The sequence below is a fragment of the Pseudoalteromonas sp. SR41-8 genome (assembly GCF_014163915.1).
Taxonomy (GTDB): domain Bacteria; phylum Pseudomonadota; class Gammaproteobacteria; order Enterobacterales; family Alteromonadaceae; genus Pseudoalteromonas; species Pseudoalteromonas rhizosphaerae.
Map to the genome: position 1 here is coordinate 94,790 of NZ_JACJEE010000006.1, position 42,843 is coordinate 137,632.

Sequence of the window (42,843 nt, forward strand, 5' to 3'; positions counted from 1 at the left end):
AGCTAGAGTTATTCTTTAACAACATTCTTTGGTAGAAGAAGTTGGCTGGGATACCAGGATTTGAACCTGGGAATGCCAGGATCAAAACCTGGTGCCTTACCGCTTGGCGATATCCCAACAAAGAATCAATTGATAGTTTTAGTTCTTATCAAGAACATGGTGCGGAAGGAGAGACTTGAACTCTCACATCCTAAGATACTGGAACCTAAATCCAGCGCGTCTACCAATTCCGCCACTCCCGCATCGAACATACAGGTAACAATGTATTAGAACCTAAATCCAGCGCCTAATTCAAGACAACTGTTAATTCCGCTACTCCTGCATACTTTGTGTAATAAAACACTAGGTAGTTATTTTAAACTCTTTATTGAGTGTAGTTTATACTCCTACAGAGCCATTTCAAAAGAAATGGTGGCTAAGACGGGATTTGAACCTGTGACCCCATCATTATGAGTGATGTGCTCTAACCAGCTGAGCTACTTAGCCATTGTTGGCTGGGATACCAGGATTTGAACCTGGGAATGCCAGGATCAAAACCTGGTGCCTTACCGCTTGGCGATATCCCAACAATAACAATTGATAATTTTAATTCTTATCAAGAATATGGTGCGGAAGGAGAGACTTGAACTCTCACATCCTAAGATACTGGAACCTAAATCCAGCGCGTCTACCAATTCCGCCACTCCCGCATACGTTGTGTAATAAAACACTAGGTAGTTATTTTAAACTCTTCATTGAGCAACAAAAAATAATGGTGGCTAAGACGGGATTTGAACCTGTGACCCCATCATTATGAGTGATGTGCTCTAACCAGCTGAGCTACTTAGCCATCTTTTTTTGTTAGCACTTCATCGCTGAGTGCGGGGCGTATTATGCTGATATGACCCAAATCCGTCAACACCTTTTTTGCAAAAAAACACGTATCTTGGTTTGTTTGCGGGAAAAATAGGCTAACAGGCTAAATTTTAATAAAAATGGTGTTTTTTTAACTGCTTTATTGTGACTTATTCACAACAGCTGATATTTAATGATAGTGCAAAAATAAAAAAGGCTCGTAAAAACGAGCCTTTAAAAATCACTAAAGGTGATAGGTCACACTGGGATGGTGTTAAACATTGAACAAGAAGTTCATTACATCGCCATCTTTAACTATGTATTCTTTGCCTTCTTGGCGCATCTTACCTGCTTCTTTTGCACCACTTTCACCTTTATAGGCGATGTAGTCATCAAAAGCGATGGTCTGTGCACGGATAAAGCCACGCTCAAAGTCAGTGTGGATTTTACCTGCAGCTTGTGGCGCAGTTGCACCTACTGGGATTGTCCATGCACGTACTTCTTTTACACCTGCAGTAAAGTAGGTTTGTAAATGAAGTAACTCATAACCACCACGGATCACTAGATTCAAACCTGGCTCATCCAGACCAAGATCGGCCATAAACTCAAGTTTATCTTCTTCATCTAGTTCCGAAAGCTCAGATTCAATCGCGGCACATACAGGCACAACAACAGCATCTTCAGCAGCAGCAATTTCGCGTACACGGTCAAGATATGGGTTATTTTCAAAACCATCTTCAGCTACGTTAGCAATGTACATAGTTGGTTTGATTGTTAAGAAGTTAACAGAGCTAATAGCCGCTTTTTCTTCTTTAGTTAATGCTAAAGAACGTAAAGTTAAGCCTTCATCAAGGTGTACTTTTACTTTTTCAAGTACGGCATTTTGTTCTTTTGCGTCTTTATCGCCACCTTTGGCTTTTTTCGCGTTACGGAAAAGGGCTTTTTCAGCGCTATCCATATCAGCAAGTACTAACTCGGTGTTGATCACATCAATATCATCAGCAGGATCAATGGTACCTGCAACGTGAATGATGTTGTCATCTTCAAAGCAGCGCACTACGTGGCCAATTGCATCGGTTTCACGAATGTTAGCTAAAAACTGGTTACCAAGACCTTCCCCTTTCGATGCGCCTTTTACAAGACCCGCAATATCCACAAATTCCATACTCGTTGTAAGAATACGTTGTGGTTTTACAATCTTTGCAAGTTCGTCTAGACGAGGATCTGGCACCGGTACCACGCCCGTATTTGGCTCGATGGTACAAAAAGGAAAGTTAGCGGCTTCAATACCCGCTTTGGTTAATGCATTGAAAAGTGTTGATTTACCAACATTAGGCAAACCGACGATGCCACATTTGAAACCCATAGTTAAGATACCTTGTTTAGATCCGCTTAACCAATTATGGCTTAAACGAATGTAGTCTGTTTTGTGCTTTTAACACACCGTCTTTTGCAAGTATTTCCATACAACGAACTGCTTCATCTACTGCGGCATCCATTTTCTCTTGGTCTTCTTTAGCTGCTTTTCCAAGCACCCATCCGGTCACCATTTCACGGTGTCCTGGATGACCTATGCCAACGCGCAAACGCATGAAATCTTTTTGATTTGCCATCTTTGCAATAATGTCTTTTAAACCATTATGGCCACCGTGTCCGCCACCTTTTTTTAATTTGGCAACACCGGGTTCTAAATCCATTTCGTCATGGGCAACTAGGATGCTCTCAACAGGAATTTTGAAAAAGTTGGCTAAACTACCGACAGCTTTACCACTTAAATTCATATAAGTAGTAGGGATGAGTAATTTGAATTCTTGACCTTGGATGATCACTTTGCCGGTAAGGCCGTGATACTTAGGATCGTGTTTTAGCGTACAGTTGTAGCGTGCAGCGAGTTGCTCGATGAACCAAGCACCTGCATTGTGGCGTGTGTTTGCGTATTCGGGGCCTGGATTAGCCAGGCCCACAAGCATTTGAATAGAATTCAAGGTGCAAACCTTAAAATTTATTCTGCAGCTTCGTCTTCAACTGGCGCAGCTTTGTTAGCTTTGATAGTTACGATAGACTGGTCGTGATCAGCACCTTTCGCTAAATCAACAGATGAAACACCTGCTGGAAGTTTAACGTCAGAGATGTGTATTGAGTCACCAGCAACTAGGCCAGCTACGTCAACTTCTACGAATTCAGGAAGTGACTTAGGAAGACACGTGATTTCGATTTCTGTTAATTGGTGAACTACAGTGTTACCCGCTTTAGTTACCGCTTCTTCACCGATGAAGTGAACTGGTACTTTAGTGTTAAGTTTGTGGGTAGCATCTACACGTTGGAAATCAAGGTGAGTGATTTTAGGCTTGAACGGGTGACGTTGGATATCTTTAAGGATAGCTTCAACTTTTTCACCAGCGATATCAAGAGTAAGGATGTGAGTGTAAAAACCTTCACTTTCTTGTGCTTTGATAATATCTTTGTGTTCAAAAGTAAGTGATGCAGCTTCTTTGTCAGCACCGTAAAGGATCGCAGGGATTTTATCTTCACGACGTAGGCGGCGGCTCGCACCTGTACCCGTAGCTGTGCGTAATTCTGCATTAAATGTATATGTTTCGTTAGACATGATGTCTCCAATAATTAAATAGTGTAGGGCCTTTGCGACCAAGGTCCCTAGCCAAAAGGCGCGCTATCATACCACCGCGACTAATTAAAAGAAACATGATACATAAAAAAAGCGCCAACGAGGCGCTTTATTACATCAGGATATTTTAACTAAACCAAGTTTAGTGTTCGAACATCGCTGAAATAGATTCTTCATTGCTGATACGGCGAATTGTTTCAGCTAGCATGTCTGCAAGTGTTAACACTTTAATTTTATCAATTGCTTTTAATTCAGCAGACAGTGGAATTGAGTCAGTTACAATCACTTCATCAATTACTGAGTTACGAATGTTTTCTAATGCTTGGCCAGAAAGTACAGGGTGAGTAGCGTAAGCGAATACTCGCTTAGCACCGTGTTCTTTAAGTGCTTCAGCTGCTTTACATAAGGTACCGCCAGTATCGATCATATCATCAACGATGATACAGTCACGGCCTTCAACGTCACCAATAATGTGCATTACTTGAGAAACATTCGCTTGTGGGCGACGCTTATCAATAATGGCAAGATCGGTATCGTTTAATAACTTAGCAATAGCACGGGCACGAACTACACCGCCGATATCAGGTGATACAACAACAACATCATCAAATTGACGCTCTTTCATATCTTCAAGTAGCACTGGGCTACCGAACACATTATCAACTGGTACATCAAAGAAGCCTTGGATTTGCTCAGCGTGTAAATCAACCGTTAGAACTCGGTCAACACCTACACTTGATAAGAAATCGGCAACAACTTTTGCTGTGATTGGTACGCGAGCAGAGCGCACGCGGCGATCTTGACGTGCATAACCAAAATAAGGAATGACGGCTGTTATACGACCTGCAGATGCACGACGTAAGGCATCAACCATTACAATAAGCTCCATCAAGTTATCGTTAGTAGGGGCACAGGTTGATTGCACAATAAAAACATCCGAGCCACGAACATTTTCATTAATTTGAACACTGATCTCACCGTCGCTAAAACGGCCAACAACAGCATCGCCAACTTCAATATATAAACGTTTTGCAACTTTTTGAGCTAACTCAGGTGTTGCGTTACCAGCGAAGAGCTTCATGTCAGGCACGGTAGGGTTCCTCAGGCACTGAATTTTTGGACTAATAAGCGATAAAAAAAGTATAGCTTATTAACTTAAACTTTATTTACTTGTACGTTACTTCATTGCTTCAATGTATAGCGTCCAACTGCGTATGAGCAGGAGAGATATTAACGCTGCTGGCAATAAAACCGTCCCAGTTATGGGGGAGATTTTCAAGAACATGTTGCGCTTCTTTTTGCGTGGCAAATTCAACAAAACAGCATGAACCTGTGCCAGTCATCTTCGACGGAGCGTATTTTAGCAACCACTGGAGGGTCTTTTCAACCTCAGGGCAGAGCTTTTTAACTAAAGGCTCGCAATCGTTGGCTAATGTTTGTTGCTGCCAGTGGCCTTTTAGCTTCGGTGTATTGCGTTTTAAATCTGGGTGAGTAAAAATTTTCGCGGTGCTGACATGTTCACTTGGATGCACTACACAATACCATTTTGACGGCAGCTCTACATTCACTAACTTCTCGCCAATGCCTTGAGCTAGGGCGCTTTTGCCGTTAATGAACACCGGCACATCTGCGCCTAACTGCACGCCAAGCGCTGCTAATTCAGACAGTGATAACTGGCATTGCCATAATTTATTAAGCGCTAAAAGTGTGCTGGCCGCATCTGAAGAACCACCACCAACGCCGCCTCCCATGGGTAATATTTTAGTTAAATTTATTTTTGCGCCAAAAAGGGAATTTGTGTGTTTTTGTAATAAAACGGCCGCTTTATAGATCAAATTATCTTTTAGGGGGATATCGGTGGTGTCACCAGTGACTTCAATTTCAGTTGTTTCAGTCAAAGTAAATGTGAGTTGATCGCCATAATTTAAAAAAGTAAATAAGGTTTCCAGTTCATGATAGCCATCTTCACGACGGCCATTAATGTGTAAAAATAAATTGAGCTTGGCAGGAGCCAATAACGAAAATGAAGTCATAGTGTGCGTAGTCATGTTAGTTAAAGTGCCACTCGTAAAGTTGAATTTTTATTTTAATATCTTGGTGTTTTAACGTGAGCTTTTTAGGTAACCAAAATCCGGCGTATTGTTGGTAATCAGCGTAGCTTATTTGCCATTGATCGCCATCGGGTGCGTGCCAAGTTACATTTTTCGCTCGGCCTAGTTCATCAACTTGCAAACTTGGATCGTCAACAGTGCCTTTTAACCAATTATCGGCGCTGTCCATCGGTATATTAAAACCAGTGAGCCTAGCAAGCAGGCGCGATGCATTAATGTCATGGTAAATGTGATCATCGTATTCAAGTTCAGCGCCGTTAGTATTTTGTGTTAATGCTAAAACACGGGTACCGATAAAACTCGTTAAAATAAGTTGGTTTAACTGTTCTTGTTGTTGCCAATTTAAGTTTGCTGATTGGCGTTCATCTGGACTAATAAAAGCCAGTTTTCCTTCAACTTGCCAATTGGTTTGTTGTGATAATTGCGACTTCCAATCGTCATAAAGAGCTGTTTGAGGGCTAATTTGCTGCGCACAACCACTTAAAAATAAAAAAAATATGAGTAAAATCAAATATAGTCGAATCAAATGTCGTTCCTTACTTTCCATATTCCGCTGATTTTTGGTAAAATTATCGTCTTTCGAGCACGGCTTAGCAATATTTGGCACATATGACCATAGTAGCACTTGGTATTAATCATAAAACCGCATCTGTAGAATTACGCGAAAAGGTTGCCTTTTCGCCTGAGCAATTGTCAGAAGCATTACAGCAACTGAGCGATCACGATCAGTTTAATGAAGCGGTTATTGTGTCCACATGTAACCGAACAGAAATCTATTGTAGCCTCGCTCAGCAAAATTCCCAAATACTGTTGCAATGGTTAGCTAGTTTCCACGGTTTGGATGAATACGAACTGAGCAGTAATGTATATTGTCATCAAGATAATGATGCTATCAATCATTTAATGCGTGTGTCATGTGGCCTAGATTCTTTGGTGCTAGGTGAACCGCAAATTCTTGGTCAAATAAAGCAAGCTTATAATAGCGCCAAAAATCACAATTCGGTGAGTGTGGTATTTGACCGGTTATTTCAAAAAACCTTTTCGGTAGCAAAACAAGTAAGAACGGAAACCGATATAGGCGCCAGTGCGGTGTCTGTTGCTTATGCTGCGGTTAATTTAGCTAAACATATATATGGCAAGTTAGATAAAACCAAAGTGCTATTAATTGGTGCCGGGGAAACAATTGAGCTGGTAGCGAAACATCTATATCAAAATGAACCACAACAGATCACCGTGGCGAATCGCACCATAGAGCGTGCACGCCTACTGGCAGAAGATGTTAATGCCGACGTTATTGCGTTAGCGCAGTTACCTGAACGCTTACATCAGGCGGATATAGTGATCAGTTCGACAGCAAGTACTTTGCCAATTATTGGTAAAGGGGTAGTTGAACAAGCGCTAAAACAACGCCGTAATAAGCCAATGTTATTTATTGATATTGCAGTACCGCGCGATATTGAAAGCCAAGTTGGTGAATTAGATGCGGCCTATTTGTATTCGGTTGATGACTTACAGGCAATAGTAAGCGAAAATATCGCTTCAAGAGAACAAGCCGCCGATGAAGCGCAAGTGATTATTACCCAGCGCTGTGCGGAATTTGTGATGTGGATGCGTTCACTCGACTCTGTCGATCTGATCCGCTCTTATCGCCAAGATGTACACGATATTAAGTCTGAGCTGGTTGATAAGGCAATAAGCCAATTAAATACCGGTAAAGACGCAGAAAAAATTATTTTAGAGCTGGCCAACAAGTTAACCAACCGCCTAATGCACGCGCCTACCCGTGCAATTCAAGATGCGGCTAAAAAAGGTGAAGTTGCTCAGTTAAGCCAATTAAAGAAAATGTTAGGTATTGATCAGGAATAGCAGTTACATGAAAGAGTCCGTTTATCGTAAGTTAGAAACCTTAGTAGAGCGTTATGAAGAAGTACAAGCGCTGCTAAGTGATCCGTCAGTTATTAGCGACCAAAATCGTTTTCGTGCGCTTTCAAAAGAATATTCTGAGTTGGAAGAAATTGTTAAAGCATTTTTAGGCTATCAGCAAACACAAGATGATGTTGCTACAGCAGAAGAAATGCTAAAGGATTCGGATCCTGATATGCGTGAGATGGCGCAAGAAGAATACAAAGAAGCCAAAGCGCAAATCCTTGCTATCGAAGATCAAATACAAGTGTTGATGCTACCAAAAGATCCGCGCGACAATAATAATGTGTTTTTAGAAGTACGTGCCGGCACGGGAGGCGATGAAGCAGCCATTTTTGCTGGTGATTTATTCCGTATGTATACCCGTTATGCTGAAACTAAAAAGTGGAAAGTAGAGATTGTGAGCACCAATGAAGGTGAGCACGGTGGTTACAAAGAAGTCATTGCTAACATTAGTGGTGAAGGCGTGTATGGGCAATTGAAGTTTGAATCTGGTGCTCACAGGGTACAACGTGTGCCAGAAACTGAATCGCAAGGACGAGTACATACCTCTGCGTGTACTGTTGCGGTAATGGCTGAAGTGCCAGAAGCTGAAGCGATTCAAATTAATACCGCTGATATTAAAGTTGATACGTTCCGTGCCTCAGGTGCCGGTGGTCAGCACGTTAATAAAACTGACTCGGCAATTCGTATTACCCACTTACCAACAGGTGTAGTGGTTGAGTGTCAAGATGAACGTTCACAGCATAAAAATCGCGCGAAAGCGATGTCAGTGCTTGCTGCACGTTTACAACAAGCGGAAGATGAAAAACGCCACGCGGCTGAAGCATCAGAGCGTCGTAACTTAGTCGGTAGCGGTGACCGTTCGGAACGTATTCGTACTTATAACTATCCGCAAGGACGTATTACAGATCACCGTATCAATCTCACTTTATACCGTTTAAATGAGGTAGTTGCCGGCGACTTAGGTTGTGTGATTGAGCCGCTAATGCAAGAGCATCAGGCTGATTTACTAGCCGCTATGGGTGATGAGTAATCGTGACCGACACGATTGAAAGTGCTGTTTCGCGTGCTACTTTGCTGCTGCAAAGTAGCAGCGATAGTGCCAAATTAGACGCTCAAGTATTATTGCTAGACGTATTACAAAAACCACGTAGCTACTTATTTAGCTGGCCAGAACAAAAGTTAACACCGCAACAACAACAGCTATTCGAAAGTTATTGTCAACGTCGCTTAACAGGTGAGCCAGTGGCTCATATAACGGGCACGCGTGAATTTTGGAGTTTGCCACTGCAGGTTAATCCCACTACGCTGATCCCCCGTCCAGATACCGAAACACTGGTTGAATATACGCTCAGTTTACCTTTACCTGTGGCCGCTAAAGTGCTTGATTTAGGCACTGGGACTGGTGCAATTGCGCTTGCACTTGCCAGCGAAATGCCACTTTGGCAAATCACAGGGGTTGATAGGGTTACTGATGCTGTAGCGCTTGCGAATACAAATAAGCAGCGGTTAGGCTTTATTAATGTAGACTTTGTGCAAAGTGATTGGTTTAGCCAAGTTACAGCACAAAAGTTTGATCTAATAGTTAGTAATCCGCCGTATATCGAATATGATGATATTCACTTAAATCAAGGTGACGTACGTTTTGAACCACTTTCTGCGTTAGTTGCCGATGATGACGGTATGGCTGATATCAAGTATATTATTACTCAAGCACGCAATTTTTTAACGTCAAATGGTTACCTTGTTATTGAGCATGGATATCAACAAAGTACTAAAGTGCATAGTTTTTTTGCACAAATGGCGTATACAAATATACTTACAGTTAAAGATTTAGCAAATAACGATCGTGTAACGCTCGCACAGTGGCCGGGATAACTATAACAATTACAGTGCGAGAGCAAAATAAACGCTTTGAGGACTCAGTATGATGGATGATTTTTTGTTTTCGGATGAACCACAAGAAGTAGAAAGTGATGTAGTTAAGGGGACATGGAAAGTCATCATTGTTGATGATGAGCCTGAGGTTCATGCCGTCACGAAACTGGCATTAAGTGATTTTGAGTTTCAAGACAAGCGTTTAGAGTTTATTAGTGCATACTCAGGGGCTGAGGCTAAAGTACAAATAGATAATAATCCCGATGCTGCAATAGTACTGCTTGATGTGGTGATGGAAACCGACGATGCAGGCTTGAAAGTCGCGCAATATATTCGTGAAGTCGCTAAAAATAATCATATCCGTATTATCCTTCGTACTGGTCAACCCGGCCAAGCGCCAGAGCGCCAAGTTATTGTTAATTACGATATCAATGACTACAAATCAAAAACAGAACTTACCGCACAAAAACTATTTACTGTAGTGATGTCGAGCTTACGTTCTTATCGCGATATTTTATCGATTGAACAATCTCGTCAAGGTCTTGAAAAAATCATTAAAGCATCTCGAGATATTTTTTCAGCGCACTCACTTGATCACTTTATTGAAGGGGTGATGCAACAATTAACATCGTTGCTCGGCACCGTTGATCAAGCAATGTACGCCACCAGTTTAGTGGCAGGTAATCCACAAGATAATCAGCATAAATTAGTGGTATTTTCTGGGCGAGGCGATTTTGAACGCAGCGAAGGTAAAGCAATTGAAGAGGTCTTGAATACCGAGCAGCTATCAGCATGTAAGCAAGCATTTAGAGATAAAAACATTGTTTATAAAGACAATTATTTGTTTGCATACTGTTGCAGCGAACATAATCATAATTCAATGCTTTTTATATCTGGTATTCCACACGACTTATCGGATACACAGCGCCATTTGATTGAAATATTTTCGCAAAATGTACAGTTAGCGTATGAGAATGTGCAATTACAATCCGAGGTCGAAGCTACTCAGCAAGAGTTAGTGCTTCGTTTAAGTGAAGCTCTGGAGCAGCGTTCAACCGAAACAGGTAATCATGTTAAGCGGGTTTCGCATATATGTAATACTTTAGCACTGGCGTATGGTTTATCGAAACGTGAGGCTGACTTAGTTCGTTTAGCGTCGCCACTTCATGATGTTGGTAAGGTCGGTATTCCTGACGCTATTTTAAATAAGCCGGGTAAATTGACCTGCGAAGAGTGGGAAATCATGAAAACGCACACTCAAAAAGGTTACCTTATCTTACAAGGCTCTCGTCGAGAAATCGTTAATGCGGGTGCTCAAATTGCACGTGATCACCATGAAAAATGGGATGGTTCAGGTTACCCACAAGGAAGGCAAGGACAAGACATTCATATCTTTGGCCGTATAGTGGCGCTTGCAGATGTGTACGATGCGCTGCGCCATAAACGTTGTTACAAAGAAGCGTGGACGCTTGATGATGTCGTTAATGAAATCAATCAGCAAAAAGGCAAACATTTTGAGCCTAAACTGGTCGATGCATTTAACGACAACCTAGCGGAGCTTGAAGAAATTTTAACCCGTTTTCCAGATTAAAAAATAATACCCAGTGCATTGAACTGGTGAGTTATTTAACGCATTAGAATGAGTATGTTTAATAACATTGGTACAATTTCTTTTTTAACATTAATGAGTAGTTAGGGGCATATGGATTATTTAGCAGTCAAACACACACACATGGCAATTGCAGTTTTAAGCATTGTTCTATTTTATGTACGTTCATTTTCTCGCCTCGGCAGTGGTGCAATCGCTAAAAATAAATTGGTATTTATTGGTAGTCACGCAACCGATACGTTTTTACTTATTTCAGCTTTCGCGCTGATGGCAATTGCAAAAATTAATCCACTAGAACAAACCTGGCTGCTTGAAAAGATTATTCTTGTAGTGGCGTACATTGTACTGGGTATTATTGCCAGTAAGCAGCAAAAAACCAGTATAAAAATTGTGTTTTTAGTTGTTACGACTGCGGTCATTGCCTTCATTGGTAAGCTGGCGGTTGCCAAAACAGCGTTTATTTTGTAACTAAACGTGTTCAAAGGCTGCACTAAACAGTCTTTGAACGTTAATCTAGCGCGCTACGTTGGTATCTGTGTAAAAAAATAGGTAAACTAGTCATTCATTTTCTATTAAAGATGTTGCCGTATTAATGACCACCCCTTGGTTTGAAGATCAAAATGAATCCTATCAAGATGAGGCTTTTGACACATTCGTTCCCCAAGCGTTGTATCGTTGTATAAGCGCTGAAGCGAAGTGGGATCCTCAAGCTGATTTAAGTGATAGCTTTGCCACACTGAGCGACTTTGAAAATCAAGTCACCGAACTATGCCAACAATACCCTGATATTCACGAACGGTTTGATGCGTTGGTTGACATGTTTTTTACTCAGTGGTTATTTAGCGTATCCAGTTTAAAAGTCCCAGAATACACCTTAAATAGTTTTAGCTATATGCTGAGTATGCGCAGTGGTTCTGAAACAACACTGGGTATTTTATTATGCCATTTGCTGAACCATGCAGGTTTTGATGCAAATGTAACGATTAATAATAGTGAAATAAATGTCCATGTTGCTATTAGCGATGAGGAAGGTTATTTACTTGAGCCGAGTTCAGGTCAACAAAGTTGGTATATTATTCCTGAAAACGCCAGTGAAGAAAATGGTGATGAGCAAGAGCCGCTTGAGCTCATTTTTGACGAAGAAGTGTATAAGCTTTATCTAGCACAACAAAAGTGGGCCTTTATTAGCAGTAATAAATTTGGTCATGCTTTGAGCTGTGTTGAGATGCTGATGGAGCTAATAGGCGATGATCCGTACGAAAGACGCGACAGAGGCTATTTACTTAACCAGCTTGATTGTCCGAAAATGGCACGTGACGACTTACAATTTTTTATCGATGAGTGTCCAGATGATCCTGCAATTGATATTATTCAGCATCAACTTGAAGAACTCGAAGATAATCACAAAACTCACCATTAACTTTTAAGGAATTTACATGGCTGACGCCCATACTGCCCTGATCACCAATGACGCGGTTGTCTTTGGTTTATTAGCAGTAATATTAGGCTTTATTTTTAAAACATCGAACAGTCAAAATAGCGCACTGAAAAAGTTTTACAAATATGTCCCAGCATTATTACTGTGCTATTTTTTACCTTCACTATTGAATACTTTTGGCATTGTTGATGGTCATTCATCTAATGTGTACTTTGTAGCATCACGTTACTTGCTTCCGGCGTGCTTAATTTTACTGACCATTAGTATTGATTTACGTGCCATTATTAATCTTGGTCCGAAAGCATTAATTATGTTTTTAACCGGTACTGCGGGTATTGTGATCGGCGGCCCGTTGGCCATTTTGATCATGAGCGCAGTGTATCCAGAAGCAGTCGGTGGTCATGGCCCTGATGCAGTATGGCGTGGCATGACCACGATTGCTGGAAGCTGGATTGGTGGTGGTGCAAACCAAGCATCGATGAAAGAAATGTTTGAAGTTGGCGGAGATATATTCTCAGCAATGGTTACGGTAGATGTGATTGTCGCTAATTTATGGATGGCAGTATTACTGTTAATGGCTGCCAACCATAAAGCCATTGATGCGAAAACAGGCGCGGATACTAGCGCGATTGAAGAGTTAAAAAATCGCGTTGAAAAATACCAAGCCGAGCACGCACGTCTGCCAACACTCAATGATTATATGCTGATCATTGCAATTGCATTTGGTATTACCGGTCTTGCGCATTTTTGTGCAGACTTTTTAGGACCTTACTTTGGCGCTAATTTTCCATGGGCACAAGAATATAGCTTAAACAGCAAGTTCTTTTGGTTAATTGTTATTTCGACGACCATAGGTATTGCATTGTCGTTTACTAAAGTACGTCATATTGAAGCCTTTGGCGCATCTAAAGTAGCCTCCAGCTTTTTGTATATTTTAGTGGCATCAATTGGCCTTCATATGAATATTACGGCTATATTTGAATCGCCTATGTATTTCGTCATTGGCTTAATTTGGATGCTTACCCACGCCAGTTTAATGTTAATTGTGGCAAAAATAATTAAAGCGCCGCTATTTTATATGGCCGTTGGCTCACAAGCGAATGTGGGCGGTGCGGCATCGGCACCTGTGGTTGCTTCGGCATTTCACCCATCGCTTGCGCCAGTTGGGGTATTATTAGCCGTTCTGGGCTATGGCGTAGGCACGTATATGGCATATATTTGTGGTTTAATGATGCAAGCAGTTGCACCTTAAGGAATAAAAATGAACAACCATTTAATTAAAATTAATGATATTGAACTGGCAAACGAAAAACCGTTTGTATTGTTCGGTGGCATGAATGTACTTGAGTCTCGTGATTTAGCAATGCGTATCGCCGAGCATTATGTAGAAGTGACCACTAAGCTTAATATTCCTTATGTGTTTAAAGCGTCATTTGATAAAGCAAACCGTTCATCAATTAATTCATACCGTGGTCCTGGCATGGAAGAAGGCTTAAGGATTTTTGAAGAAATTAAAAAAACGTTTAATGTTCCTTTGATCACTGACGTCCATGAGCCGCATCAAGCAGCGCCTGTGGCAGAAGTGGTTGATGTGATCCAATTACCAGCATTTTTGGCGCGCCAAACAGATTTAGTGGTCGCAATGGCGAAAACGGGCGCAATTATTAATGTTAAAAAGCCACAATTTTTAGCCCCGCACGAAATGCGCCACATCATTACTAAATTTAATGAAGCGGGTAATAACAATGTTGTATTGTGCGAGCGTGGCTCAAGCTTTGGTTATAATAACTTAGTCGTTGATATGCTGGGTATGGATGACATGAAACCAATGGCTCCGGTTATTTTTGATGCCACTCATGCTTTACAACGTCCAGGTGGGCGCAGTGATTCTGCCGATGGTCGTCGTGCACAAGCGGCAGAGCTTGCTCGTAGCGGCATGGCATTAGGGTTAGCGGGTTTATTTATTGAAGCGCACCCTAATCCTAATGAAGCGAAATGTGATGGCCCATGTGCACTTGCATTAAGTAAGTTGGAAGGTTATTTAAGTCAAATGAAAGCCGTGGATGATTTAGTTAAAAGCTTTGGCCCATTGGATACCAGCGCCAGCGACTTGTAATCGCAAAGCGTGATAAGAAAAGCGACGAAAGTCGCTTTTTTTATGTCTTGAATATACACTTCCTTGGCATGTGTATATAATCTTATCCATAAGAAAAACTAATTCTAAGTTTGATCACTATGTCTCGACGTGTTCCGCCACTAAACGCATTAAAAGCATTTGAAGCTGCTGCTCGCCATTTGAGTTTTACTAAAGCGGCTGAAGAGTTATACGTCACACAGGCGGCGGTAAGTCATCAAATAAAAACTTTAGAAGAGCATCTTGGCTTAAAACTATTTTTGCGAAAAAACCGTTCTTTATTACTCACCGAAGAAGGCCAAGGTTACTTTTTAGATATTAAAGAAATATTTACTCAGCTAATTGATGCTACCGAAAAGCTATTAGCCCGTGGTGCAAAAGGCTCATTAACCGTGAGTTTAACGCCCAGCTTTGCTATTCAATGGTTAGTGCCACGCTTGAGCTTATTTAACGAACTGCACCCTGAGATAGATGTACGAATAAAAGCCCAAGATCAAGACGAAAACTCACTCACCGATGATGTTGATGTGGCTATTTATTATGGCCGTGGTCATTGGAGTGGCGTGCAAACGCATAAACTGCATACCGAATACTTAGTACCTTTGTGTAGCCCTATGCTATTAACAGGGCCAAAGCCGCTGGATCAGCCAAGTGATTTGGCAAACCATACTTTATTACACGATACCACCCGTAAGAACTGGAAAACGTGGATGAAAACCGCCGGTGTACGTAATGTGCAAGTAAACCAAGGACCAATATTCAGTCACTCATCAATGGTGCTGCAAGCAGCTGTGCATGGTCAAGGGGTTGCTATTGGTAACAGTGTGCTTGCTAAACCTGATATTGATGCAGGACGTTTAGTTATTCCGTTTAACCACAGTTTAGAAAGTAAAAATGCATACTATTTAGTAAGTCGTGAAACGCAATCTGAATTAGGAAAAATAGTATCGTTTAAGCAGTGGATGCTGAGTTTAGTCGAACAAGAGCAAGAGTATTAATATGACTATCGAATGGATTAAAAGTGACCAACAACCCGCTTTGGCACAATTTATTTTTGCCCATGGTGCTGGAGCCGCTAGTGATTCAGAATTTATGCAGAAAATGGCAAGCTTGCTGGCAGAGCAAGGTATTGATGTTGGCTTATTTGACTTTGAATATATGCAAATAGCCAAGCAAACCAATAAGCGTCGCCCGCCAGATCGTGCGCCTAAATTACTGCAATACTTTGAGCATATATTAACCTTTGTACAGCCAAGCTTACCGATATTTATTGGTGGCAAGTCAATGGGCGGGCGGATGGCATCAATGCTTGTCAGTGAAGAGCGAGTAACAATGCCAACAATTTCAGGCGTATTGGCATTTGGCTATCCATTTCATCCACCAGGCAAGCCTGATAAATTACGCATTGATCATTTTGGTAAAATACCATGCCCGTTTATGGTGCTCCAAGGCGAGCGCGATACATTTGGTACCCGTGACGAATTAACACAGCTACAACTGGATAAACGCCCAGAGTTTGTGTGGCTAGCTGATGGCGATCATTCCTTAAAACCACGCAAACGCAGTGGCTTTACAGAGTTAGGTAATGTGCAAACTGCCGCTGAGCACGCTGCTAGTTTTATTAAACAGCATATTTAAAGGCATCTTTAGCAGGAAAAAAATCATGATTAAACTATTTTTAATGACTGGCAGTTTATTTTGCATGCTATCAGTGGTGTTGGGCGCCTTTGCGGCTCATGGTTTAAAAAGCCGTGTTTCTGAATATGCTATTGGCGTATTTAAAACTGCGGCAGAGTATCAGATGGTGCATGGCCTTGCGTTAATTGCGATTGCCATTTTAATAAAATGGGGAATTAATCTCACATCGGCTGGTTGGTTTATTATTGCTGGTATTTTGTTGTTTAGTGGCAGTTTATATTTATTAGCAATCACCGGTTATAAGTGGCTTGGCCCCATCACACCCGTTGGTGGTTTATGTTTTATTATTGGTTGGACTATTTTATTAGTGCAAGTAGCACGGTTTAAATTTTAATAGAGAATATCGCTCAAAAGAGCAATTAAAGGGTTTTTATGTCAAGTGTAGTGATTTACTGCCGTAGTGGTTTTGAAAATGATGCCGCTGCAGAAATAACATTTCATGCCGCAGAGCAAGGTTTTGCTGGGTATGTAAAAGCAAAGCCAAATACCGGCTATGTTATTTACGAATGTTTTGAAGCGCAGCATAGTGATGAAATCATCAAAAAGGTTGATTTCAAAAATATGGTATTTGCCCGTCAGTGGTTTGCCGGCACTTTACTTGAAAACATGCCCGTCGAAGACCGTGTTGGCGAAATAGTAAAATCAGCGGTCGATTTTCCACTTTGCTCAGAGCTACGGGTAGAAACACCCGATACCAATGAAGGCAAGGAGCTGTTAACTTTCTGCAAAAAAATCTCTACCCCACTTAAAAAGGCTTTAGAGAAACAAAACACCGTGTTACGCGAACCTAAAGCCAATCGTCCCGTAATGCACATCATGTTTTTAACTAATAACACCGCGTTTGTTGGTCATTCATATAGTTATAATAATTCCCCATTTTTTATGGGAATATTACGACTAAGAATGCCAAGTGATGCACCGAGTCGCTCGACCTTAAAACTGGATGAAGCGTTTAATGTGTTTATTGCGGAAAAAGATCGTGAAGCGCGAGTTCAAGCCGGTATGCGCAGTGTTGACTTAGGTGCCTGCCCAGGTGGTTGGACGTATCAACTAGTGCGTCGCGGTATGTTTGTTAGCGCCATTGATAACGGCCCAATGAATGATGATTTAATGCAAACAGGTCAAGTTAAGCACTTTCGTGTTGATGGTTTTAAATACCGCCCTGAGAAAAGAAATATTACTTGGTTAGTATGCGATATGGTAGAAAAACCAACCAAAGTAACCAGTCTTATGATTGATTGGGCGGTCAACGCATACGCGAAAGAACTTATCTTTAACTTAAAGCTGCCAATGAAAAAGCGCTTTGACAGTGTTTATGAGTGCTTAACGATGATCAAAGAAGAGCTTAATAAATACGGTATAAGCTATGAATTACAAGCTAAGCATCTTTATCACGATAGGGAAGAAGTAACTGTTCATTTGAACGTCACGAAAGTGCCACAAAGTCTATATAGTTAATAAGCTTGTAAAGTTTAGATATATAAAAGCACAGCATTAGCTGTGCTTTTACGTTATGGCGTAAGTCTACACTAACATAGCATTGCAAGTTACTGCACATAACGCGTAATATAGGGATTATGGAGAATTAGTTAAGTTGCGGCATGAATGCACAGCATAATAAAAGGTAAATATAAATGTACAAAAACCAAAAAGTAATCTTGCGATTACGCGCTAACATTCCATCGTTTGAATGTGTTGAAGGTTGCCATGATTGCTGCGGTCCAGTGACAACATCATCTGAAGAAATGTCGCGATTACCGGTAAAAAGCGATGCAGAGCACGAAGCGGCATTAAATGAATTTAATTGTGTACACTTAGGTCCAAAGGGATGCACTGTATATGATGAACGGCCATTAATTTGTCGTTTGTTTGGCACAACTCCAAGGATGCCATGCCCAAATGATCGCGCTCCAGAGCAGCCAGTTGATCCTAAAATTGAGCGCGAAGTGCATCATTTCATTGCTAATACACGGCAAGTTTTAGTGTAAAAAGTGCTGCAAATAGGGGACTTAATAATGGCTTATATTGTCGTCCCCTCTGAGCTTTTTATTCGCGGTAGTTAGGGCGGTATTGATCAACCCACAAGCGAGTTGCGCCGCACACAGCGACAGGCATAACAATTAAATTCACGATAGGAATGGCTGTAAGCAACAATACTGCTAAGCCGAATCCATACGAGAGAGTTTGTTTTTGTTTTAAGTCTTCTTTCATTTCTTTAAAGCAAATTTTGTGATTATCAAACGGATAATCTTTGTATTGCACTGCATACATCCAACAGGTAAACATCACCCATAACACTTGGCCGATAACAGGTAATATCCATAGCAAGATAAAAAAGCCAATGGCACGTGGTAGGTAATAGCACAACTTAGTCCACTCACGGCCAAGCATTCGTGGCACATCTTTCACTATCTCCGCTAAGCCATCATCATTAATTTTTTGCCCGGTTAAATACAGCTCTACTTTTTCACTGAGTAAGCCATTAAAGGGCGCGGCAATGAAATTAGTGATCACCGAAAACAGCATACTGTAGCTAAATAAAATCACTAATACTGCAATAGGCCACATCAGCCACTCCAGCCAACTTAACCACGTTGGTAATAGATCATTTAAATAAGCAAACCCATCGGTAAGCCAGCCATATAAAAAGAATAATGAGCTACCAAAAAGCACGATATTGATTAATAAAGGAATAAATACAAATCGCTTCAAGCCTTTTTGGGTAATTAATTTGAAGCCCGAAAAAAAATATTCCATACCTTGTGTAAACTGCACGCTAAAACCTCTGATCATATCGACATTGCCCTCAGTATAAATTGCTCAGATATTTTGAACAGTATTTTTGCGTAACAAAGTGTTTAATATCTAATGAGCAATAGAGTGTATGGTCTAAAAAGTATTATCTTTATATTGATAGAAAAATCGGAGTTACTGATTGAATCGCAACAAACACTGGGATATGGTTTATATATAAACAATAATAAATTAAACGAGAGATGTTATCGGCTCGTTTATTACGCAGGAAGCTTTAAATGACTATGAAAAAGTTATATCTGTTTGCATTGTTACTAATGCCGCTGGTAAGTCAGGCTGATGTTACTGATTTGCAAAGTAAAATGATGCGTTTAGATACAGCACTTTTTGATTCTTTTAATCATTGTAATAACCCAGTACAACTTGCTAAGCACGCGAGCTACTTCGCGGAAGGTGTTGAGTTTTATCATGATAACGGTGGAGTTACCTGGGATCGCAATTCCATGATAGCTAATACTAAACAATATGCATGTGGCAAGTATACGCGGGAGTTGGTCAGCGGCACGTTTGAAGTGTTTACCATTAAAGATTTTGGTGTGATGACCAAAGGAACTCACATATTCTGTCAAAATGGCGGCAATAAATGTGACGGTAAAGCTGATTTTGTGATGCTTTGGCATGACTTAGGCGACAAATTAGAAATTACTCGAGTATTGAGTTATGGGCACCGTAGTAATATGGATAATAAATAAGGGAGCTTGCGGTTAAACTACCGCTTAACTATGTTGTTGCTCTGTGGGTGATGCTGTCATTTAGGTATATACTAGCAGCCTTTTAAAAATGAGTGACGTTAGATGTCTAAGATATTTATTATCGGTCTGCCTCGAACCGGCACCACGAGCATCAGTGTTGCGTTGTTAGAAATGGGCTTGTTGGTTGCGCATACCGCGTTTACTAAAAAAGCGTTTGAAATGGCTGATGCTATATCTGACGCACCGTGTTTTAGTGACTATATGCATTTAGATGGGTTATTTCCTGGTGCTAAGTTTATTTATTTAAACCGAGACCTAAAAGCATGGTTGCCATCCATCACGATGCTGCTTGAAAAAATGGCGCCACATCTTGATCTTAAAACAGGGCACTTTAGTCCGGTTCTAAAGCGCAGCTTTCATCAAACGTTTCCCTCTATTTACCCGTTGAGTGAGCGCGAGTTAGCCGATTGTTATACTAAACATCAACACGCAGTGTTTCATTATTTCAAAGGCCGTGATGATTTTTTATCTCTTGATGTCAGCGAACCTGGCGGCCTGTTGAAGCTAAAACAGTTTTTGGGAATGTCGCCTGAGGGCGATACTGACTTTGCGAAATTAAATGTTGGCCGTAATGTGGCAAACTGGCGTGAGTATAAACACCCTAATAAGGTGAATGCCAACTTAGCCGGAGCAGAGCATCGCAAGTTCTTTGACTACAGTTGATTGATTTAGAATTAGTCAGTTTTGGGCTCTTTACTATCAGCTGAACTGTGAATATTACCACTACTAAAAAAACTGAGTTTGGCGATTAAATTAGGAACTAGTCGCTCGCTATTATAATCATAAATTTTATTCATTTGTTTTACGTGAAATGCACCTTCTATCCGATCAATATTATTTATTGCCCATGCCTCAACCGAATCTGAGCGAGTAAACTGCTCTGGCATTTTTTCCTTATCATCAAGTAGTGTTTGCCATAATTCGTTTTGGATCTGTGCGGGACTCCCTGTAAATTGCTCTAGCGTATCGTTTATCCAGCCCATGCCAATGTCGTTATAGGCGTTTAAGATATTGCTATAAAGCTCACGTCTATTAGAGTCAGAGCTAATATTATCTTGCTGTGCAACAAACTTACCATTATCCATTTGGTAATACTGCTTATTGGCTTGATAATTAGTTTGCTGTGCAAGGTAACTAAATATGTTAGGTTCACGGTCTTTATCAACTTCATTGAGCATTGCCAATACATCATCCGTTTGGTGGTTTTTAACTAAGCTAATCATGTCGATGATACCACTGCTTTGTGTAAGCGTACTGTCAGATAAGTGGTCATTTAACTGCATAAGTTGATCTTCGCTGAGGTTTTTTTCTATTAATAAATTGGTGTAGTCATTTGCCAATTCATATTTTGCACTGTTAGCCTTATAGTTTGATTTAAACCAGTTTATGGTTTCAGGCATACTTATCATTTCGACTCTTTCATTACCATGCTCATTTTCACCTAATGGTGACACCGGCTTCTTATAATCATTCCCTTGTTGTAATAATTTATCCATTGTTGCGAGGGTACTGCTCAAGGCATCATCTGACAGTTTGCTTAAAGCTGAAATTAACTGTGCACTGCTGTTGTTGTTTTCTGTGCCAAAGTGATAGCTAGATGTTGTAACAACAAATTGACTAAATACAGCAAGCTCTTCATCACTCATTTTTTGCACCAAATCAAGTAGTTCTTGTGTTGGTTTTAGGTGTTGGAACATAAATTTATGTTCACCTTCAAGCCGGTCTACTTGATCTAAAAAAGCATTTATATCATCGGGATCTGTAAAGTCACCATAGCGATAGGTCGGTTCTTTAATCGGTTCACCTATGTTAATGGTGGTGCTAGAGGTGACTCTATAACGGTTCATACCAATGTAAGAAGAGGGGGTGTAATCTTGATTAAGTTTGCGGCCTTTAAATGGATCATAAAGGGGCGTAATTGCTGCGTCTTCGAGCGTTGAAAAGTGATCTTGTGGTTCGACAAGAGAAGCGGCGGCTTTAAACTCCGTGGCGCGATTGGCCGACACCGTTTGCAAAGCTATTTGCTGCGCTTGACCAAGATTGGGGAGTTTCATTGTTATTCCTTTAACGTTAACTTAGCTATTTATCGACGCAGGGCGTTAAAGCTTTAGTCGTTAATTTATTTTTTAACCCGTATTTTTATAAAAGTCGCTAACGTTTAACACCACAGCAAACTATTATCTTGACGTGTTTGCTACTTTTTAGAAAATAGCTAAATGCTGTTATTTTGACATACGACAAAGTCGTGACTAATAAGACAGCAAATAAATGAAAAATCCATAGTTCTGGGTTGTTCATTTGCAACAATTCGGTATAGTTTGTTATCAAACAATAAATATAATTAGAGCTTTTATGCAGTTAGTCGACTTAACCCCTGATGATCCGGATGTGATTAATGTTTTTTCTGATATCGATAGGCTTATAAATTCTCTGTACCCAGTAGCCACGGCGCAATCGCTGTCGGTGAGTGAGCTTGGTCAAGCTAATGTGTACGCCATTGGCTTAAAAAGCGAGGAGGGTATTGTTGCATGTGGTGCGATTGTCAGACAGTTTGACACAGTACCTTATGGTGAAATACGCCGTCTATATGTCAAACCAAGTCATCGTGGTAAAGGCTTGTCTCGGCGTATAATGCAAATTTTATTGCATCATGCTGGCGAAGAAGAGATCCCTTTGATCCGCTTAGAAACAGGCCCGAAACAGGCTGAATCGATTAGTCTGTATGAAAATTTAGGTTTTAAACGCTGTGCAAGTTTTGGTAATTATACCGATAATCCACATAGCTTGTTTATGGAGTTAGGGCTCAGTCAATAAGGCTAATTAGTGGCTAGAAACTGCCTACGCTTTGTGTTTTAGTTTTTGAGTACTTCATCGATTTAATCTCCTACATAACTACGGCTTATACACGGATATAAGTCGACATTTATATGCTTAAATGGCCTTGGTCAGCGCCACTTTTATCATTGAGAGTCACGTTTTCGGCTAACTTTTATATATATATTCCCTTTTAAGCCTTCTATTTTTTATACTAAATACTCCAGTGCCCAACAAATAAAAGGGCCGTTGTTATCGACACTAAAACTCACTCGTTACGAGCAAAAATACTTGTTGGACTTGATAAGCTATTTTTCCTTTAATGCGCGCAACAGCCGCAAGGCATTCATCAAATAAAAGAGAAAGATAAATGAAAGAGACAACATCACTAGAACAAGCTCGCACGAGTTACAATGTTCGTCATTGGAGCCAAGGTTTTTTTGGTATTAATGATCAAGGTGATGTGTATGTTGCGCCCAAGGCTGATGCCCCAGAGCAAACCATCGCACTTATTGATATTGCAAAACAACTTGAAGATAAAGGCTTGAGTTTACCTGCGTTGGTTCGTTTTCCACAAATTTTGCATCACCGCGTGCACAGCTTATGTGCTGCATTTAATACTGCGATTGAAAGCTATGGTTATCCAAAAGATTACTTGCTTGTTTATCCAATTAAAGTAAACCAACAGCGCGAAGTGGTCGAAGAAATTGTTGCAAGCCAAGCGAACGTAGAAAAGAAACAACTCGGTTTAGAGGCGGGCAGTAAGCCTGAGCTATTAACAGTATTGGCATTAGCTGAAAAAACCAGTGCAGTGATTGTGTGTAATGGCTACAAAGACAAAGAATATGTGCGCTTAGCATTAATTGGCGAAAAGTTAGGCCATAAAGTGTACATCGTACTTGAGAAACTGTCTGAGCTGGACATGGTACTAAGCCAAGCTAAAGAGCTGAACGTAAAACCGCGTATTGGTATTCGCGTGCGCTTAGCGTCGCAGGGTAAAGGAAAATGGCAAGCTAGCGGCGGTGAAAAATCAAAATTTGGTTTATCCGCTTCACAAGTATTACATGTTGTTAATCGTTTAAAAGAGACTGAACAACTTGATTTAGTTCAGTTGGTGCATTTTCACTTAGGCTCGCAAATGGCGAATATTCGCGATGTGCGTTTAGGTGTTAGCGAAGCGGCGCGTTTTTATTGTGAACTACGCAAACTCGGTGCACAAATTGAATGTTTAGATGTCGGTGGCGGTTTAGCGGTTGATTACGACGGTACACGGAGCCAGTCTCACAACTCGATGAACTATAGCTTAGCTGAGTATGCAAATAATATTGTCTACACCATTGGTGATATTTGTAAGCAGTACGAGCAACCATTCCCGACTATTATTTCTGAGTCTGGGCGTGCATTAACAGCGCATCATGCAGTGCTTATCTCTAATGTGATTGGCACTGAAAGTTATGAGCCTGAAGAAATTCAAGCGCCAGCAGATGACGCGCCATTATTGCTTAATAACATGTGGCTGTCGTGGCAGCAACTTCATGTGCTGACAGACGACCGTGCATTAATTGAGATATATCATGATAGCCAAGGTGATTTAGCTGAAGCACATAACCAGTTTGCGATGGGATTATTAGATTTAACTCAACGCGCCTGGGCTGAGCAAATAAATTTACGTGTGTGTTATGAGCTTAATAAACACATGGATAACAAAAACCGTTTTCATCGCCCGATAATAGATGAACTTAATGCCCGTTTAGCGGATAAGTTTTTTGTTAATTTCTCATTGTTTCAGTCATTGCCTGATGCGTGGGGAATCGACCAAGTATTTCCGGTATTGCCATTAAGTGGCTTAACTGAGGCACCACAAAGACGCGCAGTATTGTTAGATATTACCTGTGACTCTGACGGTGCACTAGATCATTACGTTGATGGGCAAGGCATTGAGAGTACCTTACCAGTGCCGGCATTTAGTGCTGAAAAACCCTATTTAATGGGCTTTTTCTTAGTGGGGGCATACCAAGAAATTTTAGGTGACATGCATAACCTATTTGGCGACACCCACAGTGCAATGGTACACATGGATGAGCAAGGCGACGCAAGCATTGTAGAAATAAACCAAGGTGACACTGTAGCTGACATGATGCGCTATGTTCATCTTGATGTAGAAGGTTTTCAATCATCGTACGCACAGCTAGTGGCTGCAAAATTACCAGCAGATGAGCAGCAAAGTGTGCTTGATGAATTGCAAGCAGGTTTAGACGGTTATACTTATTTAGAAGAGCTTTAATATGACCACTTTGTTTGATCATCCAGATCACTCATTGTATTCCAATGGCATGACGTTCTTACGTCAGCCAATGGTACAAAATATTACTGACATCAATGCTGATGTTGTGGTGTTAGGTTTGCCATTTGATATGGCAACCTCAGGACGTCCAGGTGCGCGTTTAGGCCCTGATGCGATTCGTCGTGCATCAGTGCATTTAGCATGGGAAGAAACAAAATACCCATGGACGTTCAAATTGTTCGAACGCCTAAAACTGGCTGATGCTGGAGATTTTACTTACCCTGTCGGTGACGCTGAATACTTTACCGCTAAGCTTGAACAAGCTGCGACGGGTATTTTAAGCCAAGGTAAAGCAATTTTAGGTTTAGGGGGCGATCACTTTGTAACTTTACCGTTGTTACGTGCTCACGCTAAGCGCTTTGGTAAAATGGCGTTGGTGCATTTTGATGCCCATACTGATACTTATAGTAATGGCTCACGCTACGACCACGGGACCATGTTTTACCATGCGCCGATGGAAGGGCTGATTGATGTTGATCATAGTATCCAAATTGGTATTCGTACTGATTTTGATCAAAGCAAACACGAGTTTGCAGTGATTGATGCGATGGCCGCCAATGATTTATCGGCGCAAACGATTGCTGAGCAGATTAAAGCGAGAGTAGGTGATTTACCTGTGTATATCACTTTTGACATTGATTGCTTAGATCCGGCGTTTGCCCCTGGTACTGGAACACCGGTATGTGGTGGATTAACATCAGATAAAGTACTTAAGATATTACGTGCCCTTAAAGGCATTAATATGATTGGTATGGATGTTGTTGAAGTATCACCTTCGTACGACCAAAGTGAGCTTACTGCGATTGCTGCAGCCACTATTGCTAGTGAGCTACTGCATTTGTGGGCATTAAAGCATAAGTATTGATGTTATAAATAGAGTTTTACAACAAAGGGTATGCCAACGCATACCCTTTTGTTTTACAGGCTCGTATTATTTGTAATAGTTATTTCTTTTAACCAAATAATACTTAACACAATAAGTGGTACGTTAGTTGTAACAGGGTTAAACGCTTCAATAAGTAGTTGTGGTTGCATTATTATCACAGCAAGCAAGAGTCCACTAAGCGCTAAAATGTTTAAAATAACTAAGTATTTATTTTTATAAAATAAAGCTAAACACAGGCCAAAAATAATTTCTCCAACACCTGCTGAGCGGGTAATAAAATCAGACACCTCAGTTGAAAAACCCGCACTGCCGGTCATAAGCTTTTCAAGAGGGGCTATATGATAAAGCTTTGGGAAAAAACCATGATATATCCATGTTAATGCTACTACACCGCGGGCAAGTTGCATATAAAGTAAGTTATTCTCTGGCATTATCTATTCGCTCTTGTGCACTTGGGTGGCTAGATAAATACTCGAGTAAATTATTCACTTTTTTAAGGTGCTCGTTTTCACTGGTATGGCTATATTGGAGTGTCTCTATTGCATCGGCAAAGTCGTTACTTGAGTACCCTAAATACTCCAATTGCGTTAACGCAAAACTGTCGGCCTCGCGTTCCATATCCCTTGAAAAACCTTGCTGTGCAAATGACGCGCCAGTCCCCAGAGCAACTTCTGCAATACCTTCTAAGTCACCAAATATTACCGCTAATACAATTGTACTTGCAGCTGATTGCGCAGTAATGCGCACACTATGCTGGTGTACTATATGGCCTATTTCGTGTAGTAATACTGCTTTTAGGGCATTGGGTTGATCGACAAGTAAATTAACAAGCTCATCTGTTATCACAATACGTCCATGCGGTAGTGCAAATGCATTAGCGCCAAAATGTTCAGATTTATAAAAAGATAATCGATATATCGATTTATCAAGTGATAGTTGCTCAAGCATGGTATTAAAATGTTGTTGTATCTTAGTTTGTTGTTCAACCGGCAATTCGCTATCATCGAGCGCTAACTTTTTAATCACCGTAAAGCTTTGTTCACCCATTTGATTAATCACATTATGCGGCAGTGTATCTATGCTATAAACCGCAATTGCTGGCACTGCTTTGTAAAGCGCTAGCCACATAAACAGTGGTGTAAGTATAACGGCAGCTAAAATAGCCCATTTACTTTTTTCTAGGCGTTCCATTATCTGATGATTATTTGATTTAAATGGCCACCTGTAATTTACATCTAGTGGAATAAATCGACTGCCATCGGTAAAGCTTAACTCGTCGGCAAGACCAGCCATACCTGAATTTAAATTAAGTTCAGTAATGGCGTGGCGAGTTATAATGTATTCATCGTGTTTTATGTCAATATGTGTGTCGCTAATACTTGCGACACACTCTTGATAATTACTCGATGCCTTAGGAAAGTAATGTCCTTTTACATGCATGATGAGCTCTTAAGTTAATGAAAGGTCTATATCAAATACATTTGCAGCTTCTTCAGCGAAAGATGATTGCTGTGCTTGTTGAGTATCGATTAAGTTTAATGCGCCAGAATAAATATTCACCGTAGTTACATCAGCGAGCATTTTTGATGTACGTACTTTTGTCCACGGGTAAGCAAGTCCTAAAGAAAATATAATAGCGAGCATGTTTGTTAAAAGTAACATAGCAAAAGGTACAGGTTTTAGTTCTGACTTAAACGTTGCTACACCTTCAAACTGGCTATTATCAATAATATGGTTACGGATAGCAGCTTTCCACACAGCAGTTACTATAGTAATCATAAACACATAAGCGGCCATTAAAGCAGCAAACATAATTATCATCGCAGATGGGTCTTGTATATTTTGTTGGTTTTCTGCGTTTAGTAAATCGAGACCAAAAAAACCTAAAATGGCCATAAATATCACCATAGTGATAGAACTAACTACAAAACAAATAAGTGCTGTGAGGTAATAGGTTTCACCTTTTAAGTTCACCGTCAGTGGTTTGTCGCCGTAGCTAATGTTACTGTGAATATAGCTGTCGATACGCTTTAAAACATAAGGCATTAATAAATATAAAGTAAATATGCTTGCAATCGGCAGTAGGATAAAGTTAACAAAGGCTTCGCCATAATTACCTTGAAACGAAAAACACACATTTCGGTGGCGAGTCATACGCATATTAAACCGTAGGCCTTGGTTAATAATCCATGGCATTAGAAATAGAAATCCAATAGCAAACAATAAACCAATAATAGGTAAGAAGCTGGTGGCAAAGGTATAAATTAAAAAAACCGCCACCGCTAAAATACGGCCTTTTAAAATTTGCATCGGTGTTGCTAAGTAGTCAAAGCCGTGTCCGTCTATACGTGTGTGACCATAAAAGTAGCGGTATGTGCGTACTTTTGCCCATGCTGAGTAAATACCGAGTGTAATAACGCTGAGTAAAATATTGACAATCCAAATACCAAAATACTCAGCAGCTTTACCCTTAAATTGTACCTTCCCGCTAAAAATTGGCGATGCACTTTGGGTGTTTGTTTTGTTAGGCTCGTCTGGGGTTGGGTGTGTTGATTCCATTAAAAAAATATATCCATGCTGTTTTTTGTAAATTTACCTTTTTTTGGTAATGAAAACAATCTTTATCATTATCCTAGCTTGTTGTTTGTAGTGTGATTTTATTGGTTTTAATGTTTGTAGGGCTGCACTTTAAATCATCTCTGGTATACTGAGCAGATAATTTAATGGGGCTATTATGATTTCAAAAAACCAACTCAAACTTATTCGCCAGCTTGGCCAAAAAAAGTACCGTAAACAATATAGTCAATATCTTGTTCAAGGTGAAAAAAACGTATTAGAGTTACTAAATAGTCCATTAAAAGCCAAAGACGTTTTTGCAACGCAAAGCTTCATCGATAGCTATCAAGATAAGTATCAACACGTTAACTTAATTGCAACGGATGAAGATGTGTTAACTAAAGCAAGTACTTTAGTGAGTAATAATGCCGCTATAGCTATAGTTGACATGCCAACAGCGAGTGCACCGCAGGCAAGCGGTTTAATCTTAGCCCTTGATGGTGTATCTGATCCGGGCAATTTAGGTACCATTATCAGAGTAGCTGATTGGTATGGGATCAAGCATATTGTCACCAGCACAGATAGTGCCGATGCTTACAACCCTAAAACTATTAGCGCCACTATGGGCTCGTTTGTTAGAGTCTCAGTGAGCCAAGTTGAGTTGCCTGCGTATTTAAGTGGTTTAAACTTACCTATTTATGGCGCTTTTTTAGATGGAAAAAGCGTGCATAAAACTCAATTTACAGGTCAAGGTGTTTTGTTAATGGGTAGTGAGTCTCATGGAATACGTCAAGCTTGCGCAGCATTGGTAACAGATAAGATAACCATCCCCGCTTTTGGTGGTGCAGAATCTCTCAATGTAGCCATGGCAACGGGTATTATTTTAGATAATTTTAAACGCCAAGCTTAATCCCTGTACTTACTTTTATCGTCAAGAACGGTTAAATTAAATACTCAAGCTATAACAATAACAATCGGTAAACCAATTAGATGCGTTTGAGCACCATAAAATTAGCGGGTTTTAAATCTTTTGTAGAGCCCACTAAAATTCCATTCCCAGATCAAATGACCTGTGTCGTTGGCCCAAACGGCTGCGGTAAGTCTAATGTCATCGATGCTGTGCGTTGGGTGCTTGGCGAAAGCTCTGCTAAAAATCTGCGTGGCGATGCCATGATCGATGTTATTTTTAATGGCTCAACCAATCGCAAACCTATTTCTCAAGCGTCGGTAGAGTTGATTTTTGATAATACCCAAGGGCACTTACCGAATACTTTTGCCGATCGAAACCAAGTGGCAATTAAACGTTTGGTAACACGCGACGGGCAATCGCTGTATTTTCTCAATGGCAGTAAATGCCGCAAACGAGATATTACCGATATATTTTTAGGCACAGGTCTTGGTCCGCGTAGTTATGCGATTATCGAGCAGGGCATGATCTCGCGTTTAATTGAGAGTAAACCGGCAGATTTACGGGTGTTTTTAGAAGAAGCTGCAGGCGTTTCAAAATACAAAGAGCGCCGTCGTGAAACGCAAACCCGGATCAAAAGTACCCGCGAAAACCTTGAACGCTTACTCGATGTTCGCCAAGAGCTGCAAGCACAAGTTGATAAACTGGCAGTACAGTCAGTTGAAGCAAAAAAATACCGCGAGTTAAAAACCCAAGAGCGCACTTTAAAAGGGCAACTAGCGGTCTTAAAATGGCAAAAGCTACATCAGCAACAAGTGACTAAAGCCGACAAAATGGCCAAGCTGAATGAGCAAATTAGTTTTTTTAAAACCGCTCATTCAGGTCATGACGATGTACTAGCAAGTCTTGAAAACCAAGTGCAATTGCAACTTGAAAAACTCAATGATGCGCAGCAAGCCCAGCACCAAACGCACACTGAATTGACTCGTGCTGAGCAACAGCAAATAAACTTAAAACAACAACAACAAGCGTTTAGTCACAACCTGATCAAACAACAACAGTTGCAGTTACAAAATCAGCAGCTGCAACAACAACAAAAAGACCATACTGATGAGTTACAAAATGCGTTACAAGAGGCAATTGAACATACTTTAATATGTACAGAGCAAGTCACTGAGATGGCCGACGCGGCGGCACAGTTGCAAAGTGCCAAGCAGCGCAGTGCTTCGGATTGGCAACGAGTTAATGAGCAGTTTCAGGCTATTAATACGCAATATAGCAAGCAACAAAATATAGCCGAACAACAGCTGCAAAATTTGCACTATATTAAAAACCAGCAAACGGCATTAGAAAGCGAATTAATAGAGCTGGCAGAAAATCCAATTGCTGAACAAGTAGCGCAGCAGCAGCAGTTAATGCAGTCACTAACGCAAGAGTTAGCAGCAAAACAAACTGCCTTAAACAAAGTAAATAGTAATCATCAACAAGCTCAAACCGTGTTACGCACCTGCCAAGATGCACATCAAACACTAGCACAACAACAAAACGAGAATAAAGCCAAAATAGCAGGCTTGAATACAATACTCGCAGATACTCCAGCGCAAAGTAGTGGCGATGTTTTGGCACAGTTAGTTGTACGTACTGGATTTGAGCATGTGGTTGAACAAGCATTACAAGGGCTTGAACAATTAAATGTGACATTTACAGCAACACCTAACGGAGTATGGCCAACTACCGACACCGCACCGCAAAGCTCATTAGCGGTGTTTATAGAGCAAGGGGTTTACCCTGATTTATTACATCGCATTAAGTATAAAAATGATTTTGCTCATAACGATTTAGCGGATGAGTATTGGCTTGCAGTGATTGATCGCCAAGGTAATATTCAGGGCCGCAATTGGTATCAACAAGCCAGTAAAAGTGCGGAAAATTCGTTGCTGATCAAACATAAACAGTTGGCCGAAGCAACCCAGTTAGCATCTCAACTCAGTGACGAACTAGCTATACAAAGCAAGAAGCTTACAGAACAACAGCAAGTCTGTGAGCAATTGAAGGCACAAAGCGAAGAGTTAAAAGCAGCGGTACATCAGCTTGCTCAACAAGTGGCCTCAGGAAGCACTCGTCGCGATATGCTCAAAGAGCAATTACAGCAGTTTCAGAATCAACAACATAAATTACAAGCAAAGCTACAGCAGTTAAACGTTGAACACACGAGCATAGAGAATAAAGTGGCTGAACAACAGCAACATATAGCAAGTGTGGTAAAACAGCGTGATGAAATAAGTGTTGCGCTTAATGATGCTCAAGTGCAGCAGCAACACACTGATGAGCAATATAAACAGGCAAACGCTCAGCTTGAACAGTATAAAACGCTTGCCCATCAGGCGACGCTAAGTGAGCAAAAAGCGCGCAGTGAATGCCAACTCAGTGACACTAAATTACAGCATGCAACGACCGCCAGCGAAACCGCCAGTGAAGCTGTCAGTGAGTTAACCGCGCAAATTGAAGAGTTGGTGATCCCATTAGAAGAGGTCGCAGAGCAAATAATATTATTGTTGGAGCAACATCAACAAAGTGACATTGAACTCAAAAATTTGCAAAGTGCATTGACGGAAGCTAAAACAGCTTTTGTAGATAAACAAACAACGCTTAAAGCGTCGCAGGGGGAGCTGGTACTTTTACAAGAACAATTACAACAACTTGCCCTCGAAGAGCAGAGCTTATTAATTAAAGCACAGGCAGCTCTTGAACCTCTGGGTGAGTTACAGCAAAACTTGAAAGAAGTATTGGCACAGCTCCCTGAAAACGCCAATATAAACACTTATCAAGGACAGCTTAATAAAGTAGGACAAAGTTTAAGTGACTTGGGCGCGGTAAACTTAGCGGCGATTGATGAGTTTGAACAAGCGCAGCAGCGTAGCCAGTATTTAGATCGTCAAGTCGAGGATTTAAGCAAAGCATTAACGACACTTGAAGGTGCAATTGGAAAAATTGATCGCGAAACCAAAACGCGTTTTAAAATGACTTTTGATCAAGTGAATCTCGATTTTGGTCAGTTATTTCCTAAAGTATTTGGCGGCGGCAGTGCATATCTTGAATTAACCAGTGATGACTTACTGGAAAGTGGTGTTAGTATAATGGCACGCCCACCGGGCAAGAAAAATTCAACAATTCACCTTTTAAGTGGTGGAGAAAAAGCGCTGACCGCATTATCATTGGTATTTTCAATATTCAGGCTCAATCCAGCTCCGTTCTGTATGCTGGATGAAGTTGATGCACCATTGGATGATGCGAATGTTGGGCGATTTTGCCGATTAGTGGAAGAAATGTCACAATCGGTGCAATTTATTTATATCAGTCATAATAAAATTGCCATGGAAATGGCTGGCAGGTTGACGGGTGTAACAATGGCTGAACCGGGCGTTTCGCGTGTGGTCGCTGTAGATATTGAACAAGCGGTGCAAATGGCACATGCATAAATATTAATATTTGAGTAGATAAATAATAAAGGTGAGGGGATGGCCGAACAATTAAGATGGGTTTTAATCATTATCAGTGTAATTGTCATTGGTGGATTATTAATACATGGCCTATGGTCAGTTCGTAAAAAAGACGCACCCGTTGCGACTAATGATGAGCGGGTTGAGCCTGCAGATCAGGCATTTACTGAGCGTCAAAGCGAAGCTGAGCCAGCATCTCTTACTGAGCGTGATGAACCGCAGTTTGGGGATTTAAGCTTTAGTGCTGATGAAAAACATCCACACACTTTTGCAGCGTCAGATGACGAACTTGCCGCTGAGGTTGATGATGTGACTACTGCAACAGATGCAAGCGAAGAGGATGAAGCTGAGCAACCAGCTGCAAGTGACTTTATCATTGTGCATATTCAAATGCCTGAAGGCTTGAATATGGAAGGCAGCAAATTATTGCCAGCAGTAAATACACTTGGCTTTAAGTACTCTGAAGAAGGCTTTTTTAATCGTCATTTAGATCCAGCTGGCCATGGTCCAGTGCTGTTTCGGTTAGTGAACATGTACAACCCTGGTACTTTCGATATAGATAATATGGAACAATTTAGTACAGGTGGGATTAGCTTGTTTATGACCTTGCCGTGCGATGGTGACGGGCTTGCTGCATTTAACATGTTGCACAGTGCGGCTAAAAAATTAGCAGATGAATTTGGCGCCGTTATTTTAGACTCACAACGAGAAGAAATGACCGTTGACAGTGTGCGCAATTATGTTGAAAAAGTGAGACGCTTTTCAGCTTAATCACCTGCAATATACAGTTAATTAATTAAGAATTTTATAAGCCACTTGGCGATAACTCGTTTAAGTGGCTTTTTTATGTTTTTTGAGGTCAGTATGTCCACTTTAGTGTTAGCGCAAATAACGCAACTTCGTCAGCAGTTAGAAGATCACAATCATAATTATTATGTACTTGATAACCCAAGTATTCCTGATGCAGAGTATGATCGTTTATTACAACAATTAAGTGCGCTTGAGGTAGCAAACCCTGAGTACTTGAGTACTGATTCACCGACCCAGAAAGTAGGTGGTGCGGCGCTTGCTAAGTTTGAGCAAGTCACTCATCAAGTGCCGATGTTGTCACTTGATAACGCTTTCAGTGAAGAAGAGTTCAGCGCTTTTAATCGCCGCATTAAAGAACGTTTGATGGATAACAATGAGCTGACCTTTTGCTGTGAACCAAAACTTGACGGTTTAGCGGTGTCGATTTTATACCGTAATGGTGTGTTAGTGCAGGCGGCAACACGTGGCGACGGGCACACCGGCGAAAATATTACCACTAACGTTAAAACGATTCGTAATATACCGCTTAAATTACGTGGCGATGACTTTCCTGAGGAAATTGAAATTCGTGGTGAAGTGTTCATGGATAGCGCCGGATTTGACAAACTTAATGCTGAAGCCGAAAAGCGTGGCGACAAAGTATTTGTTAATCCACGTAATGCAGCCGCAGGCAGCTTGCGTCAACTCGATTCAAAAATCACCGCCAAGCGACCTTTGATGTTTTATGCCTACAGTATTGGTGTTGTGACAAATGGCGTATTACCAAGTGATCATTACCAGCAATTGGCTAAGCTAACTGACTGGGGGTTACCACTTTGCCCGGAAACAAAGTTAGTCGAAGGTCAGCAAGCTGCTTTGGATTACTATCAAGATATACTTGAGCGCCGCAGCAGCTTGAAGTATGAAATTGATGGTGTGGTGATCAAAATAAATAACAAAGCACTACAAGAGCGGTTAGGTTTTGTAGCGCGAGCTCCGCGTTGGGCGATTGCGTATAAGTTTCCTGCGCAAGAAGAAATCACTCAGCTACTGGATGTTGAATTTCAGGTAGGGCGCACTGGCGCAATTACCCCTGTGGCTCGTTTAGAGCCGGTATTTGTTGGTGGTGTCACGGTTTCAAATGCAACGTTACACAATCGTGATGAAATAGAGCGTTTGGGTGTAAAAATTGGCGATACTGTGATCATTCGCCGTGCTGGTGATGTGATCCCACAGATTACTCAAGTGGTATTAGAGCGCCGTCCAACAGATGCCAAAGAGATTGAGTTTCCGGCTACTTGTCCAATTTGTGACTCCCATGTTGAACGCATTGAAGGTGAAGCCGTAGCGCGCTGTACAGGAGGCCTGGTGTGCCAAGCACAGCGTAAAGAAGCGATCAAACACTTTGCTTCACGCAAAGCACTCGATATCGATGGCCTTGGCGATAAAATTGTTGAACAGCTGGTGGACAGAGAGCTCATTAAAACGCCAGCAGACTTATTCATACTTAAACAAGGACATTTTGAATCGCTTGAGCGCATGGGGCCAAAATCGGCGAAAAACCTAGTAGCTGCACTTGATGATGCAAAACAAACGACGTTGGCTAAGTTTTTATACTCATTAGGTATTCGTGAAGTCGGTGAAGCGACGGCGCAAAATTTAGCTAATCACTTTTTAACGCTAGATAAAGTAACTGCGGCAACAACTGAAGCGTTAGTCGAAGTTAGTGATGTTGGGGAAATTGTAGCCAAGCATGTGCGTGGTTTTTTTGCTGAGCAACATAATTTAGATGTCGTAACTGCCTTGCTGGAGCAGGGTATTCATTGGCCAGAACTCACGCCGCCAAGTGAAGACTCACAACCGTTAGCAGGCTTAACCTATGTGTTAACGGGTACTTTGAACGAGCTTAATCGAAATGATGCAAAAGCACGCTTGCAGCAGTTAGGGGCGAAAGTTTCAGGTAGTGTATCAGCTAAAACCGATGCGTTAATAGCGGGTGAAAAAGCCGGTTCTAAGCTCACAAAAGCACAAGATTTAGGCATTGAAATACTGACCGAAGATGATTTAATTGCATTACTGGCGCAACATAATGGATAGCATTATTACGCTTTTTCAGGATTTAGCACTGACCTTTGGTCAGTGGCTAAAGCCTTACTTATATAATATCGCATTGTTACTGGTGGTGTGTTTGGTGTCTTTGTATGCAAATGAGATTATTAAAACCACGAAACGCTTTGTAGCAAGGCGCCACTTTATACTCAGAGTATGTGCATTTGTACTAGTAACCGGGTTTGGTTTTGGCTTATTAGTAGTATTTGTCACTCCATTACTAAGCCAGTTACTGATGTTTTTTGGTGTGCGCTGGTTAGGTGTTACAGCCGTGGCTGCATTTATATTACTTGGCGTAGTAGCCGAGAGGAAAAACCAGTTATGAAGCGTTATGGACCAGAGTATTGGGACAAATATGGCACCTATCGCACTCCAATCGCGTTTCATTTGAGTTTATTGGTATTACTTCGTGCCTACTTTATTTGGATCATTGCGGCACTGAGCAGGCGTCCTGAGCTTGATTTAATGTCATTAGTGTTTAGATCTAAAGCTGACTTTTTCAGTGCGTTGGCTATTGGTGCAATAGCCATTATTCCTGCCGTAATTTTTTGTTTGCGCAGGCCACAAAAAAGCGCAGACAGTGCAGCATGGTTAGCGCGAGTGTGGCGTTTTATGCGTTGGCCATTATTAGTATGTGCAGCGATAGATTTAAGCTGGCTGATTATTCAAGCCGCCCATAGTTATTATCAGTTTTCGATGTTTTTAGCGCTGCAAATGGTGACGGTATTGTGGGTATTATTATATTTAGCAAAAAGTCGTTATTTAACGGTGTTTTTTAATGATTGGCCCGATCCTGAAACCGATGAAAAAAGTTCAAGTAAGTAATTTAGGTTAACGTTGCAAGGAGTCTTTGATGCGTAAAATTAATCAATTACTGGCGCTGATAGTCGGCTGTTTCGGTATCGTGTTATTATTGTTGAGTGTATTTACCATGTTATTTCAGCAAGCGTGGTTTGTATTTCTAATTGCTCTGTGGCTATTTGTATTTAGCTCATGCTGTTATCGGCTAACACCACTATTTAAAGCACGTAATGGCCTAGATAAGTTTATTCGACGCGAACAACAGCACCTTTTGTTATTTTCCCTTTCAGGTTTTTTTGACCGCACTCACGGCCCGCAATGGCTGCCTATAAATAGTATCAAGAAAATACAGTGTCATGATGACCAATTTTTAATTATCTTCAGCGAGCAGCATCAATGCTCAATAGGCTTACCGGCAACTAAAGCGGAGCTAATACAATACTTTAATGCACTATTGACTAAAAATGAAAAGAAATTAATTACAATTGAATGAAACTAAATAGTGAGCAACACGGTATATATGTCAGCGCCTTAAAAAGCATAGTGGGTATGAAATATAGTATGCAACAGCAAATAGGCTTAGGAGTGAGCTGCCATTAGTGTACTGAAGCGATAAGATTTAGCTTTGATTACGCAAATATTATTAGCCAGTGAGTTTAAACATTCCCCTAGCCAGTATCGAAATTATTATTTTTCAACCCCTACAAAACCATTTTGTGCAGTGCGGATAAATCCAGAGCTGACAATGTTATTAGCGCGATACCATGATAATGTGGATAGCAGTAAATTAACCTATCTTACTCAATGAGGTCAGTTATGTTGAATTGGAATGATATTCTAAACTTTGCCAATAAAGGCAATCCTGAGCCGAGCCGTAAAGTAGTAAAAACCGAGCAGCAATGGCGTGAACAATTAACCGAAGAAGCCTTTTATGTGACTCGTAATAAAGGCACAGAGCGCCCGCACAGCTCAGATAGCTGCACCTTGTTTGAACCTGGTAAGTACGCCTGTGTATGTTGTGATAACTTATTATTTGATGGTGATGAAAAATTTGATAGTGGCACTGGCTGGCCATCATTTACTCAACCCGCGCAACTAAACTCGATTGCTTATAATGGTGACAAGACCCATGGTATGCAAAGAATAGAAACTGTGTGTAATGTATGTGATGCACACTTAGGTCATGTATTCCCTGATGGGCCAATGCCAAGTGGTTTGCGTTATTGTATAAACGCGGTCTCATTGAAGAAGGTGTAATTTATTAGCTCGTAATTGACAATAACCAATGCCTTACTGAATTTACATGATACGATTCCAGTAAGGCTGGATTTTAAAAGTCATATCACCGCTTATCAGCGATATTTTTAATTTCGTATTCCTCATTCTTATAAACAACACCTTATCTAAACTATTTATTTAGCCTGCTCTTTGCTGAATAATATTTATTATTCTATTTGGTTTTGCCAGGCTCTTCTAGATTAGCAAGTGTTAGCCCCATACTCGTTGCTTGTTGTACTATTTTATTAAAGCGTTGTTGCTGCTCGTTGTCTAATGGTGTCGTATTGAGTAACGCATAGCATTTTTTTGCCATCATTAGGTTTAAGGTTTGGCCATTTTGCTTGGAATTATCAAATAGACACTGCAATAAATTTAAAGCAATACTAGGATTACGAGGCATTACTCTAAATGCTTGTGTGAATGCTTCAAGAGCGGTATTTAATTGACCACGATTAAACTGTGTAACTGCATGGTTATTCAGCTCTTTAGGGCCCATTTTTATATCACGGCGTTCACTTTGTTGTTGTTGAATATAACGTAAATAAACAGCATCACTGACTGTTGGATGACGTTCACAATGACTGATAATTTGGTTAAATAACGATTGTGCTTTGTGATGAAACCCTAGCTCATGAAATGCCTTTGCTTTATCAAGTGCGCCGTCTACAGAGCGAATGTGGCTATCGTCATCGTCGAGCTGCTCAATCAACTTTTTCGCTTTTTGATGTTCGTCCTTTAGATAGTGTAAACGGGCATTTAAAACATCTATTTGCGCCTGATTGTGACTATTTGGAAATTGGCTTTTTAAATCAGTTAAGTATTGATTAGTTTGTCTTGAAATCCTTTGAATCTGATCGCTCTGATCTGTTGTTAAAGCAAAATCGATACCAGCACGTGCAGCATTTAAATATACGTCAGGATGATCGTGAATCGAATGTTTGGCAAAGTTGGCGATATCTTTTTGTGTTAGATAATTTTTTTCATAATCATGATTTACCAGCGATACATGGCTAAGTGATTTTTGGCGTTCGATATTGCGTGGAGCAATATCAACAGCTTGGCTTAAAAAATCTTGCGCTAATTCAAATTGGTTTAATTTAATCTCCAGTTTACCAAGTAAATCGAGTGCGACTAATCGTGTTTCATGACGTTGCAGCATCGTTTTCAGCATTCTTTGCGCAAGAATATGCTCATTATTAGCAATTAATGCTTCAACTAAACCTACCTTTGCCCATGTGAATTTTTGAATATCAAGAACTGATTTAAAGAATGCTTTTGCAGTATCTACTCGTTTTAAGCGAAGTAGAGCATCACCTTTTAAACGCAATAATATTGCACTATAAGCATTGCCTTTTTTATCAAGCGCGGCATTGATTGCTTTTAGTGCTTTAGAATCATTACCATCGTCAATGAAATTATATATTGCTTGTAAATGATTTTTACGCAGTAAAATTCGTTCTATACGCGTTTTAAGGTCATGTATTGTGAATGGCTTGACCAAAAAGTCATCGGGTTGTAGTTCAAGCACGCTGTGTACCAAAGAACCACTGGTTTCAGCTGAAATAAAAATGAATCCTGTAGAGTTTTTTATTAAACGCTTAACGCGTAACTCTTCATATAGCTGATAGCCATCTTGGTGCTTACTCAAATTAAAAGAGCAAACAATCAGATCAAACTGTTCACTGGTGCACTGCTCTTTCGCTGAATTTGCATGTTCAGCAAAGCGCAGCTGTCGAAAGCCAAGTTTTTCGAGCGACTGTTTCATATAGCTTTGAGCAAGAGGCTGCTCTTCAACTATAAGTATTTTTGCATTAGAAAAAATCTTTGCTGGCATTAGACTTGTGACCACATGAACGTATCAGAGACTATAATAAACAGTCTAGTCGCTGACAAGGGAATTTAAAATTTAATACCGCAGACTTCGTTTATTTGATCAGTTATGGGTTTTAAAGTAGCTTGATTATCCAAATTTAGGTAGCGCTAGTTATTGCTTGAGGATTTTTATAGAGATAGGAGACCCTAGGTTTGTAAAGCGCCTAGGTTGATGCTTTTCAAACTTAATTATCCATCAAGGAACATATTAAAAGAGTTTAAGGTTTGGAAAAGAATTAGCGTATTTAGAGGCTTTTTGAATTTTATTTTTAACAGAATTACTAAGAAGTTTTATATGTGGTGGGTGATACTGGACTTGAACCAGTGACCCTCGCCATTATTTGTGAAGGGTGGCGATGCTCTTTTTTTTTCAGCTGAGCTAATTATCGATTAAAGAATATAACGTAAGGTTTGATTGAGGGTTTTAAAAGGTTTTATATGTGGTGGGTGATACTGTACTTGAACCAGTGACCCTCGCCATTATTTGTGAAGGGTGGCGATGCTCTTTTTTTTTCAGCTGAGCTAATTATCGATTGAAGAATATAACGTGAGGTTTTATATGTGGTGGGTGATACTGGACTTGAACCAGTGACCCTCGCCTTGTAAGGGCGATGCTCTCCCAACTGAGCTAATCACCCACATATAATTTTGATTAAATGGTGGGTCGTACTGGACTTGAACCAGTGACCCTCGCCTTGTAAGGGCGATGCTCTCCCAACTGAGCTAACGACCCCAAATAATCAATTACTAAACTTTACGATAACCATTTTATAAATGGTGGGTCGTACTGGACTTGAACCAGTGACCCTCGCCTTGTAAGGGCGATGCTCTCCCAACTGAGCTAACGACCCGTAAAGTTTTATATCTAAATGGTGGGTGATACTGGACTTGAACCAGTGACCCTCGCCTTGTAAGGGCGATGCTCTCCCAACTGAGCTAATCACCCATCTAGATATCATGTAATATGCACCATTCTAAGAATGGTGGGTCGTACTGGACTTGAACCAGTGACCCTCGCCTTGTAAGGGCGATGCTCTCCCAACTGAGCTAACGACCCATATTACAAATTTAAAACGCTACTATTAAAATAAATAGTACTGGATTTTAACCAGTGAACCTCGCCGTTAGTTGTAAATAGCGGTGATGCTCCCTTTTCTTGTAACTGAGCTTGTGACCCATATTACAAATTTAAAACATGCAACTACTAATATAATAACAGGTTTTATATGTGGTGGGTGATACTGGACTTGAACCAGTGACCCTCGCCTTGTAAGGGCGATGCTCTCCCAACTGAGCTAATCACCCACATATAAATTAAAACTCTACTATTAAAATAAATAGTACTGGACTTTAACCAGTGAACTTCGCCGTTACTTGTAAATAGCGGTGATGCTCTCTTTTTTCCAACTGAGCTTGTGACTCATATTACAAATTTAAAACATGCAACTACTAATATAATAACAGGTTCTATATGTGGTGGGTGATACTGGACTTGAACCAGTGACCCTCGCCTTGTAAGGGCGATGCTCTCCCAACTGAGCTAATCACCCACATATAAATTAAAACGCTACTATTAAAATAAATAGTACTGGACTTTAACCAGTGAACCTCGCCGTTACTTGTAAATAGCGGTGATGCTCTCTTTTCTTAGAACTGAGCTAATCACCCACATCTAAACAACAACTCATTGCTGCGTTGTTGTGGGGCGCTATTATAGATAGAGTTGTAAATGTGTCAACACTTGAATGAGGAAAAATGTTTTAGATGCAGGTTTTATAATCAATGAAGTAAGATTGAGATTGTTTTATAGCCAATTTACTTACATTCAATCTATATGTGCAATCAATTTACTCATTATTTAATGCAATACTTTAATAGCTAGTGGTGCCTGTTAGTCAAAAGCGGATTTGTTTTTTAATCATGAGGGAGGAGGGTTATAGTCAATCGCATTGAAAAATCCAAATACCGTTAGTTAAATACGATTGATATAAAACACCGACTGTAACTAATGGAGCCTCTGTGATCATATAAATAACTGACAATAGAGTAGGGGCGTTGCAGTTAATTGCTAGTATGTTCATCTTAAATTCGTTTTACTTGGTGATGAAAACGTTGTTGTGAAAAACAAGAAAAGACTCCGACTTTATTTTGCATATAAATGTATACCTTATTGTTTTGATGTTTTAGAATATATTTCACCTCAGTTAATCTAGATTGTGCGCCTTTCAGTCCTAATTTTTGTTTTGAAACAGCTCCCTTGCATGTATTTTGAGCGTCGCGGTTTATTCATTATTCAGTTTGTTGAAAATTAAACCGTTTAAAGAAAGTTACTGAAAAAAATGTTGACATTATTTTGGTGGCTGCATAGAATGCGCCCCGCACTCAGCGATACACAGCACGGTTTAACTGCGCAAGTGTTTAGCAAAATAAATTGGGGCTATAGCTCAGCTGGGAGAGCGCTTCGCTGGCAGTGAAGAGGTCTGCGGTTCGATCCCGCATAGCTCCACCAATTTATTAAAGTGTTTGTCCTAGGGTAGCAGTTTTCTGTGTCCCCATCGTCTAGAGGCCTAGGACACCGCCCTTTCACGGCGGTAACAGGGGTTCGAATCCCCTTGGGGACGCCACTTAACTTTTATAAGTTAAAGGCGGGTTAACCGAGAAAATAGCGAACAAATTAAGCTCGAGTCTTAATTTGTATTAATCGCAATTACCTTAAAAACTCATGATGTGAGTCTAACTAATCAATTGTCCTAGTGATACATTTATGTGTCCCCATCGTCTAGAGGCCTAGGACACCGCCCTTTCACGGCGGTAACAGGGGTTCGAATCCCCTTGGGGACGCCACTTACTATTTCTATAGTAGGTGTAGTGTTATTAAGATAGCTCGCCTGAAACGAGTTAAACCATTCAGTTGTCCTAGTGACACATTTATGTGTCCCCATCGTCTAGAGGCCTAGGACACCGCCCTTTCACGGCGGTAACAGGGGTTCGAATCCCCTTGGGGACGCCACTTACTATTTTCATAGTCAGTGCAGTGTTATTAAGCAGCTCGCCTGAAACGAGTTAAACTATTCAGTCGTCCTAGTGACACATATTCTGTGTCCCCATCGTCTAGAGGCCTAGGACACCGCCCTTTCACGGCGGTAACAGGGGTTCGAATCCCCTTG

Annotated in this window: 37 protein-coding genes, 17 tRNA genes and 1 pseudogene; 30 read left to right on the top strand and 25 right to left on the bottom strand. The window is 40.7% G+C overall.

Translation table 11 applies throughout. The features are described 5' to 3' along the window. Window positions 1-42 precede the first annotated feature (42 nt). The 12 genes from H5162_RS06100 to lolB all read right to left on the bottom strand — a co-directional run bounded on the left by H5162_RS06100 (window position 43) and on the right by lolB (window position 6,097). A tRNA-Gln gene (locus tag H5162_RS06100) sits at window positions 43-117 on the bottom strand. A 40-nt stretch (window positions 118-157) separates the two neighbouring features. Next, a tRNA-Leu gene (locus tag H5162_RS06105) sits at window positions 158-242 on the bottom strand. A gap of 167 nt (window positions 243-409) precedes the next feature. After that, window positions 410-486 (bottom strand) — tRNA-Met (locus H5162_RS06110). Between the two features lie 5 nt (window positions 487-491). Then, window positions 492-566, bottom strand: a tRNA-Gln gene (locus tag H5162_RS06115). A gap of 38 nt (window positions 567-604) precedes the next feature. After that, window positions 605-689: transfer RNA gene (locus tag H5162_RS06120), tRNA-Leu, on the bottom strand. A gap of 63 nt (window positions 690-752) precedes the next feature. Beyond that, a tRNA-Met gene (locus tag H5162_RS06125) sits at window positions 753-829 on the bottom strand. Between the two features lie 279 nt (window positions 830-1,108). Further along, window positions 1,109-2,200 (bottom strand): redox-regulated ATPase YchF, encoded by a 1,092-nt coding sequence (gene ychF, locus H5162_RS06130; protein WP_145240629.1) that lies wholly within the window; start codon window positions 2,198-2,200, stop codon window positions 1,109-1,111. A gap of 34 nt (window positions 2,201-2,234) precedes the next feature. Beyond that, complete coding sequence (gene pth, locus H5162_RS06135; RefSeq protein ID WP_145240631.1) at window positions 2,235-2,819, bottom strand: aminoacyl-tRNA hydrolase; 585 nt, start codon at window positions 2,817-2,819, stop codon at window positions 2,235-2,237. A 17-nt stretch (window positions 2,820-2,836) separates the two neighbouring features. Further along, window positions 2,837-3,442, bottom strand: coding sequence for a 50S ribosomal protein L25/general stress protein Ctc (locus H5162_RS06140; protein ID WP_145240633.1), 606 nt, complete (start codon window positions 3,440-3,442; stop codon window positions 2,837-2,839). A gap of 160 nt (window positions 3,443-3,602) precedes the next feature. Then, window positions 3,603-4,550, bottom strand: a complete 948-nt coding sequence (locus H5162_RS06145) for a ribose-phosphate pyrophosphokinase (protein ID WP_145240635.1) — start codon at window positions 4,548-4,550, stop codon at window positions 3,603-3,605. A gap of 100 nt (window positions 4,551-4,650) precedes the next feature. Then, window positions 4,651-5,508: a 4-(cytidine 5'-diphospho)-2-C-methyl-D-erythritol kinase gene (gene ispE / locus H5162_RS06150; protein ID WP_257325560.1), complete on the bottom strand. Its 858-nt coding sequence runs from the start codon at window positions 5,506-5,508 to the stop codon at window positions 4,651-4,653. A 1-nt stretch (window position 5,509) separates the two neighbouring features. After that, window positions 5,510-6,097: a lipoprotein insertase outer membrane protein LolB gene (lolB, locus tag H5162_RS06155; RefSeq protein ID WP_149980714.1), complete on the bottom strand. Its 588-nt coding sequence runs from the start codon at window positions 6,095-6,097 to the stop codon at window positions 5,510-5,512. 83 nt (window positions 6,098-6,180) lie between these two features. Here lolB and hemA point away from each other — a divergent pair, with 83 nt between their 5' ends. From hemA to H5162_RS06220, 13 genes are all read left to right on the top strand, one after another. Next, the gene (hemA, locus tag H5162_RS06160) at window positions 6,181-7,437 is read left to right on the top strand and encodes a glutamyl-tRNA reductase (protein ID WP_182719176.1); all 1,257 of its coding nucleotides are present in this window, start codon (window positions 6,181-6,183) and stop codon (window positions 7,435-7,437) included. A gap of 7 nt (window positions 7,438-7,444) precedes the next feature. Then, window positions 7,445-8,530 (top strand): peptide chain release factor 1, encoded by a 1,086-nt coding sequence (gene prfA, locus H5162_RS06165; protein WP_145240641.1) that lies wholly within the window; start codon window positions 7,445-7,447, stop codon window positions 8,528-8,530. A gap of 2 nt (window positions 8,531-8,532) precedes the next feature. Continuing rightward, a complete protein-coding gene (prmC, locus tag H5162_RS06170; RefSeq protein WP_145240643.1) occupies window positions 8,533-9,375 on the top strand; it encodes a peptide chain release factor N(5)-glutamine methyltransferase in 843 nt (280 codons plus the stop codon). Between the two features lie 49 nt (window positions 9,376-9,424). Continuing rightward, window positions 9,425-10,966: a response regulator gene (locus H5162_RS06175; protein WP_182735437.1), complete on the top strand. Its 1,542-nt coding sequence runs from the start codon at window positions 9,425-9,427 to the stop codon at window positions 10,964-10,966. Window positions 10,967-11,077: 111 nt separating this feature from the next. After that, window positions 11,078-11,452, top strand: a complete 375-nt coding sequence (locus H5162_RS06180) for a SirB2 family protein (protein WP_145240645.1) — start codon at window positions 11,078-11,080, stop codon at window positions 11,450-11,452. Window positions 11,453-11,576: 124 nt separating this feature from the next. After that, window positions 11,577-12,404 carry a tetratricopeptide repeat protein gene (locus H5162_RS06185; RefSeq protein WP_145240647.1) on the top strand — a complete coding sequence of 276 codons (828 nt, stop codon included), beginning with the start codon at window positions 11,577-11,579 and terminating at the stop codon, window positions 12,402-12,404. Between the two features lie 16 nt (window positions 12,405-12,420). Beyond that, window positions 12,421-13,674 carry a DUF819 domain-containing protein gene (locus H5162_RS06190; RefSeq protein ID WP_145240649.1) on the top strand — a complete coding sequence of 418 codons (1,254 nt, stop codon included), beginning with the start codon at window positions 12,421-12,423 and terminating at the stop codon, window positions 13,672-13,674. A gap of 9 nt (window positions 13,675-13,683) precedes the next feature. After that, window positions 13,684-14,538: a 3-deoxy-8-phosphooctulonate synthase gene (kdsA, locus tag H5162_RS06195; RefSeq protein ID WP_145240651.1), complete on the top strand. Its 855-nt coding sequence runs from the start codon at window positions 13,684-13,686 to the stop codon at window positions 14,536-14,538. Window positions 14,539-14,657: 119 nt separating this feature from the next. Beyond that, window positions 14,658-15,554 (top strand): transcriptional regulator GcvA, encoded by an 897-nt coding sequence (locus H5162_RS06200; RefSeq protein ID WP_145240653.1) that lies wholly within the window; start codon window positions 14,658-14,660, stop codon window positions 15,552-15,554. A 1-nt stretch (window position 15,555) separates the two neighbouring features. After that, complete coding sequence (locus H5162_RS06205) at window positions 15,556-16,194, top strand: alpha/beta family hydrolase (protein WP_182777956.1); 639 nt, start codon at window positions 15,556-15,558, stop codon at window positions 16,192-16,194. Window positions 16,195-16,219: 25 nt separating this feature from the next. Next, window positions 16,220-16,588 (top strand): DUF423 domain-containing protein, encoded by a 369-nt coding sequence (locus tag H5162_RS06210; RefSeq protein ID WP_179959144.1) that lies wholly within the window; start codon window positions 16,220-16,222, stop codon window positions 16,586-16,588. Between the two features lie 38 nt (window positions 16,589-16,626). Then, the gene (gene rlmM, locus H5162_RS06215; RefSeq protein ID WP_182777957.1) at window positions 16,627-17,712 is read left to right on the top strand and encodes a 23S rRNA (cytidine(2498)-2'-O)-methyltransferase RlmM; all 1,086 of its coding nucleotides are present in this window, start codon (window positions 16,627-16,629) and stop codon (window positions 17,710-17,712) included. Between the two features lie 176 nt (window positions 17,713-17,888). Beyond that, window positions 17,889-18,242, top strand: a complete 354-nt coding sequence (locus H5162_RS06220) for a YkgJ family cysteine cluster protein (protein ID WP_145240659.1) — start codon at window positions 17,889-17,891, stop codon at window positions 18,240-18,242. A 58-nt stretch (window positions 18,243-18,300) separates the two neighbouring features. Here H5162_RS06220 and cysZ read toward each other — a convergent pair whose 3' ends face one another. Continuing rightward, window positions 18,301-19,011, bottom strand: coding sequence for a sulfate transporter CysZ (gene cysZ / locus H5162_RS06225; protein WP_220493073.1), 711 nt, complete (start codon window positions 19,009-19,011; stop codon window positions 18,301-18,303). 275 nt (window positions 19,012-19,286) lie between these two features. Here cysZ and H5162_RS06230 point away from each other — a divergent pair, with 275 nt between their 5' ends. Next, window positions 19,287-19,760: a nuclear transport factor 2 family protein gene (locus H5162_RS06230; protein WP_259398179.1), complete on the top strand. Its 474-nt coding sequence runs from the start codon at window positions 19,287-19,289 to the stop codon at window positions 19,758-19,760. Window positions 19,761-19,868: 108 nt separating this feature from the next. Then, a pseudogene (locus H5162_RS06235) lies at window positions 19,869-20,483 on the top strand (sulfotransferase); the annotation flags it as partial. Between the two features lie 11 nt (window positions 20,484-20,494). Here H5162_RS06235 and H5162_RS06240 read toward each other — a convergent pair. After that, window positions 20,495-21,874, bottom strand: coding sequence for a hypothetical protein (locus tag H5162_RS06240; RefSeq protein WP_182777958.1), 1,380 nt, complete (start codon window positions 21,872-21,874; stop codon window positions 20,495-20,497). Window positions 21,875-22,172: 298 nt separating this feature from the next. Here H5162_RS06240 and H5162_RS06245 point away from each other — a divergent pair, with 298 nt between their 5' ends. From H5162_RS06245 to speB, 3 genes are all read left to right on the top strand, one after another. Beyond that, window positions 22,173-22,634, top strand: coding sequence for an N-acetyltransferase (locus tag H5162_RS06245; protein ID WP_145240665.1), 462 nt, complete (start codon window positions 22,173-22,175; stop codon window positions 22,632-22,634). Between the two features lie 370 nt (window positions 22,635-23,004). Next, window positions 23,005-24,918: a biosynthetic arginine decarboxylase gene (speA, locus tag H5162_RS06250; RefSeq protein WP_182777959.1), complete on the top strand. Its 1,914-nt coding sequence runs from the start codon at window positions 23,005-23,007 to the stop codon at window positions 24,916-24,918. 1 nt (window position 24,919) lies between these two features. Continuing rightward, on the top strand, window positions 24,920-25,843 hold the full coding sequence (speB, locus tag H5162_RS06255) for an agmatinase (RefSeq protein ID WP_145240669.1): 924 nt from the start codon (window positions 24,920-24,922) through the stop codon (window positions 25,841-25,843). A 53-nt stretch (window positions 25,844-25,896) separates the two neighbouring features. On the opposite strand, the gene H5162_RS06260 is transcribed toward speB, so the two are convergent. From H5162_RS06260 to H5162_RS06270, 3 genes are read right to left on the bottom strand one after another with little or no spacing between them, the layout of a single operon-like run. Beyond that, window positions 25,897-26,295 (bottom strand): DoxX-like family protein, encoded by a 399-nt coding sequence (locus H5162_RS06260; RefSeq protein ID WP_145240671.1) that lies wholly within the window; start codon window positions 26,293-26,295, stop codon window positions 25,897-25,899. Continuing rightward, complete coding sequence (locus H5162_RS06265; protein WP_145240673.1) at window positions 26,282-27,304, bottom strand: M48 family metallopeptidase; 1,023 nt, start codon at window positions 27,302-27,304, stop codon at window positions 26,282-26,284. Before H5162_RS06265 ends, H5162_RS06260 begins: the two co-directional genes overlap by 14 nt. Before the next feature lie 9 nt (window positions 27,305-27,313). Beyond that, on the bottom strand, window positions 27,314-28,423 hold the full coding sequence (locus H5162_RS06270) for a YjgN family protein (RefSeq protein WP_182777960.1): 1,110 nt from the start codon (window positions 28,421-28,423) through the stop codon (window positions 27,314-27,316). A gap of 175 nt (window positions 28,424-28,598) precedes the next feature. Between H5162_RS06270 and H5162_RS06275 the strand changes: the two genes are divergently transcribed. From H5162_RS06275 to msrB, 8 genes are all read left to right on the top strand, one after another. Beyond that, on the top strand, window positions 28,599-29,330 hold the full coding sequence (locus H5162_RS06275; RefSeq protein WP_182777961.1) for an RNA methyltransferase: 732 nt from the start codon (window positions 28,599-28,601) through the stop codon (window positions 29,328-29,330). Between the two features lie 80 nt (window positions 29,331-29,410). Beyond that, window positions 29,411-32,806, top strand: a complete 3,396-nt coding sequence (locus tag H5162_RS06280; protein ID WP_182777963.1) for a chromosome segregation SMC family protein — start codon at window positions 29,411-29,413, stop codon at window positions 32,804-32,806. 39 nt (window positions 32,807-32,845) lie between these two features. Further along, complete coding sequence (gene zipA, locus H5162_RS06285) at window positions 32,846-33,598, top strand: cell division protein ZipA (RefSeq protein WP_182732421.1); 753 nt, start codon at window positions 32,846-32,848, stop codon at window positions 33,596-33,598. Between the two features lie 93 nt (window positions 33,599-33,691). Continuing rightward, a complete protein-coding gene (gene ligA, locus H5162_RS06290) occupies window positions 33,692-35,713 on the top strand; it encodes an NAD-dependent DNA ligase LigA (RefSeq protein WP_182732431.1) in 2,022 nt (673 codons plus the stop codon). Then, window positions 35,706-36,050: a DUF3392 family protein gene (locus H5162_RS06295; RefSeq protein WP_145240691.1), complete on the top strand. Its 345-nt coding sequence runs from the start codon at window positions 35,706-35,708 to the stop codon at window positions 36,048-36,050. Before ligA ends, H5162_RS06295 begins: the two co-directional genes overlap by 8 nt. After that, window positions 36,047-36,550, top strand: a complete 504-nt coding sequence (locus H5162_RS06300) for a DUF2919 domain-containing protein (protein ID WP_182732420.1) — start codon at window positions 36,047-36,049, stop codon at window positions 36,548-36,550. Before H5162_RS06295 ends, H5162_RS06300 begins: the two co-directional genes overlap by 4 nt. A 28-nt stretch (window positions 36,551-36,578) precedes the next feature. Next, window positions 36,579-37,019, top strand: coding sequence for a hypothetical protein (locus H5162_RS06305; RefSeq protein ID WP_182732419.1), 441 nt, complete (start codon window positions 36,579-36,581; stop codon window positions 37,017-37,019). Between the two features lie 323 nt (window positions 37,020-37,342). Then, window positions 37,343-37,783 carry a peptide-methionine (R)-S-oxide reductase MsrB gene (msrB, locus tag H5162_RS06310; RefSeq protein WP_145240697.1) on the top strand — a complete coding sequence of 147 codons (441 nt, stop codon included), beginning with the start codon at window positions 37,343-37,345 and terminating at the stop codon, window positions 37,781-37,783. A gap of 193 nt (window positions 37,784-37,976) precedes the next feature. On the opposite strand, the gene H5162_RS06315 is transcribed toward msrB, so the two are convergent. The 8 genes from H5162_RS06315 to H5162_RS06350 form a co-directional block, all read right to left on the bottom strand. Beyond that, complete coding sequence (locus tag H5162_RS06315; protein ID WP_145240699.1) at window positions 37,977-39,638, bottom strand: tetratricopeptide repeat-containing response regulator; 1,662 nt, start codon at window positions 39,636-39,638, stop codon at window positions 37,977-37,979. Between the two features lie 600 nt (window positions 39,639-40,238). Beyond that, window positions 40,239-40,314: transfer RNA gene (locus H5162_RS06320), tRNA-Val, on the bottom strand. A gap of 19 nt (window positions 40,315-40,333) precedes the next feature. Next, window positions 40,334-40,409: transfer RNA gene (locus H5162_RS06325), tRNA-Val, on the bottom strand. A 42-nt stretch (window positions 40,410-40,451) separates the two neighbouring features. Then, window positions 40,452-40,527 (bottom strand) — tRNA-Val (locus H5162_RS06330). 19 nt (window positions 40,528-40,546) lie between these two features. Further along, window positions 40,547-40,622: transfer RNA gene (locus H5162_RS06335), tRNA-Val, on the bottom strand. 35 nt (window positions 40,623-40,657) lie between these two features. Further along, a tRNA-Val gene (locus tag H5162_RS06340) sits at window positions 40,658-40,733 on the bottom strand. A 172-nt stretch (window positions 40,734-40,905) separates the two neighbouring features. Then, window positions 40,906-40,981 (bottom strand) — tRNA-Val (locus H5162_RS06345). Between the two features lie 169 nt (window positions 40,982-41,150). Further along, window positions 41,151-41,226: transfer RNA gene (locus H5162_RS06350), tRNA-Val, on the bottom strand. 883 nt (window positions 41,227-42,109) lie between these two features. Here H5162_RS06350 and H5162_RS06355 point away from each other — a divergent pair. From H5162_RS06355 to H5162_RS06370, 4 genes are all read left to right on the top strand, one after another. Further along, window positions 42,110-42,185: transfer RNA gene (locus tag H5162_RS06355), tRNA-Ala, on the top strand. 39 nt (window positions 42,186-42,224) lie between these two features. Further along, window positions 42,225-42,300: transfer RNA gene (locus tag H5162_RS06360), tRNA-Glu, on the top strand. A gap of 144 nt (window positions 42,301-42,444) precedes the next feature. After that, a tRNA-Glu gene (locus tag H5162_RS06365) sits at window positions 42,445-42,520 on the top strand. Window positions 42,521-42,610: 90 nt separating this feature from the next. Next, window positions 42,611-42,686 (top strand) — tRNA-Glu (locus H5162_RS06370). Window positions 42,687-42,843: the final 157 nt, after the last annotated feature.

Excerpts from the sequence above, each read along its gene's own strand:
- ychF (WP_145240629.1), bottom strand. The coding sequence starts at position 2,200 with ATGGGTTTCAAATGTGGCATCGTCGGTTTGCCTAATGTTGGTAAATCA.
- H5162_RS06140 (WP_145240633.1), bottom strand. The coding sequence starts at position 3,442 with ATGTCTAACGAAACATATACATTTAATGCAGAATTACGCACAGCTACG.
- ispE (WP_257325560.1), bottom strand. The coding sequence starts at position 5,508 with ATGACTACGCACACTATGACTTCATTTTCGTTATTGGCTCCTGCCAAG.
- hemA (WP_182719176.1), top strand. The coding sequence starts at position 6,181 with ATGACCATAGTAGCACTTGGTATTAATCATAAAACCGCATCTGTAGAA.
- prfA (WP_145240641.1), top strand. The coding sequence starts at position 7,445 with ATGAAAGAGTCCGTTTATCGTAAGTTAGAAACCTTAGTAGAGCGTTAT.
- H5162_RS06175 (WP_182735437.1), top strand. The coding sequence starts at position 9,425 with ATGATGGATGATTTTTTGTTTTCGGATGAACCACAAGAAGTAGAAAGT.
- H5162_RS06180 (WP_145240645.1), top strand. The coding sequence starts at position 11,078 with ATGGATTATTTAGCAGTCAAACACACACACATGGCAATTGCAGTTTTA.
- H5162_RS06185 (WP_145240647.1), top strand. The coding sequence starts at position 11,577 with ATGACCACCCCTTGGTTTGAAGATCAAAATGAATCCTATCAAGATGAG.
- H5162_RS06190 (WP_145240649.1), top strand. The coding sequence starts at position 12,421 with ATGGCTGACGCCCATACTGCCCTGATCACCAATGACGCGGTTGTCTTT.
- kdsA (WP_145240651.1), top strand. The coding sequence starts at position 13,684 with ATGAACAACCATTTAATTAAAATTAATGATATTGAACTGGCAAACGAA.
- H5162_RS06200 (WP_145240653.1), top strand. The coding sequence starts at position 14,658 with ATGTCTCGACGTGTTCCGCCACTAAACGCATTAAAAGCATTTGAAGCT.
- H5162_RS06205 (WP_182777956.1), top strand. The coding sequence starts at position 15,556 with ATGACTATCGAATGGATTAAAAGTGACCAACAACCCGCTTTGGCACAA.
- H5162_RS06210 (WP_179959144.1), top strand. The coding sequence starts at position 16,220 with ATGATTAAACTATTTTTAATGACTGGCAGTTTATTTTGCATGCTATCA.
- rlmM (WP_182777957.1), top strand. The coding sequence starts at position 16,627 with ATGTCAAGTGTAGTGATTTACTGCCGTAGTGGTTTTGAAAATGATGCC.
- H5162_RS06220 (WP_145240659.1), top strand. The coding sequence starts at position 17,889 with ATGTACAAAAACCAAAAAGTAATCTTGCGATTACGCGCTAACATTCCA.
- cysZ (WP_220493073.1), bottom strand. The coding sequence starts at position 19,011 with ATGGAATATTTTTTTTCGGGCTTCAAATTAATTACCCAAAAAGGCTTG.
- H5162_RS06230 (WP_259398179.1), top strand. The coding sequence starts at position 19,287 with ATGACTATGAAAAAGTTATATCTGTTTGCATTGTTACTAATGCCGCTG.
- H5162_RS06240 (WP_182777958.1), bottom strand. The coding sequence starts at position 21,874 with ATGAAACTCCCCAATCTTGGTCAAGCGCAGCAAATAGCTTTGCAAACG.
- H5162_RS06245 (WP_145240665.1), top strand. The coding sequence starts at position 22,173 with ATGCAGTTAGTCGACTTAACCCCTGATGATCCGGATGTGATTAATGTT.
- speA (WP_182777959.1), top strand. The coding sequence starts at position 23,005 with ATGAAAGAGACAACATCACTAGAACAAGCTCGCACGAGTTACAATGTT.
- speB (WP_145240669.1), top strand. The coding sequence starts at position 24,920 with ATGACCACTTTGTTTGATCATCCAGATCACTCATTGTATTCCAATGGC.
- H5162_RS06260 (WP_145240671.1), bottom strand. The coding sequence starts at position 26,295 with ATGCCAGAGAATAACTTACTTTATATGCAACTTGCCCGCGGTGTAGTA.
- H5162_RS06265 (WP_145240673.1), bottom strand. The coding sequence starts at position 27,304 with ATGCATGTAAAAGGACATTACTTTCCTAAGGCATCGAGTAATTATCAA.
- H5162_RS06270 (WP_182777960.1), bottom strand. The coding sequence starts at position 28,423 with ATGGAATCAACACACCCAACCCCAGACGAGCCTAACAAAACAAACACC.
- H5162_RS06275 (WP_182777961.1), top strand. The coding sequence starts at position 28,599 with ATGATTTCAAAAAACCAACTCAAACTTATTCGCCAGCTTGGCCAAAAA.
- H5162_RS06280 (WP_182777963.1), top strand. The coding sequence starts at position 29,411 with ATGCGTTTGAGCACCATAAAATTAGCGGGTTTTAAATCTTTTGTAGAG.
- zipA (WP_182732421.1), top strand. The coding sequence starts at position 32,846 with ATGGCCGAACAATTAAGATGGGTTTTAATCATTATCAGTGTAATTGTC.
- ligA (WP_182732431.1), top strand. The coding sequence starts at position 33,692 with ATGTCCACTTTAGTGTTAGCGCAAATAACGCAACTTCGTCAGCAGTTA.
- H5162_RS06295 (WP_145240691.1), top strand. The coding sequence starts at position 35,706 with ATGGATAGCATTATTACGCTTTTTCAGGATTTAGCACTGACCTTTGGT.
- H5162_RS06300 (WP_182732420.1), top strand. The coding sequence starts at position 36,047 with ATGAAGCGTTATGGACCAGAGTATTGGGACAAATATGGCACCTATCGC.
- H5162_RS06305 (WP_182732419.1), top strand. The coding sequence starts at position 36,579 with ATGCGTAAAATTAATCAATTACTGGCGCTGATAGTCGGCTGTTTCGGT.
- msrB (WP_145240697.1), top strand. The coding sequence starts at position 37,343 with ATGTTGAATTGGAATGATATTCTAAACTTTGCCAATAAAGGCAATCCT.
- H5162_RS06315 (WP_145240699.1), bottom strand. The coding sequence starts at position 39,638 with ATGCCAGCAAAGATTTTTTCTAATGCAAAAATACTTATAGTTGAAGAG.